Origin of the sequence: Vibrio aerogenes (assembly GCF_024346755.1) — a bacterium.
Taxonomy (GTDB): domain Bacteria; phylum Pseudomonadota; class Gammaproteobacteria; order Enterobacterales; family Vibrionaceae; genus Vibrio; species Vibrio aerogenes.
In genome coordinates, this window is sequence record NZ_AP024861.1 from 2,018,503 (window position 1) to 2,076,173 (window position 57,671).

At 44.6% G+C, this 57,671-nt stretch carries 49 protein-coding genes (1 of these 49 running past the window's edge); 14 read left to right on the forward strand and 35 right to left on the reverse strand.

Features of this window, described 5'->3' with window-relative positions:
• From OCV29_RS08950 to OCV29_RS08960, 3 genes are all read left to right on the forward strand, one after another.
• A protein-coding gene (locus tag OCV29_RS08950) for an Hsp70 family protein (protein WP_073604085.1) crosses the window boundary here: on the forward strand, positions 1-710 show its end. Its footprint begins 1,138 nt before the window's first position; only the last 710 of its 1,848 coding nucleotides appear in the window; the start codon falls outside the window, past its left edge; its stop codon occupies positions 708-710.
• Positions 711-712: 2 nt separating this feature from the next.
• On the forward strand, positions 713-3,511 hold the full coding sequence (locus OCV29_RS08955) for an Hsp70 family protein (protein WP_073604086.1): 2,799 nt from the start codon (positions 713-715) through the stop codon (positions 3,509-3,511).
• A 364-nt stretch (positions 3,512-3,875) separates the two neighbouring features.
• Entirely contained in the window at positions 3,876-5,201 is a 1,326-nt protein-coding gene (locus tag OCV29_RS08960; protein ID WP_261887308.1) for an IS4 family transposase, read from the forward strand.
• Positions 5,202-5,330: 129 nt separating this feature from the next.
• Here the strand turns inward: OCV29_RS08960 and OCV29_RS08965 are convergent, their stop codons facing one another.
• Positions 5,331-5,837: a GNAT family N-acetyltransferase gene (locus OCV29_RS08965; protein ID WP_073602999.1), complete on the reverse strand. Its 507-nt coding sequence runs from the start codon at positions 5,835-5,837 to the stop codon at positions 5,331-5,333.
• Positions 5,838-6,038: 201 nt separating this feature from the next.
• On the opposite strand from OCV29_RS08965, the gene OCV29_RS08970 reads away from it, so the two are divergent.
• The gene (locus OCV29_RS08970) at positions 6,039-7,229 is read left to right on the forward strand and encodes a carbohydrate-binding protein (protein ID WP_073603000.1); all 1,191 of its coding nucleotides are present in this window, start codon (positions 6,039-6,041) and stop codon (positions 7,227-7,229) included.
• 81 nt (positions 7,230-7,310) lie between these two features.
• Here OCV29_RS08970 and OCV29_RS08975 read toward each other — a convergent pair whose 3' ends face one another.
• The 4 genes from OCV29_RS08975 to queE all read right to left on the reverse strand — a co-directional run bounded on the left by OCV29_RS08975 (position 7,311) and on the right by queE (position 11,349).
• Positions 7,311-7,907 carry a hypothetical protein gene (locus OCV29_RS08975; RefSeq protein WP_073603001.1) on the reverse strand — a complete coding sequence of 199 codons (597 nt, stop codon included), beginning with the start codon at positions 7,905-7,907 and terminating at the stop codon, positions 7,311-7,313.
• A 216-nt stretch (positions 7,908-8,123) separates the two neighbouring features.
• Positions 8,124-9,674, reverse strand: coding sequence for a GGDEF domain-containing protein (locus OCV29_RS08980; RefSeq protein ID WP_073603002.1), 1,551 nt, complete (start codon positions 9,672-9,674; stop codon positions 8,124-8,126).
• Between the two features lie 279 nt (positions 9,675-9,953).
• Entirely contained in the window at positions 9,954-10,670 is a 717-nt protein-coding gene (queC, locus tag OCV29_RS08985; RefSeq protein ID WP_073603003.1) for a 7-cyano-7-deazaguanine synthase QueC, read from the reverse strand.
• 10 nt (positions 10,671-10,680) lie between these two features.
• On the reverse strand, positions 10,681-11,349 hold the full coding sequence (gene queE / locus OCV29_RS08990; RefSeq protein WP_073603099.1) for a 7-carboxy-7-deazaguanine synthase QueE: 669 nt from the start codon (positions 11,347-11,349) through the stop codon (positions 10,681-10,683).
• 244 nt (positions 11,350-11,593) lie between these two features.
• Between queE and OCV29_RS08995 the strand changes: the two genes are divergently transcribed.
• Positions 11,594-12,400: a Cof-type HAD-IIB family hydrolase gene (locus OCV29_RS08995; RefSeq protein WP_073603004.1), complete on the forward strand. Its 807-nt coding sequence runs from the start codon at positions 11,594-11,596 to the stop codon at positions 12,398-12,400.
• A gap of 196 nt (positions 12,401-12,596) precedes the next feature.
• On the opposite strand, the gene OCV29_RS09000 is transcribed toward OCV29_RS08995, so the two are convergent.
• The 8 genes from OCV29_RS09000 to OCV29_RS09035 form a co-directional block, all read right to left on the reverse strand.
• Positions 12,597-13,280 carry an expansin EXLX1 family cellulose-binding protein gene (locus tag OCV29_RS09000; protein ID WP_073603005.1) on the reverse strand — a complete coding sequence of 228 codons (684 nt, stop codon included), beginning with the start codon at positions 13,278-13,280 and terminating at the stop codon, positions 12,597-12,599.
• Between the two features lie 466 nt (positions 13,281-13,746).
• A complete protein-coding gene (locus OCV29_RS09005; RefSeq protein WP_073603006.1) occupies positions 13,747-14,223 on the reverse strand; it encodes a GNAT family N-acetyltransferase in 477 nt (158 codons plus the stop codon).
• 184 nt (positions 14,224-14,407) lie between these two features.
• A complete protein-coding gene (locus tag OCV29_RS09010; protein WP_073603100.1) occupies positions 14,408-14,995 on the reverse strand; it encodes an HD domain-containing protein in 588 nt (195 codons plus the stop codon).
• 471 nt (positions 14,996-15,466) lie between these two features.
• Positions 15,467-16,033 (reverse strand): ribosomal protein S5-alanine N-acetyltransferase, encoded by a 567-nt coding sequence (rimJ, locus tag OCV29_RS09015; RefSeq protein ID WP_073603007.1) that lies wholly within the window; start codon positions 16,031-16,033, stop codon positions 15,467-15,469.
• A gap of 15 nt (positions 16,034-16,048) precedes the next feature.
• Positions 16,049-17,596 carry a transcriptional regulator TyrR gene (tyrR, locus tag OCV29_RS09020; RefSeq protein ID WP_073603008.1) on the reverse strand — a complete coding sequence of 516 codons (1,548 nt, stop codon included), beginning with the start codon at positions 17,594-17,596 and terminating at the stop codon, positions 16,049-16,051.
• A 111-nt stretch (positions 17,597-17,707) separates the two neighbouring features.
• Positions 17,708-18,751 (reverse strand): YcjF family protein, encoded by a 1,044-nt coding sequence (locus OCV29_RS09025; protein ID WP_073603009.1) that lies wholly within the window; start codon positions 18,749-18,751, stop codon positions 17,708-17,710.
• Positions 18,748-20,142: a YcjX family GTP-binding protein gene (locus OCV29_RS09030; protein WP_073603010.1), complete on the reverse strand. Its 1,395-nt coding sequence runs from the start codon at positions 20,140-20,142 to the stop codon at positions 18,748-18,750. The genes OCV29_RS09025 and OCV29_RS09030 overlap by 4 nt, the downstream gene beginning before the upstream one ends.
• Positions 20,143-20,315: 173 nt before the next feature.
• Complete coding sequence (locus tag OCV29_RS09035; RefSeq protein ID WP_073603011.1) at positions 20,316-21,830, reverse strand: fumarate hydratase; 1,515 nt, start codon at positions 21,828-21,830, stop codon at positions 20,316-20,318.
• Between the two features lie 167 nt (positions 21,831-21,997).
• Between OCV29_RS09035 and pabB the strand changes: the two genes are divergently transcribed.
• The 3 genes from pabB (at position 21,998) to OCV29_RS09050 (ending at position 25,647) form a co-directional block, all read left to right on the forward strand.
• Entirely contained in the window at positions 21,998-23,371 is a 1,374-nt protein-coding gene (gene pabB, locus OCV29_RS09040) for an aminodeoxychorismate synthase component 1 (protein ID WP_073603101.1), read from the forward strand.
• On the forward strand, positions 23,368-24,090 hold the full coding sequence (locus OCV29_RS09045) for a CoA pyrophosphatase (RefSeq protein WP_245796787.1): 723 nt from the start codon (positions 23,368-23,370) through the stop codon (positions 24,088-24,090). The genes pabB and OCV29_RS09045 overlap by 4 nt, the downstream gene beginning before the upstream one ends.
• Positions 24,091-24,282: 192 nt before the next feature.
• Positions 24,283-25,647 (forward strand): L-serine ammonia-lyase, encoded by a 1,365-nt coding sequence (locus OCV29_RS09050; RefSeq protein ID WP_073603013.1) that lies wholly within the window; start codon positions 24,283-24,285, stop codon positions 25,645-25,647.
• A gap of 81 nt (positions 25,648-25,728) precedes the next feature.
• Here OCV29_RS09050 and queD read toward each other — a convergent pair whose 3' ends face one another.
• Complete coding sequence (queD, locus tag OCV29_RS09055; protein ID WP_073603014.1) at positions 25,729-26,091, reverse strand: 6-carboxytetrahydropterin synthase QueD; 363 nt, start codon at positions 26,089-26,091, stop codon at positions 25,729-25,731.
• Between the two features lie 407 nt (positions 26,092-26,498).
• On the opposite strand from queD, the gene asnS reads away from it, so the two are divergent.
• Both asnS and OCV29_RS09065 read left to right on the forward strand, forming a co-directional pair.
• Positions 26,499-27,899: an asparagine--tRNA ligase gene (gene asnS / locus OCV29_RS09060; protein WP_073603016.1), complete on the forward strand. Its 1,401-nt coding sequence runs from the start codon at positions 26,499-26,501 to the stop codon at positions 27,897-27,899.
• 309 nt (positions 27,900-28,208) lie between these two features.
• Positions 28,209-29,399, forward strand: a complete 1,191-nt coding sequence (locus OCV29_RS09065; RefSeq protein ID WP_073603017.1) for an amino acid aminotransferase — start codon at positions 28,209-28,211, stop codon at positions 29,397-29,399.
• A gap of 85 nt (positions 29,400-29,484) precedes the next feature.
• On the opposite strand, the gene uxuA is transcribed toward OCV29_RS09065, so the two are convergent.
• The 5 genes from uxuA to OCV29_RS09090 form a co-directional block, all read right to left on the reverse strand.
• Complete coding sequence (gene uxuA / locus OCV29_RS09070) at positions 29,485-30,543, reverse strand: mannonate dehydratase (protein ID WP_073603102.1); 1,059 nt, start codon at positions 30,541-30,543, stop codon at positions 29,485-29,487.
• Positions 30,544-30,650: 107 nt separating this feature from the next.
• The gene (locus tag OCV29_RS09075) at positions 30,651-31,622 is read right to left on the reverse strand and encodes a TRAP transporter substrate-binding protein (protein WP_073603018.1); all 972 of its coding nucleotides are present in this window, start codon (positions 31,620-31,622) and stop codon (positions 30,651-30,653) included.
• A 20-nt stretch (positions 31,623-31,642) separates the two neighbouring features.
• Positions 31,643-33,001 carry a TRAP transporter large permease gene (locus OCV29_RS09080; RefSeq protein ID WP_084193265.1) on the reverse strand — a complete coding sequence of 453 codons (1,359 nt, stop codon included), beginning with the start codon at positions 32,999-33,001 and terminating at the stop codon, positions 31,643-31,645.
• Positions 33,002-33,019: 18 nt separating this feature from the next.
• A complete protein-coding gene (locus tag OCV29_RS09085) occupies positions 33,020-33,532 on the reverse strand; it encodes a TRAP transporter small permease (RefSeq protein ID WP_084193266.1) in 513 nt (170 codons plus the stop codon).
• 765 nt (positions 33,533-34,297) lie between these two features.
• Positions 34,298-36,187 carry a methyl-accepting chemotaxis protein gene (locus OCV29_RS09090; RefSeq protein ID WP_073603021.1) on the reverse strand — a complete coding sequence of 630 codons (1,890 nt, stop codon included), beginning with the start codon at positions 36,185-36,187 and terminating at the stop codon, positions 34,298-34,300.
• A gap of 331 nt (positions 36,188-36,518) precedes the next feature.
• On the opposite strand from OCV29_RS09090, the gene OCV29_RS09095 reads away from it, so the two are divergent.
• Positions 36,519-37,757, forward strand: a complete 1,239-nt coding sequence (locus tag OCV29_RS09095) for a SufS family cysteine desulfurase (RefSeq protein ID WP_073603104.1) — start codon at positions 36,519-36,521, stop codon at positions 37,755-37,757.
• A 66-nt stretch (positions 37,758-37,823) separates the two neighbouring features.
• Here OCV29_RS09095 and OCV29_RS09100 read toward each other — a convergent pair whose 3' ends face one another.
• From OCV29_RS09100 to OCV29_RS09125, 6 genes are all read right to left on the reverse strand, one after another.
• Positions 37,824-38,549, reverse strand: coding sequence for a glycerophosphodiester phosphodiesterase family protein (locus OCV29_RS09100; RefSeq protein WP_073603022.1), 726 nt, complete (start codon positions 38,547-38,549; stop codon positions 37,824-37,826).
• A gap of 20 nt (positions 38,550-38,569) precedes the next feature.
• A complete protein-coding gene (locus OCV29_RS09105; protein WP_073603023.1) occupies positions 38,570-39,328 on the reverse strand; it encodes a DeoR/GlpR family DNA-binding transcription regulator in 759 nt (252 codons plus the stop codon).
• Between the two features lie 16 nt (positions 39,329-39,344).
• Positions 39,345-40,496: an ABC transporter ATP-binding protein gene (locus OCV29_RS09110; protein WP_073603105.1), complete on the reverse strand. Its 1,152-nt coding sequence runs from the start codon at positions 40,494-40,496 to the stop codon at positions 39,345-39,347.
• Between the two features lies 1 nt (position 40,497).
• Positions 40,498-41,340 (reverse strand): sn-glycerol-3-phosphate ABC transporter permease UgpE, encoded by an 843-nt coding sequence (gene ugpE, locus OCV29_RS09115; protein ID WP_073603024.1) that lies wholly within the window; start codon positions 41,338-41,340, stop codon positions 40,498-40,500.
• Positions 41,341-41,373: 33 nt separating this feature from the next.
• Positions 41,374-42,255: an ABC transporter permease subunit gene (locus OCV29_RS09120; RefSeq protein ID WP_073603106.1), complete on the reverse strand. Its 882-nt coding sequence runs from the start codon at positions 42,253-42,255 to the stop codon at positions 41,374-41,376.
• Positions 42,256-42,326: 71 nt separating this feature from the next.
• On the reverse strand, positions 42,327-43,622 hold the full coding sequence (locus tag OCV29_RS09125; RefSeq protein WP_073603025.1) for an extracellular solute-binding protein: 1,296 nt from the start codon (positions 43,620-43,622) through the stop codon (positions 42,327-42,329).
• Positions 43,623-43,890: 268 nt separating this feature from the next.
• On the opposite strand from OCV29_RS09125, the gene OCV29_RS09130 reads away from it, so the two are divergent.
• Positions 43,891-44,343: a NifB/NifX family molybdenum-iron cluster-binding protein gene (locus OCV29_RS09130; protein ID WP_073603026.1), complete on the forward strand. Its 453-nt coding sequence runs from the start codon at positions 43,891-43,893 to the stop codon at positions 44,341-44,343.
• A 34-nt stretch (positions 44,344-44,377) separates the two neighbouring features.
• Complete coding sequence (nqrM, locus tag OCV29_RS09135) at positions 44,378-44,590, forward strand: (Na+)-NQR maturation NqrM (RefSeq protein ID WP_073603027.1); 213 nt, start codon at positions 44,378-44,380, stop codon at positions 44,588-44,590.
• A 110-nt stretch (positions 44,591-44,700) separates the two neighbouring features.
• Here nqrM and OCV29_RS09140 read toward each other — a convergent pair whose 3' ends face one another.
• From OCV29_RS09140 to metE, 7 genes are all read right to left on the reverse strand, one after another.
• Positions 44,701-45,363: a 4'-phosphopantetheinyl transferase family protein gene (locus OCV29_RS09140; RefSeq protein ID WP_084193268.1), complete on the reverse strand. Its 663-nt coding sequence runs from the start codon at positions 45,361-45,363 to the stop codon at positions 44,701-44,703.
• A gap of 38 nt (positions 45,364-45,401) precedes the next feature.
• Positions 45,402-46,124, reverse strand: coding sequence for an ABC transporter ATP-binding protein (locus tag OCV29_RS09145; RefSeq protein WP_073603029.1), 723 nt, complete (start codon positions 46,122-46,124; stop codon positions 45,402-45,404).
• Positions 46,125-46,215: 91 nt separating this feature from the next.
• Positions 46,216-47,496 (reverse strand): ABC transporter permease, encoded by a 1,281-nt coding sequence (locus OCV29_RS09150; protein WP_073603030.1) that lies wholly within the window; start codon positions 47,494-47,496, stop codon positions 46,216-46,218.
• 2 nt (positions 47,497-47,498) lie between these two features.
• Positions 47,499-48,713, reverse strand: coding sequence for an ABC transporter permease (locus OCV29_RS09155; protein WP_073603031.1), 1,215 nt, complete (start codon positions 48,711-48,713; stop codon positions 47,499-47,501).
• Complete coding sequence (locus tag OCV29_RS09160; RefSeq protein WP_073603032.1) at positions 48,710-50,011, reverse strand: TolC family protein; 1,302 nt, start codon at positions 50,009-50,011, stop codon at positions 48,710-48,712. The genes OCV29_RS09155 and OCV29_RS09160 overlap by 4 nt, the downstream gene beginning before the upstream one ends.
• The gene (locus OCV29_RS09165) at positions 50,004-51,137 is read right to left on the reverse strand and encodes an efflux RND transporter periplasmic adaptor subunit (protein ID WP_073603033.1); all 1,134 of its coding nucleotides are present in this window, start codon (positions 51,135-51,137) and stop codon (positions 50,004-50,006) included. The genes OCV29_RS09160 and OCV29_RS09165 overlap by 8 nt, the downstream gene beginning before the upstream one ends.
• A gap of 216 nt (positions 51,138-51,353) precedes the next feature.
• Positions 51,354-53,639: a 5-methyltetrahydropteroyltriglutamate--homocysteine S-methyltransferase gene (metE, locus tag OCV29_RS09170; protein ID WP_073603034.1), complete on the reverse strand. Its 2,286-nt coding sequence runs from the start codon at positions 53,637-53,639 to the stop codon at positions 51,354-51,356.
• Between the two features lie 267 nt (positions 53,640-53,906).
• Between metE and metR the strand changes: the two genes are divergently transcribed.
• Positions 53,907-54,842 (forward strand): HTH-type transcriptional regulator MetR, encoded by a 936-nt coding sequence (gene metR, locus OCV29_RS09175; protein WP_073603035.1) that lies wholly within the window; start codon positions 53,907-53,909, stop codon positions 54,840-54,842.
• A 179-nt stretch (positions 54,843-55,021) separates the two neighbouring features.
• On the opposite strand, the gene OCV29_RS09180 is transcribed toward metR, so the two are convergent.
• From OCV29_RS09180 to OCV29_RS09190, 3 genes are all read right to left on the reverse strand, one after another.
• Entirely contained in the window at positions 55,022-55,747 is a 726-nt protein-coding gene (locus OCV29_RS09180) for an amino acid ABC transporter ATP-binding protein (protein WP_084193269.1), read from the reverse strand.
• 19 nt (positions 55,748-55,766) lie between these two features.
• Positions 55,767-56,714: an amino acid ABC transporter permease gene (locus OCV29_RS09185; protein ID WP_073603037.1), complete on the reverse strand. Its 948-nt coding sequence runs from the start codon at positions 56,712-56,714 to the stop codon at positions 55,767-55,769.
• 84 nt (positions 56,715-56,798) lie between these two features.
• The gene (locus OCV29_RS09190) at positions 56,799-57,608 is read right to left on the reverse strand and encodes a transporter substrate-binding domain-containing protein (protein ID WP_073603038.1); all 810 of its coding nucleotides are present in this window, start codon (positions 57,606-57,608) and stop codon (positions 56,799-56,801) included.
• Between the last annotated feature and the right edge of the window lie 63 nt (positions 57,609-57,671).

Genomic DNA, 57,671 nt, shown 5'->3' on the forward strand with positions numbered 1-57,671 from the left:
CTGAAACACCTGACCTTGGTCAGGCTATGCCATTTGGTGGTATCCCCGGCCTGTCCTCAGAATCCACACCGGCCTTTATTCAGCCAACAGCTATTTTGCTCAATGGTGGTGTGCTGAAATCAGATCTGCTGACCACCCGTCTGGTGGAAACGATTAATTGCTGGCTTTCTGACGCCGGTGCAGAACCCGTCAGAGAGTTGCGTGGTATTGATCTGGATCTGGCTGTGTCTCAGGGGGCGGCCTATTATGGTGTCGTTCGTCAGGGAACAGGTGTCCGTATCCGGGGTGGGCTCGCCAGCAGCTACTATGTCGGTATTGAAAGCGCGATGCCTGCGATTCCGGGAATGGCCCCACCTTTGGAAGCGATGTGTGTTGCGCCATTTGGTATGGAAGAAGGTGCCAGTGTGCATATGGACAACAAAGAATTTGGCCTGGTCATCGGGCAACCGGTCCACTTCCAGTTTTTTGGTTCCACGATTCGCAAAGATGATCAGGCAGGCTCACATCTCGACAGCTGGGCTGATGACGAGCTTCTGGAACTGCCGGAAATACAGGTCACTCTGGATGCAACCCAAAACCGGAAAAACGGAGAAATCGTGCCGGTAACGCTGGCATCGAAAGTCACCGAAATCGGGACACTCTGTCTGGAAGCCATTGCGACAGACAACGGGCAGAAATGGCATGTTGAATTTGATGTACGCGAAGGATAATCATGGCATCTCCCAAATATCTGGTCGGCATTGACCTTGGTACCACAAATACGGTTGTCGCATTTTGTGAATGTGGCAGTGATTTATCACAATGCCCCATTCAGCTTTTTTCAATCGATCAACTTGTCGGACCGGGAGAAGTTGCCAGACGTTCGACGCTGCCTTCTTTCCGGTACCACCCACCTGCCGGACAAACAGACAGCACAGACTTTACATTGCCCTGGGAATCACGGGCTGTTGAGGGTGATTCAGCCGGAATCGTCATCGGTGAATGGGCCAGAGAATTAGGTTCTCAGGTTGAAGGCCGGCAAATATCCAGTGCAAAAAGCTGGCTGTCTCATCCTTCTGTTGACCGGAATGAAGCGATTCTTCCCTGGGCAAGCGCAAAAGATACGTTAAAAGTCTCCCCGGTCACTGCCAGTGCCAGTTATCTGAATCATATTCGTCAGTGCTGGAATTATCATCATCCGGCGGATCGGCTGGAAGCTCAGGAAATTGTTATCACTGTTCCGGCATCTTTCGACGAAAGCGCCCGCAAGCTGACGCTGGAAGCCGCAAAACTCGCCGGACTTAATGATGTCAAACTGCTTGAAGAACCCCTGGCTGCCTGCTATGACTGGTATACCCGTCTTCAGGATAGCGTTGAAAGTCAACTGCGTGAAACGCCGGTGATACTGGTTTGTGATGTCGGCGGTGGTACAACCGATTTAAGTCTGATCACCGCAGATTTCAGTGATCAAGGGCTGAAACTGAACCGGGTTGGCGTTGGAGAACATTTGATGCTTGGCGGCGATAATATTGATTTATCTCTGGCGCATCTGGCTGAGCAGACATTTCAGCATCAGCAAAAACTCAATGCAGCCCGGCTGAATAAATTAATTCAGCAAACCCGAAACACAAAAGAGTCGTTACTGGCCTCAGATGCGCCTGATTCAGCCAAAATTACCTTATTGGGAAGTGGCTCCCGCCTGCTCGGCGGAGCCAAAAGCATCGAGCTGGCCAGAGAGCAGGTTCATCAAATTGCGTTAGATGGCTTTTTCCCGCAAACATCATTTGATGAGCGCCCTCAACAAAGACAGCGTGCAGTGGTTGAATTCGGTTTGCCTTATGCTTCAGATCCCGCTATCACGAGACATATTGCTGCTTTTCTGAACCAGCATACACAAATCACCTGTCAGGAAGACCAGTCTCTTGTACCTGTTGGATTATTGCTTAATGGTGGGGTTTTTAATAGTGACTTGATTCAGCAGCGGTTACTCAAAGTGCTTTCAGGCTGGAGTGGACAAGACGTTAAACTGATGGATAACCCGCATCCGGATCTGGCTGTTGCTCTGGGTGCTGTGGCTTATCTGAAAGCCTGCCGGGGCTCCCAGCTGAAAATTGGAGGTGGCGCTGCCCGCTCCTATTTTCTTCATCTCGAAAACAAGAACAAGCCCAATCAGGCGATTTGTTTGCTGGCCAAAGGCACCGATGAAAATCAGGAAATTCGTCTTTCCAGTCGTCGTTTTGCACTAACTCTGGGCGAGCCGGTTCGGTTTAGTTTGTTGACGACCCCTCATGATCGCCTGCGCGGGCATGAAATGATCCAAAATGGTATGCTAACCACAGTCGATCCGGACGATTTCTCCCCTTTACCGCCCTACATAGCTTCTCTTGATCGACGCAATGATCAGGAAAAACTGGCGGCGAATCAGAAAGCCCGGGTTGAAGTTTATCTTTCGTCCCAGCTCACACCTGTCGGAACATTAAAGATTGAGTGTGTCAAAACCGATGATGAGAAGCAACGCTGGCAACTTGAATTTGAAGTGCGTCATCAAAAAGTCACTGATGTCACAGAAAATCTTACATCGCCGCAAGCTGAAAAAGCCAAAGATCTGATCACCCGTTTATACAGTGGTAACAAAAATTCGGCTGATCAAAAGGAAATTCATTCATTAAACAAAACTCTGGAACGTTTACTGGGTAAGAAAGACACCTGGGATTCATCTGTCAGCCGGGATTTGTTTGATGCACTTGCTCAGGGACGAAAACGTCGGCGACGCTCTGAGCTCCATGAAAAAAACTGGTTCAGGCTGGCAGGATATACTTTAAGGCCCGGCTTTGGTGATCCGGTTGACAGCTGGAGAATTGAACAGATCTGGCCACTCTTTCAGCAGGGAATTCAGTTTAAAAATCATCAGGGATGGAGTGACTGGTGGATCTTCTGGCGCCGAATCAGTGGCGGCCTTGATCAAGAACAGCAAGAGTCCATTCTTGCAGAGATTGCAAAATACTTACACCCAGGTGCGGTCCATCACCTCAAACAAACAAAATCGTCTCAGGACAAAAGCTATGAGGCAATGGTTCGTCTGGCCGCTTCTCTGGAACATCTGGAAACGGAAGATAAAATTCTTCTGACCCGGTGGTTTCTGAAACGGGCAACCAGCCAGACACAATATTCACAAGCACATTGGTGGGCAGTCGGCCGCCTGACATCCAGAACGCTGATGTACGGCAGTCATCATAAAGTGATTCCGAGAGAGCAGGCTGAACAGTGGTTACCAGAGCTGTTAAATCAGGACTGGAAACAAGACACAATGGCTGGTTTTGCCGCTGTAATGATGTGCCGTAAAACCGGTGACAGAACACTGGATATTACCGGGTCTTTTCGTGATGATGTGATAAAAAAGCTTCAGCAAAGCAAAGCGCCGGAAAGCTGGCTGAACCTGGTTAGTGAAGTCAGCGTGCTTGATGAAAAGGACTCGAAACGCATTTTTGGGGATACATTACCCACAGGGTTACATTTGCTTCAGACCTCTTAAACACGAAAAACAAAAAGTGTCATTCATCATTGTGAATCGCTGTTGCTGAATATTCGCCTCTGTGGGTCTCAGGGATGATATCTCGATAAGCAGCCCTTCCGCATCCGGGAGGGCGCGGCAGAGCTTCAAGGATGGGGTCCTGTGTTTTATATCTGCCTGAGTGATACCATTCTAAGTCATTTTCTGATCTGGATATATCTGGTTCCGCAAACCGCTCAAGCCATCCCTTTTCGTTGATAAGAAAGGCGCTTTAACAAGGGCATCCATGCCCTAATGCCGATCACTTTAGACTTTAATCGTCGATCAGTTGAATGATCCTGACAGTATGTAAAAATCCGGTAGACACTGTTTACCGGATTCTTTTATGCACGTTTCTCAAGCGCTCGACATCATCAATCACTGGAAACCCAACCAAGTAGAAACTCTGGCTGACTTACTGCCAACAGAACTCATTGAAGAGGCTTACCAACTCACCGATACAGTTACCCTCAGAAAACGAAAACTCACTCTGGAGTCAATGGCATGGCTGCTCGTTGGGATGGCAATATATAATGATAAGTCGATGGCTGACATCGTCAATATGCTCGACATTGTTGATCGAACCGGTAAACCCTTTGTTGCCCCCAGTGCATTAACGAGGAGAAGAAAAGATCTTGGAGAATCTGCCGCCAAAGCTCTGTTTGAATGTACTCAAAAACACTGGACTGACTGCGCTAACTTTCCTGACTGGAATGGTCTGACCCTTTTAGGGGTGGACGGTGTAATATGGCGAACGGAGGATTCTGAAGAAAACGCTCAGGCTTTTGCCAAGCCGACTTACCGGGATGGACAGGAAATGCAATATCCTCAGGTTCGCATGGTCTGTCAGATGGAGCTCAGCAGTCATCTGATTACAGGGAGTGCCTTCGACTCTTATGCTGTCAATGAAATGAAGCTGGCTGAGCAGTTAATCGAAAGCACACCGGACAACAGCTTAACGCTCTTCGATAAAGGCTTTCACTCTCTTGGTCTGTTACATCAATGGAATGCCACAGGAACAAACAGGCACTGGCTTATCCCTTTAAAAAAAGGGCTTAAGTATCAAGTTGCTCAGTCTTTAGGCCGACACGATAAACTGGTTAAACTGAAAAGTAACCCAAAATCCCGTAAGCTCTGGCCTGAGCTTGCACATGAGGTCACCGTCCGTTTAATCACGAGAGTAAAAGACGGTAAGCAATATGATGTCTTAACCTCCATGACGGATCCAATGTTATACCCAAAATCAGATATTGTTGGTCTGTATGAATACCGATGGGAAATAGAGCTTGGCTACCGGGAGCAAAAGCAATATATGCTGGGTAACAGACTCACGCTTCGCAGTCGGCTGCCCGAACTGGTCAGGCAAGAACTATGGGGTGTTCTGCTGACTTACAATCTCGTGAGGTACCAAATGGTGCAAATGTGCATGAATCTGAAAGGAGACTACTTACCTTATCAGCTAAGCTTCAATGGTGCTTTAGCCCATATAATGCGCTTATTAGTTGGGCTCCCTTATTCATCTCCAGGCGCTATCCCGGGGCAGTTGAAAAACTTCTACTCAATATGTGAAAGCTTAATCCTGGAGCCCCGAAGACAGAGATCCTTCCCCAGAGTTGTTAAGCCCAAGCCATGTAAATATCCCAGAAAAAGCAGGGCCGCTCACGTTAAGTGAACGGCATTAGCATCCATGCCCTTGTATGTTTGCTCCACCAGACACATCCAGATGATCAGTTTATTCTCCAGATTGGTATGACCTGCAAGCGGAACATCGATGAGAACACACAACTTGAAAATGCAAGGTTCAGGCTGTTTGGGGAGCGACTTCAAACCGGATAAAATTCATCAGCAAATCCACATCAATATCCTCTTCTGACACATACTTTTGACCGACAATCTCTGAAACTGCTGACAACCAAAACTTGAATGCACCAGTATTTTCTTTCAACACTCTGATCTGCCATTTTCCCGGATATAAATGAAGTACTTGCTTTAAAGCTTCTTTTCCGATGCCTTGTTTTTTAAATTTTCGCAAAATGAAATATTGGTCGATATCATATACAGTTCTATCAACAGGGTATTTACGAATCAGAACAAATCCTGCCAATTCATTATCAGCCAGAATAAAATAAGGCACATGTTCTTCTGAACTCCAGTAAATATCGAGATTTGCGGGATTGTATGTATCGTAATGACCGTCTTTTGTCGGCCCCCATCCGGTAAATTCAGACATATCATAAATATAGTATGGAAATAAATTTTCTAAAGTCAAACGAGATTTTGACTGTATTTCAACCAAATTAACATTCATATCTTTACTTCATCAAAAACAGAAAATCACATAATACATCTAAATAAGAGTACGAAACCACAGATTATTATTGTTTTTATTTTCATAATTGAGATATATTTTCACAGAATTAAAATAATTCATTACCATGATTTGACTTTATCACAGGTAAATCAGGACAGAATTTTATCTGCCTTATAACAATTATATTGAGAATTAAATATGAAAAAATTAAATAAAACTTTGGTGTTAGTCGGCTGTGCCGCATTTTCGCAATCAGCATTGAGTGCCAACTGGCAATTGGTCTGGCATGATGAATTTACCAATAGCATCGGACCAGACTGGGTATTCGAAACTGGCAATGGTGCTTCAGGCTGGGGTAATAACGAGCTGGAATACTATCAGAGAGAGAATGCAACGGTAGAAAACGGTAATCTGGTTATTACTGCGAAGAAACAAAACTCACATGGATTTAAATACACTTCTGCCCGGATGAAAACCCAGGGACTTCAATCATTCAAATACGGAAAAATTGAAGCAAGAATAAAATTACCGAATGGTTCAGGATTATGGCCTGCATTCTGGATGCTGGGCCGGAATATAGATTCGGTGAGCTGGCCATATTGTGGTGAAATCGACATTATGGAGCACGTAAATAATGAGAGCCAGACGCACGGAACTATTCACTGGCAAGCGGATAAGTATGCCAATTATACCGGACATAGTTTTAACATTGATGTCACGCAATATCACACCTACACCGTAGAGTGGGATAAAGGTGAAATTCGCTGGTATGTAGATGGAACCATGTATCATGTTGCAAATATTCTGAATAATATTAACGGGACGGATGAATTCCATAAAGAATTTTTTATTTTATTTAATCTTGCTGTCGGCGGAAACTGGCCTGGATTTAATATTGATGACAGCAAAATGCCAGCCAAAATGTACGTCGACTATGTCCGTGTTTATCAGGATAAGAATAATACCAGTAGTTCTCATTCCGGCAACAATGGCGGTGGCAGTAGTTTTTCAAAAACAATTCAGGCTGAAAATTACAGCTCAATGAAAGGTGTTGGCACCCAGGATACCTCTGATACCGGTGGCGGTAAGAATGTCGGCTGGATTGATACCGGCGACTGGATGGCTTTCAATAACATCAAAATTCCTGCAACGGGTGACTATCTGGTTGAATACCGGGTTGCCAGTGCAGAAGGTGGAGCCAAACTGTCTCTGGATCACAGCTCAGGTGCAACCGTGCTGGGTTATCTGGACATAGGTTCAACCGGTGGATGGCAAAACTGGAAAACAATCTCACACCGCGTTCACATCAATGCTGGCACATATAACTTCGGCATTTATGCCCAAAAAGGTGGCTTTAATCTGAACTGGTGGAAAATTAAAAAGCTATAAACACATCATCAAATGTCATCAAATATAAAAAAACAGCCAGAAATTTTTCTGGCTGTTTTTTAAAGAGAACGGACTTCAGGTTCAGAAAAACATCGATACATAGAAATCAAAACCACTTCCATCCACTTTTTGTCCGGTGAGTTTTTCTTTGTACTCGATATCGGTATATTTGAGCCCAAACGCAGACATATCGCCCCATATCCCAATCGTTCTGAATTCATACTGCGCAGTAAAGCCTAATTCATCATCAAAATGATAGGTAGTATTACATACCTGATCGACCCGGCAACGCAAACGAACATTATGATGATATGCAAGACCGCCACCAATTCTGTGACGTGGATTTCCCAACATTAACGAAAGTTCAAAGGGAACGCGGGAAAAATTCACATCCCCCTCAATTTCTGCAAGAAAGTCATTTTTGTAAGTCACACTGCCTCTCAGAAACGAAAAATTATTCAGCGGAACATCAACACCACCCGTCACAAACAGACCAGAACCGGCACTGACATCTTCTGTCTCCCAGGTAGTGCCATTGTAGTATTCATGTTCAATCAGAATATCACCTCCCCCGCCAACACCAGCAGAAAAAAATGGCATCACCTGCTGCTTCATGGCATAAGAAGGTGATATGATGAACACACCTGCTATCACTATCATTTTCAAAATAAATTTCATTTTCATAACCCTGCTAACTCAAATACCACACACGATATATACTCATGTGGGATGTGACTCATTGTTTTTATTTAGAATATTGTTTATAAATTGCTAATATTCAGATTGATTATATCAAATTAAAAACAATGTACAATTATTAATCAGCAGTCTGTCGATAAGTTTGTGCGGTAAAGCACATCTTTTAAATTCAATGCCAGAGCGTGTTCTGTAAGGCTACATGACCCGGTTGCGTCCGGAAGATTTTCCCTGATATAAGGCCCGGTCAGCCCGGATAAGCAGCTCCTTTTGAGCGAGATGACCATCTGATGAAGCAACACCAACCGTGATTGTAATATTTATGTTGAAATCCTGATAAGAAATAACCATCGTTTCGACATAATGACGTAATTTTTCCCCAATCCTCAGCGCATCTTTATAATGGGTCGCCGGGAGAATCACACTAAACTCCTCTCCTCCGACACGGGCCAGTGTGTCCGTTTTTCTGAGATTCTGTTTCATCCCGGTGGCAACCTGTCTCAAAACCTGATCTCCGACATCATGACCATACTGGTCATTGATTTGTTTAAAATGGTCAAAATCGACAGCCAATATACTCACCGGTAACTGTTTGACTCCCCCGTCAAACGTTTCCTCAAGCATATTCATGAAATAGCGACGATTAAACAGTCCCGTCAGCGGATCGGTCGTCGACTCACGTTTGAGTTTAAATTCCAGTGATTTTTTATCTGAAATATCAATCAGCAAACCAGACCATACCTGCCTGAAATGATTCATGTTCACAGGGACAGAATGCCCGTATAACCAACGCACCTCTCCGTGATTTAAAACCCGGAACTCACACTTCCATTCTTTTTGACCTTTCTCAGCTTTAATGATGCTTCGGTAGAGCCTTTTTCGGTCGGCCGGATGCACAGCATTAAACAATTGTTTAATATCATTTTTGATTTCATCAGCAGTTTTACCAAATAAAGTCTGTACCTGAGGACTCATGTAAGAAAAACTGATTTGCCCGTCAGAGGTATGTTCATATTGATAAATCATGCCGGGCGCAACAGCGGTTAAAGAGACCAGTTGATTATATAACTTCATAATTTCGGAGATATCTATCAGGCAACCAACTAATCCCACCGGTTCCTGACTTTCCGGGTCAAACATCACTCTGGCCCTGTCAGCCAGCCAGATATAGTCTCCCTGAAAGTTACAAAACCGGTATTCAGTTCCATAAAAGTGATCGTCCCGGCATTCGCAACAAGCCTCGATGTGTGACAGATATTTGCTCTTATCTTCAGGATGAATTTGTTTCATCCACCAGTCGGCCTGGCCCTGTATGATTTCCGGTGAAAAACCAGTCAGGATTGCTACATTAGGTGAGATATTTTGTATCGTCGAAAGCTTTAAATCCAGATGATAGGTTGCAGAAGGACTCAGCGGTAAAACACTGTGGTATGTTTCTTTAGTTATCTGTCCGGAAACACCATGAAGAGTCAACAACATTTGCTCTGCCGGTACATCACCGGATACAGAACAGATGAAGACCAGAGAACCAGACCAGATTTGCTGGTCGATGACAGTCGATAGTTCCAGCTTGCCATAACGCTTTAACATCGTATAAAAATGATCACTCTGAAAAGTTGCTGAGTGATTTGCAGTCCGGAAATTAAGATGACAGATGCGGTCAGAATAATCCTGAATATCAGTATCTTTGTACAAAGCCAGTACCTGACCCTGCTCATTGAATATGAAATTCATGCGCTTCGCTGACATAAAGCCTCTTCATCTCTACAAAACAACTTCTTCCACCTGTCTATGGTAGTTCAAGCTCATCGCGATAGACCAGAAAATGAGAATGAATTCGTTGATTAATTTGATACTTATACAGAAAGTATGAAAATACCTGTATAAACAATAGCATCCGGATGCATGACACTCTGAAGCTCAAAATTATGCCCGTGAGATGATAGCACTGGAAACGATGTTATACCGGGTAAACTAAAAAACTCACGAAGGATACGTGAGTTTTTTGTCAGGTTTATCAGGGCGTGTTTATCTTTTATCGCCGTTCCTGCTGGAAGCTGTTCTTTGCTTATCTAAATAAGCTTTCATAATTGCCGGTTTATTCTCAATGTATGTATCCAGTCCTGCTTTTCTGAGCTTACATGACGGACATTCTCCACATCCGTCCCCGACAATACCGTTATAACAAGTCAGCGTATTATCTTTCACCAGAGATAAAGCGCCATAGTGATCAGCCATGGCCCATGTCTCTGCTTTATCCAGCCACATCAGTGGCGTAATCACCGTCAGATCCCGTTCCATCCCCTGAACCAATGCATGGTTCATCGCTTTCACAAAATCATTCCGGCAATCCGGATAGCCTGAAAAGTCAGTTTCGCAGACACCGGTAATGACGGCAGATGCACCAATCTGGTAGGCATAAATGCCCGCTAATGTCAGAAATAAAATATTACGGCCGGGAACAAATGAATTCGGTAAACCATTATCCTGCAACGCTGCTGAAACCGGGATATCCTCTCTGGTCAGAGAACTGATGGCCAGTTCATTCAATACCCCTGCATTAATTATTTTATGTGCGGCAACGTTTAGTTTTTTCCCTAATGCCTGGGCGACTTCGATTTCCTTGCGATGCCTTTGTCCATAATCAAATGTGATTGCGTGTACTTCATCATAATTTTGAAGTGCTTCAACAAGACATGTGGTTGAATCTTGTCCACCACTAAATACAACGACAGCTTTGGTCATGTCGATATCCTCATGCAATACTCAGATACTTATGTGTCTGAATCGATAAGCGCCAGTTTCGTTCTGTGCAGATCTGGATACATAATTCAGTTGCACGTTGCTTTTGACTGATCGGTTGCAGAGCAATGATTGTCTCTTTTGGTATCTGAGCCTGTTTTAATAGATTATCCAGTTGCTCAATATCTTTCTGAGTACCAACAGGATGTTTTATTTCATTCGCTCTCAGCAAAGCGCTGGTCAATACCGGTAACTTCCCCTTCATGCCAAGTTTAGGAGAAACCGTGACCCATGTGTTCTCTGATGTTTTTATTTCAGAAGTACCACTGGTCTCTATCTGGCACTGGCAACCAATCTGTTCAAATGCATAAGATAAAGCCGTCAGGTCATAGATACACGGTTCTCCACCCGTAATGACAATATGTTTTGCCGTATATCCCAGTTCATGATAACGCTTCAGGATTTCTTCAACAGTCATTTCACACCAGTGCGGACTGTCTTGAGTTTTGACGATAACATCCTGAAATTCCCGGCGGTCAGCTTCATCTACATCCCAGGTCTGCTTTGTATCACACCACGCACATCCTACAGGACACCCCTGCAGACGAATAAATACGGAAGGAACGCCGGTAAACAGACCTTCCCCCTGAATTGTCTGGAATATTTCATTAATTTTATACAAGCTGGTCACCCGATTGATACAGGAGAGAGAACACTGGTCGCAGACCATAATAGATGCGCCAGCTCAGGTCAAATGAAACCCGCTTTTTCATTTATCTGTCATGAAGCTCTGGCCCAATGGTACCAGAGTGTGTTTATGTTTATTAGGGTTACTTCAGGATCCATGATTGACATAGGTTGAGGTAGCTTAGGTATATATGTGATGATATTCTCAAAACAACCTAACAGAACATTGGTAACTTCTCATGTATAAACTCATAGGATTAGATCTGGACGGCACATTATTGAACAGCCGCAAGGAAATATCACCCGAAACAATCGCTGTATTGAATGAAGCAAAGTCCCGTGGGATTAAAATTGTACTGGCTTCAGGCAGACCGCCTGAAGGAATGTACCCTTATCTGAAACAGCTCGGGCTCTGTACTGAGAATGATTATGTTGTTTGCTATAACGGTTCGGTTGTCAAAAATGTTGCCAGCGGAAAGATCATCCATCAGCAGGTTGTCAGTGCATCGGACGTCAAACAAATCGCAACGCTGGCTGAAAAATTAAATGTCAACACTCACGCATTCAGCCAGACACTGGGACTCATTACCCCAAAAGCAACAACCTATACACAATTAGAGGCAACCATTAACGGTATTGATATTCACGAAACCGACTTTTCGCTACTGGAAGACGATCATCCGATGATCAAAGCAATGATGGTCGATGAGCCGGAAAACTTAGCCAAGGCAATCGCAGGTTTACCTGAAACGCTGTATCAACAGTTTACCATTGTACAAAGCGCACCACATTTTCTTGAATTCCTGAATCCACTCAGTAATAAAGGGCTGGGAATAGAAATGGTTGCCCGTCATTTCAACATACAACCGGCACAGATTATTTGCTTTGGTGATGCAGAAAATGATCACCACATGATTGAATTTGCCGGGATGGGCGTCGCTATGGGAAATGCCATGCCACAAACCAAGGCAATTGCGGATTATATTACCACAACGAATGATGATCATGGTGTTGCTAAAGGAATTGAAAAATTAGTGCTGAGTTAAATACCTGTTCCTAATTCTAATTGCAGGCCACTCAGGCAGATATTCAGGAACAGGTATTTAACAATAAATGACCTTAAATTACCTGAATATTCAGACTTGCCGAATAAATATTTCCGAATAACTAAATAAAGAGGTAAATATTACCTCTTTATTTATATTAAATCACCAAAATGATATCAGGTTATTTCTCTGTTAATTATTGCTCAGGAAATTGAGTGCCTGTGTCTATTTCAGTGGTTACCTTAAATGGAATATTACTTACCTCAACAACTTGTCCTAAAAAGTCTGTAATCCGGAAGTCATACGGTCCGACACCAAAGCCTCTTTCCGCAACAAAATAATTATATGGTTTCCTTGGTAAATTAATATATTGATTATCACCACTGCGACGATATTCAATTTTTCTGATCGGATACATATGATCACGAGCCTGAACAGCAGTCCACCACTGACTTGAACCTTCTTTGAAATATAACTTCATATTTCCGGCCTGATTGTTAGCGATATAGTGCCACTTCACAGGAATACGCCCTTCAGGAATACTATCAATTTTCGCAAATGCTTTTTGATCAAGGTCCAAATCACCTTTTTTACATTCAGGACATTGATCATCCACTCGAACAATCACAGAAGCACCAGTATTCAGGCTGGTCGCTTCAATCAAAGCCCCACAGGCAGCAGAGCCATCATAATCGACAGCATTCATCGCAACAGTCAGCAATGAGTCATCTTTCGGGAAGCTGCAATTCCCACCGCCACCATAACCATAAAAGGTCCCCTCACCGTAGTGTTCAGAATTATCAGCAAACGCAGTTTGACTCAGCAAAACTGCTGGAACTATAAATAAAGCCGGAATTAATTTTCTTGATTTAATTTTCATACAACTGACTCCTGTATAAATATAATATATTCATTGGAATAAACATGAAATTTAATTACAAATAATTAAGTAAATTTCATAAATGACTTATATCATATTTATTTCAATAACTAACACCCATAATTATAAGCATTTTTCTTTATAAAAAAATAACCCACAAATACTAGCTGTAATTAATTTCAGATTGAGAATTTTATGACTCACGATCAGAGCAATCATCAGTCAAAATCAATATATACAATTTCAATCTGAATAAAAAGAAAAATTACTGTTATATTTTTCATAATGAGATCAGAGGTTATTTATATTTATAAATTTTTATAGAAAAAACACAGAAAACTGACTTTAGATTTATAAAAAACTTATTATACCCAAGCTACCTGAAGATGCATGACTCAGTGTATCATCAACAGGTCCGGTTCCGGGAAAAGGAATGAAGGCATGTGCCCACCTTTCGAAGTCATTGCTATTTCACCGCTTTTCTCAGCCAATGAATGTGATGATCAAACCCAAGCTGTTGATACAGCTTTTGCGCAGCCTGATTAAACGCCCAGACTTCGACAAATATCTGTTCAATACCGTAATCTTCAAATTCACGCATCAAACGGTCTAACAGCTGTCGCCCGATACCTTGGGAGCGGAATTTTGGTGAAACAAATAGTTCGTCAATACTTCCCATCAGGACAGGTTTACTGACCATCGAGACTAATTCCGAAAAATGGCCGGTAATAAAGCCAACGACAACATCATCATGACTGGCAATAAAAACTAATGCCTCTGGTGAATTCAGATAATCATTAATCTGCTTTTCCTTCATAACCTCCCCGGCAGTTTTAAAGTGCTCCGGGCAGGCAACATGATGTTCATCATGAAGGTCATACATTAATTTTTCCAGATGAACAAGGTCTTCAGTGCAACCAAAGCGAATGAATGTCGTAGGCATGATGATTCAGTATGGTACAGAGGTAGGTGTATTGTATGTCAGACCAAAAAAAAATCTATCTCAGATAAGATAGATTCTGGTTTAAATCTCACTTTCTGTGACAACCCACAGAGAAAGTCACAAATAAACGGTACACCCCCGATATTCAGGGCGTGACCAAGGTGTGGCAAATCAATCTAAAAAGTTAAAGCTTGAGCCAGTTATTATTTGCTGCCTGATCAATAATTTCCAAAGCATAATCCCATAAACATGTTGAGCCCTGCTCTATTCTTTGATTCATCGATAATACCTGATGTTTATGAACACCATGCTCTTTCCAGCTTTGCCCTTCATTGCAATAATTCAGCATAACCGGAATTAAGCGATCCAACGCTTTTGCAAAGCGGGCTTCAGGTGTAGCAGCTTCTTCAAACTCTTTCCACAAGGCTAAATATTTCTGTCCCTGGTCATCAGGTAAGATGCCAAACAGACGTTCAGCCGCTTTTAATTCTGCTTCTTCCTGATTTCTGGCCGACTCGACGTCGTAAATGAATGTATCACCCGCATCAATCTCAACAATATCATGGAACAACAGCATTTGAACCACTTTACTGATATCAACAGGCTCGTTCGCATATTCTTCCAGTAAAATGGCCATAATGGCGACATGCCAGCTATGTTCAGCCGTATTTTCTAAACGCCCTTCAGCACTTTTTACCCTTGTCCGTCTTAATATACTTTTCAGCCGATCTAACTCAACCACCAGCTCAAGCTGCTTTTTCAGACGTTCAATCACCAATATTTCCCCCATCAGATGATTCAAATAAATAACAGAAATAAAATAAGCCGATACCGGATTGAATGAACTCTTTTGGGTCTTATCTTCACCCGGCAGTCCGGTAACTCCAGCTGTAAAATGACTACACCTGTAAAATACCCACCCGCGACAAAAAACCAAATCCGACAAATAACAACACTACCAATAAAAGAGGATACAGCACAATATACTCTGGTGAAAAAAACCGGCTCATATTGAAAGCATTTGTTTCTCCGGAACCGGATTTGCAGGCGACTACAGATTAGGCTGTGAAAGATAAACACGCACTAAATATCTGTTCCTAAATATGCGCCTCTTTTGGTCACGAGGCAGATATCGATAAGCAGACCTTCCGCGCCAGGGAAGGCGCGGCAGAGCCCCAAGGATGGGTTTATGCGTGTCTGTGTTCGATATCTGCCTGAGTGACCTACAATTAGGAACTGGTATTTAGCTACCCGCTTCCCAATCCTGATTGATTAATGATGTAATATGATGGTCCTGCCACTTGCCGTTGATTAACAAATAATCTTTCGCAGTGCCTTCATACTCAAAACCAACCCGCTTGAGTACCGCTTCACTACGATGGTTAAAAGGCATATAAGTTGCGCTGATACGATGGAGTTTTTGTACCTGAAACATATAGCGACAAGCCATCTTTAACGCTCTGGTCATCACCCCTTTCCCCTGCGCATCTTCCGCGAGAGAATAACCGACAAAGCAACCATACAAAGGAAAACGGGTCATTTGACTGAAAGAAATCGTACCCAGCATCTGATTTGAAGGCATATCCAGAATTAAAATATAGTAACCCAGACCTAATTGCCGCAGCTCTTCGAGCTTCATGAGTTTCTGTGTCCACCCTTTGTGTTCAAAAAAGCCGGGTTCCCGTTGTGGCTCCCACGGGCGGAGAAACTCCTTATTATGACAAAAATATTTTGTAATCATCCGGGCATCATCAACTCGGGCTGTCCGGATCACAATATCATCATCAACATCATAAATATGATTTTGCATGTCAGATTACTCACCTCAATTTTTACGAATTTGATAATCTCTCAGCTTGTTGGCTATTGAGGTATGAGAAACACTCAATCGTTTCGCCAGTTTTCTGCTGGACGGGAAGGACTGGAATAACTTTGCCAGCACTTTCGCTTCATAATCACTCATGATTTCATCAAGTGAACCTTCCAGATTGAGCTGACTCACGCCATCCGGAATTTTTTCAGCTTTTGGCAGATGAAAGTGCTCTATAGACAGGACACCATCCTGAATCTCCGTGAGTGCCCTGAGCACAACATTTTCCAGCTGGCGCATATTTCCCGGCCATGGGCAATGAGAAAGTTTGTCCACAATATCATCATCAAACTGAGGTTTTTTCATCCCCATCTGTCGGGCATGCTTGGTTGCAAACAATTCAAGCAGTGGTTGTATATCTGCAGGACGTTCTCTCAATGGCGGAATTCCAATGGTCAGCACATTGAGCCGGTAAAACAAATCTTCCCTGAACTGACCCGACTCAGCCAATCCAGCAAGGTTATGCCGGGTTGAGGCAATGATCCTGACATCAACATGTTGCTCATGTTCTTCCCCAACCCGTCTGAAAGTACCATCCTGAAGAAAGCGCAATAATTTAATCTGAAGATGAGGACTCATCTCCCCGATTTCATCCAGAAAAATAGTGCCGCCATCCGCCAGCTCAAAAATACCTTTATGTCCGGACTGATGATTGAATGTTCCCGGTGCATGCCCGAATAGCTCCGTCTCGGCGACATCATCCGGCATTGAGGCACAACTGAGAACGAGAAAAGGAAAAGCAGCTCGTTCAGAGCGATTATGACAAGCTCTGGCAAGCATTTCTTTCCCCGTTCCGGTTTCCCCCTCAATTAACAGGGGCTGCTCGAGCAGAGATAGCTTTTTAGCTTGATTAATCAGTTGCTTATGACGGTTTGAAACACCCACAAAGTGTTCAAAGCCTAAATCATGGCTGAGTGGTAACTGCAGAGGCATGCCCGACGAGGCATGATCTTTCACCCGCAGAATAATCATGGTACTTGCCAGTACAGATTCGCTGAGATCATTGCGGATATGAACCGGCATCATTTCAAAGATATAGTCGAGCCCGTTGAGTACAATCTCTTCACGATAACGGGCTTTGTTACCTTCAAGCCAGCGGGCAAAATTAAATGATGGTATTAATCCTGTTATCGGAAGACCGATAACATCCTGCTTTTGTTTACCAAATAAGGAGAGAGCCGCATAATTAGCCATATCAATCGTCCCTTTCATATCAATGGAAAGAACGGCATCAGGTAAATTATTCAGCAGTGAAATCAATTCTGTATTATGCCTTTCTATTGGCATGAACTGGACTTTACGAACATCTTTGACACCGGAGATCATCCGGATTTGAGCCATAAGCTCACTAAATGTTTCAAAATCAATATCCGGACAGTTCAGATAAATGATACCCGAAACATCGATTTCAATACCTCTTAAATCAATGTTTCTTGAGGCGAGAATATCCAGTAATTCCCGGGTTAAACCGAGTCTGTCTTCACAAAAAACTTCGAGACGCACAGATGTGAACCTAAAAAGTGTCAGGAAAAGTTGACAGTAGTTTCTATCAAGGCCACATCTCCGTCAAGAGAACTCTCAAGAAAACATCACTGTCCTTCCATAATGCTCAAATTACTCTGACGACTTTGTAATCAGACCTTTCACTCTTGACATAATGGCCTGACGAATCGCTGTTAATCTGACCTTTCTTTCAGGAACCCATGGCAAAGGGCGAAGCAGGGTCATTGCCTGCAAGCCAAGACGAGCCGTCAAAATACCAATACCCATTCCCTGCCCGGCACGTGCAGACAGCTTTGCAGCCACGCCCGCTGATAACAAATCCGTACTGACATCCAATACCATTTCACTGGCTCCGGCCGCAGCCATATTCACAAACATTGTTCTCATTAACCGTATGCGTGACCAGTAGCCAAGCTTCACACCATACAATTGAGAAAGCTGGTTCAGCATCGTGAGGTTTCGCCACGCAACCAGCAACATGTCAGCAATAGCCAGCGGACTGGCTGCGACAAGAACCGCAGATTCAGAAGCCGAACGTGATATCAGCCGGATCGCTTTTTCATCCACGGATTTAAGAATATACAAATCATATAAATCAAAGACTTCAATATCATTAAATGCATGATTCAGCTGACTGCGCCATTTCACCACATCCGGGTGATTTTCAGCTATCCCGGCGTTTTTGATCAACTGTTCACAAAACGGTTTTGCCTGCCCGACACTGTTTGCCTGAATCAATGCTTCAGCCTTAGTCTGATGGGAAAAGTGCTGCCGCAGACGACGTAATGTCCGCCACTCTGCAATTAATTTACCGGCCCCGGCCCCGGCAAGTACACCTAAAAAGCCATACCAGCCAATAGACAACCAGTCTCCGGCCTGATAAGCATCGATACCAGCATCAACCGCCTGCCATCCTGCTAAACCAACAAATGCAGTCAGTATTGAGGGGAGAAACCGCCGCTTTCTGGCTGACGGGCGGATTAAATGCTCAATACCCGGCTCAGCAGGATGTACTGCCTTCTCAGTATCCGGATGCGGTGCCGGAACAAATTTATCCGAAGGACTAAATTGCTGAGTGGCTGTCAACTCTTCAGAATCAGGTTCTGTCTGGTCAAGTGTCTGCCTGAATACATGTTTTGATTTATACTGACTCATCGCAACTTATCTCCAATTAAATATTCCAGCGCACTATCCATACGAAGATGTGGTAAAGGCGCTCCGGGCTTCGATGGCTGAGGTTTAAACGGAACAAAGTCAAACTGATGTGATTTCCAGTAATCTGCAGCAGGAAGTCTTGCCGGCACTTCTCCCGGATATAAAGTCACCAGCTCTCCATCCAGCGTATGGCCCTGAATGGCCGGGTGATGTTGTTCAGATTCATGAATATATCCGGCTTGTGTCGCCTGAATTGAAGCCAGGCTCATCCCACGCATCTCCACTTCTTCATACGCCACCTGTTGCCAGACCGGATAAATCATTTGATCAAGCAAATTCATCAGATTGTTATGCTGGTCAGGTGTTACATGATCAGCTTTGGTGGCACAAAATAAAACTTTATCGATTTTGGGTGAAAACAGGCGGGACAGAATACCATTTCTGCCGTAGCGGAAACTTTGCAGAATCTGAATTAGCGCCTGCTGCATATCAACAAATGAATCATATCCTCTGTTGAGCGGGGTCAGGCAATCTACCAGCACAACCTGTCTGTCAAATGTTGCAAAATAATCTTTATAAAAACGCTGAACCACTTTTGATTTATATTCTTCAAAACGAGTATGAAGTAATTCGAAGTTGGTTGGCACATGCCGGGAAGAGGATTTTTTATCTTTCTCAGCCACCGCTCCGGCAAAAGGAAAAAACTGTAATACCGGCGCACCGGCCAGTTCACCAGGTAACACAAACCGTCCTGGCTGCACCCAGTGCAATCCATGGTTCTTACAATCATGCAGATACTGTGTGTATGCAGACGACAGCGATGCCAGTAACTGCTCATCTGCTTCCTGATCCGGATCCAGAGATTGACAGGCTTGAAGCCATGATTTTCCTAAATCCGCTCTTTGACCTTTCATCAGGCTCATTTGTTGTTCAGACCATTGTCTGAAATCCATCTCCAGCAAAGGTAAATCCAGCAGCCACTCTCCCGGATAATCAATAATATCGAGGGATAAGGTTGCAGTTTTACCCAGCAATCGTTTACTGCGCTTCACTGGTTTATATTTAATAGCGAGCCGGGTTTCACTCACATCTTTGGTTGGCTCCGGCCATTGTGTTTGACTGGCATGAAGAAAAGACATCGCTCTGTCATAATCAAAACGGGAGACCATCATATTGTTCTGGGGAACACGTTTGGTCCCTATAACTCTCCGCTCCTGCGCAGCAACCAGAAATGGTAAATGATCATGAGTCGACAGATACTGAATCTGGTTCATCAGCGAAGTAATGAAAGCCGTTTTTCCTGCCCGCGATAATCCAGTTACCGCAATCTTGAGATTGCTGTCAAAACCACGATGAATCAGCTCTGATACTTCCTGTCTGAATAACTTCATTCACCATCCCCCTGAAACGTATTGAATTTTGCTCATTAACAGTTTTTCGTTGTATGTCAGACAATCAATAAACAACCATAATACCAATCTATACCCAGACCTCTCAAATATAAAAAAGCCCCCGACCTGAGTCAGAGGCTTCCGGCTAAATTGATCAGAAAAACAAGTGAATACTATTTCTCTGCTTCAGCAATTTTAACCCGCCATATATCAGGACCAATCTGATGAGCATTTGCACCACCAGAATCGACCGCAACGGTCACCGGCATGTCTTCGACTTCAAATTCATAAATCGCTTCCATCCCCAGTTCTTCGAAAGCAACAACTTTAGCTTTCTTAATGGCTTTGGCTACCAGATAAGCGGCACCACCGACAGCCATCAGGTAAACAGCCTTATGTTTTTTGATCGACGCAACAGTGTCAGCGCCCCGTTCAGCTTTACCAATCATGCCCATAATTCCGACTTCGTCGAGCATCATATCGGTAAACTTATCCATCCGGGTTGATGTCGTTGGTCCTGCCGGGCCGACAACCTCATCACGCACAGCATCCACAGGGCCAACGTAATAAATAAATTTATCTTTCAGATCAACACCGTCAGGCAGACCTTCGCCGCTTTCCAGCATCGACTGAATTCTTTTATGAGCCGCATCACGCCCGGTCAGAATTTTTCCGGACAGTAATAAGGTTTCACCGGTCTTCCAGCTTTGGACATCTTCTTTCGTCACGGTATCCAAATTGACCCGACGGGTATTCTCACCGGCTTCCCAGGCAATGTCTGGCCAGTCTTCAAGTTTAGGTGGTGTGAATTCAGCAGGCCCGGTTCCATCCAGAGTAAAATGGATATGACGGGTCGCTGCACAGTTCGGGATTAAACAAACAGGCTTCGATGCTGCGTGTGTCGGGGCCGACTTGATTTTCACATCCACGACCGTGGTCAAACCACCCAGTCCCTGAGCACCGATGCCCAGCTTATTCACCCGGTTAAAAATATCCAGCCGGAGCTCTTCTTCCGCATTTTGCGGACCACGATCAATCAACGCCTGAATGTCGATGTGTTCCATGAGTGATTCTTTCGCCAGTACTGCCGCCTTTTCGGCAGTTCCCCCGATACCGATACCTAACATACCAGGTGGACACCAGCCTGCGCCAAGCAATGGTATGGTCTTCTCGACCCATTCAGCAATATCATCAGATGGGTTGAGCATTGCCATCTTGGTTTTATTTTCTGAACCACCGCCTTTTGCAGCAATCTGAATTTCGACTTTATCTCCGGGAATCATATTGATGTGGACAACCGCTGGCGTATTATCTTTGGTATTCACCCGCTTGCCTGCCGGATCAACTAATACGGAAGCCCGTAAAGGATTGTCCGGATTGGTATAAGCACGGCGAACGCCTTCATCTATCATTTCCTGAACTGTTTGATCAGTCTCCCAGCGGACATCCATACCAATATTGACGAAACAGGTCACAATGCCTGTATCCTGACAAATCGGCCGGTGACCTTCCGCGGACATACGTGAGTTAATCAAAATCTGCGCCATTGCATCTTTGGCAGCCTGACTCTCCTCACGGTGGTATGCTTTTTCCAGAGCCTGAACAAAATCAAGGGGATGATAGTAAGAAATATACTGAAGCGCATCAGCAACACTGCTGATTAAATCTTCTTTGCGAATTAACGTCATTGCTTGCCTCATTTATGTTATGCTTCATGGGCTGTACCTCCCCCTTACTAACCTGTTGAAAACAGATTAAGAAATACAGCTGTCAGCTTAATAATCCTTTTATAATATACGCTTGCTTTAGTGAACACGCTACGCAGTGATTGAACTTTTTGTCACAAATTGAAGAAATGAATTACACACATAATAAAGAAATTGAATACAGGTCAAGCCATTACTCACGGGACCTTGCTTCAAAGTATTTCTCCCGGATTGAAAACCTTCCGTGGTCTATGCTTTTAAAGTCTTCATCTGATACTCACGATGACAGCCGGTTTGACATTCTGGTTGCCAATCCGGTAGCCACGCTGGTCACCCGGGATCAAGCCACCACGATCTGTGAGAATGGCAACTGTTATCAATCCGGTCAGGATCCCTTCTCGCTGCTCAACGAAATAAAGCTGAAATTCGCCCCTGATATGCCTTCAGAATTGCCTCACCTGCCCTTCAACGGCGGGGCTTTAGGTTATTTTTCGTATGATTTGGGGCGCAGAACAGAAAAACTTCCGGAATTGGCAGCACATGATATTCCCTTGCCGGAGATGGCGGTCGGCATTTATCTTTGGGCATTCATCGTGGATCATAAGAAACAGCAGGCTTGGTGGGTCGGTCAAAACACACAGGCAGCGGAAGCATGGATTCAGGCACAAAAGCCGGTATCTGCCATACCTTTCCATCTGAAATCAGACTGGCAATCAAATATGACTCAAACATCATATCGTAAGAAATTTGAGGCGATTCAGGATTACCTGCTGGCAGGTGATTGCTATCAGATCAATCTCACCCAACGTTTTCAGGCTGATTATCAGGGGAGTGAGTGGCAGGCATTTGCTCAGCTGGACCGGGAAAATGAAGCGCCTTTTTCTGCTTTCCTCAGGATTGAAGATGGCGCTATTTTGAGTTTATCACCAGAACGCTTTCTGCAATTACGCGGTCAGCAGATAGAAACAAAACCAATTAAAGGTACGATTCCACGTGCTGCAGAGCGCCCGGCAGACCTTGTTCAGGCAAACACACTCCGCCAGTCAGAAAAAGATCAGGCCGAGAATCTGATGATTGTTGATCTGCTGCGCAATGATATCGGACGTGTCGCCGCACCAGGATCCGTTTCAGTCCCCAAACTATTTGATATCGAAAGCTTTCCTTACGTCCATCATTTGGTCAGTACAATTCATGCTAAACTAGATCAAAGTTACACCGCATCTGATCTGCTACGTGCTTGTTTTCCCGGTGGTTCTATCACCGGAGCACCAAAGATCAGAGCCATGGAAATTATCGAAGAGCTGGAGCCCCACCGCAGAAGTACCTATTGTGGCAGTATTGGTTATATCAGCCGCGACGGACAAATGGATACAAATATTGCTATCCGGACTTTAATTGCAACCGGGCATCAGCTGTATGTCTGGGCTGGCGGCGGAATTGTCGCAGATAGCCAGTGGGATAATGAATATCAGGAAACGCTCGATAAACTCAGCCGGATTTTACCCGTGCTCAGGAAACAGTGAAGAGAATCAAAGACTGTATGAACCTCGACCGTACACGCATTTTGCAATATTTTCAGCTGCATCGTCCGAATCAACGCGTTGATCACGAAAAATCTCCTTTTCATTTTCAGGATTTCCGTAAAGCAGCTGTTTTAGTCGGATTTGTTGAACGCCAGTCAGGTCTTCAGGTGATTTTCACCCGCCGACCGATGCATTTGAAGCATCATCCGGGACAAATTTGTTTTCCCGGCGGAAAATATGAGTCTCAGGATCGCTCTCTTTATCAAACGGCTATCCGGGAAGCCAGAGAAGAAGTCGGTATTCAGCAGCATCATATCGAAGTCATCGGACATTTACCTGAACTGCGTACGGTCAGCCGTTTTGCTGTTACACCGGTCATCGCCTTCATTTCGCCACGTTATACGCCGGTCCGCCAACAAGAAGAAGTTGAAGAAGTATTCGAAATTCCGGCAAGTTACGTACTGAATCCCCGCCATCTGCATTGTTCAGATTTTATTTTCGCAGAGAAGCACCACCGGGTCGTCGCTTTAAATTACCGGCAGTATTTTATCTGGGGAGCGACGGCTAAAATGATTGAACAGCTTCAACAGCATCTGTTACCGGAACATCACCAGCATACCACTCCATCTCACAAAAGCCCTTATCAATTACAGGTTGATAAAATCACCAATAAGCACTTTAATCAAAGTATGAATTCCCCCATGATTCCGGGAAAATAGTCCAATTTTTTCATCTGGTTACAAATAGTCGTTGTTGCAGTGCCTGTCTCTTGCAGTAATTGTATATACAAGCATTGAATTTACGGGCAGACTCGTGTAGTCTCCCACGCTATTTTATATAACCCGTCTCAAAGGTTTGTAACCAAGTTGTTACTTGGTTGAAAGGGTTACTTGGTTGAAAGGTGTACAGGCATGATCAGCGTTTTTGATATTTTTAAGATAGGCATCGGTCCTTCCAGCTCGCATACGATGGGGCCCATGAAGGCTAGTCATCTGTTTATTGAAACTCTGCACCAAAAGTCGCTTTTAAAGCAAGTGACTCAAATTACGGTTGATGTGTATGGGTCGCTGTCTTTGACAGGTAAAGGACATCAGACCGACGTAGCAATTATTCTGGGCTTAAGTGGCTATACACCTGAAAATGTTGATATTGATCAGATCCCTGACATTATCAGGGAAGCAGAGCAGAATGAATTCCTGCAAATATCAACGCATCAGAATCATCGTATTACGTTTCCCCGTGATTCAGGTATGACCTTTCATACTTCCTACTTACCTGCGCATGAAAATGCCATGACGATTCATGCATGGCATGGAAAAGAAGAGCTACTCTCGGAAACCTACTATTCAGTTGGTGGTGGTTTTGTTGTCGATGAGAAACATCTGGGACAACCCACAGAATCTGCACACAATGTACCGTTTCCCTATACCAGCGCTTCGGAATTGGTGGATTTTTGCCGGGATGCCGGTTTATCGATAAGCACACTGGTGATGGAAAATGAGTCAGCCTGCCGTCCCCGTCAGGAAGTGACTGATTATCTGCTGAAGATTTGGCAGACGATGAAGGACTGCATGGAGCGCGGGATGAAAACGGAAGGTATTCTCCCCGGCCCACTCAGAGTACCGCGTCGTTCTGCAGCATTGCATCAACAGCTCCTGACTTCAGAAAAACACTCGAATGATCCAATGGCTGTGATTGACTGGGTCAACATGTATGCTTTTGCCATTAATGAGGAAAATGCGGCTGGCGGAAGAGTCGTCACAGCACCAACCAATGGTGCATGTGGGCTGATTCCGGCTGTATTTGCCTACTACAATAAATTTATTCAGCCCGTGACAGAACAGGATTGCATTCGCTACCTGTCAACATGCTGTGCCATTGGCGGACTTTATAAAAGGAATGCATCGATTTCAGGTGCAGAAGTCGGATGTCAGGGAGAAATTGGTGTTGCCTGCTCTATGGCTGCTGCCGGCCTTGCAGAGCTCTTCGGAGCCAGTCCGGAACAAGTCTGTATGGCGGCAGAAATAGCGATGGAACATAATCTGGGATTAACTTGCGATCCAGTCGCCGGACAAGTTCAGGTGCCATGTATCGAACGAAACGGGATAGCCGCGGTTAAAGCTATCAATGCGACCCGGATGGCATTGCGCCGGGCATCAGAGCCAAGAGTTTCGCTGGATAAAGTCATAGAAACGATGCTGGAAACAGGAAAAGATATGAATGCAAAATATCGTGAAACATCTCAGGGAGGACTGGCAGTCAAAGTCATCTGTTAGTTAACCTAGCTAATCTATCTAACCGGGCACCAGCGTGAAACCCGAAACGGCTTTCACGCTTTATCTCCTGAGTCACTTCTTTTATTCTGCTTCACCCTGATAAATACATCCTGCTGTACAGGTTTCTTTGATTTCCACCTGACTCAGAAGTGGTAATGATGGCTTCAGCTTTTGCCATATCCAGCGGGCAATGACTTCACTGGTTGGATTCTCCAAACCTTCAATTTCATTCAGATAGTGGTGATCAAGCTGTTCATAAACCGGTTTAAAAGCTTGTTTAATTTCAGAGAAATCAATCACCCATCCCGCTTGTGGGTCCACATCACCTTCCACATAAATTCTGACGAGAAAAGAGTGTCCATGGAGCCGACCACATTTATGTCCGTCAGGGACATGGGGTAACCGGTGAGCCGCTTCAAATGTAAACTCTTTGTACAAAATCATTTTTTTAAACCTATATCAACAGCAATTTCTAAACAGAGGCAGCATTGTACGCGAAATTACGCAATTGTCATTGTCTGCGTCTACGAATTAATGATGAACCGGTCGATTCCTCCGCATAATTAAGAACCAGTGGTATGATACCCGGATTTACAACGCCACTTTCCTGCGATCATGCGCCCGGTATACACAAACTTCATGGTCATAAACACAGGTGTAATATCAATAAATTGAACAAAAATATTAAAATTATTCAATGAGAGCAGAGAAAAGGTTGAAGCCAAAGATTTCAACGGTAAACTGTCCCAATACACAAATTGTATATGGTAAACCCGTTCGCTGAACTATCCGGAGCATCCGGTCTGATAGCCTGCGGATAATTAATATTATTAATGGAGAATAATTCAAACATGACTTACGCGCCTGTTGTTGACGTTTTACGCGGTAAGCTTGCTGTTGACAGTGAAGTCACTGTCCGCGGCTGGATCCGCTCACGTCGTGATTCCAAAGCCGGAATCTCGTTCCTTGCCATCTATGACGGCTCTTGTTTCGACCCGATTCAGGCCGTGGTCCCGAATAATCTGAATAATTACAATGACGATGTACTGAAACTGACGACAGGTTGTTCTGTTGAAGTAACAGGGAAAATTGTTGAATCTCCGGCCAAAGGGCAAGACTTCGAACTGTCAGCAACTGAAATTAATGTGCTGGGCTGGGTTGAAGATGCAGAGACTTACCCTATGGCAAAAACGCGGCATTCTATTGAATACCTGCGTGAAGTGGCCCATTTACGTCCCCGGACAAATGTTATCGGTGCTGTTGCCCGTGTAAGAAACTGCCTTTCTCAAGCTATTCATCGTTTTTACCATGAACGTGGATATATTTGGATGTCTGCTCCACTAATCACAGCATCTGACTGTGAAGGTGCGGGTGAAATGTTCCGGGTTTCCACCTTAGATCTTGCCAATTTACCGCGAACTGATAGTGGTGATATCGACTTTAATGAAGATTTCTTTGGTAAAGAGACATTTTTAACAGTATCAGGCCAGTTAAATGCTGAAGCGTATGCCTGTGCTATGACAAAAGTTTACACTTTTGGCCCAACATTCCGGGCTGAAAACTCAAATACCAGCCGCCATTTAGCTGAATTCTGGATGGTTGAACCGGAAGTCGCGTTTGCTGACCTTGATGATGTCGCTTTTCTTGCGGAAGACATGCTGAAGTATGTCTTTAAAGCTGTTTTAGAAGAAAGACGTGACGATTTGGAGTTTTTTGCACAACGTATCAACAAAGAAGCAATCTCCCGTCTTGAAAAATTCGTTGAATCTGATTTTGCTCAGGTCGACTATACAGATGCAATTCAGATTCTGCTTGATTCCGGACGTGAGTTTGAATTCCCGGTCGAATGGGGAATTGATATGTCTTCTGAACATGAGCGTTATCTGGCAGAAGAACACTTTAATGCGCCGGTTGTTGTGAAAAACTATCCGAAAGATATTAAAGCATTCTACATGCGCATGAATGATGATGGCAAAACAGTTGCCGCCATGGATGTTCTTGCCCCCGGTATTGGTGAGATCATTGGTGGTTCGCAGCGTGAGGAGCGTCTGGATATTCTTGATCAGCGTATGGTTGAAATGGGAATCGACCCGGAACATATGAACTGGTACCGGGATTTACGCCGCTACGGCACCGTCCCTCACTCAGGTTTCGGACTCGGTTTTGAGCGCTTAGTCTCTTATGTCACAGGTATGGCCAACATCAGAGATGTGATTCCATTCCCCCGTGCGCCCCGTTCAGCAAATTTCTGAACATTGTCAACAAATAACTCGACAAGACCGCCTGAATACAGGCGGTCTTTTTTATATTCTCCGCCTCATTATCTCATCTGACCACTATTTAAATCATTTTCTCTTTTATGATGAAATACAGGAAAGATTCTTTAAAGAATTGTGCTGAAAATCGCTCTTTTGTCAGAGATATAAGTAAAACAATAAAAAATTTATATTTTTCTAAAAATCACGGTTGTATCAGCATGGTCATAGATGTATAAATAAAATCTGAAACAGCGTGGGCCTTCATAAGCCCTTTTCAGATAAAAATAGACATGGATGAGAGTTATGTTCGAAAAAGTTGCTGCAGCCCCGGCAGACCCCATTTTAGGCCTGACGGAAGAATTTAAAAAAGATTCCCGTAAAGAAAAGATCAATCTTGGTGTTGGCATTTATAAAGATGAAAATGGTTCAACCCCTGTTCTTAAGACGGTCAAAAAAGCTGAAGCAAAACTCCTTGAAACCGAAAGCACAAAATCCTATCTGACGATTGATGGCACAGCAGAATATGCGCTTGCTGTTCAGCAATTATTGTTCGGTGCGGACTCTGAGATTATTTCAACACAAAGAGCAAAAACAGCTCAGGCTCCCGGCGGTACCGGCGCACTTCGTCTTGCTGGTGAATTTATTAAACGCCACCTCGGAAATGTCAAAATATGGATTAGTAACCCAACCTGGGCGAACCACCAAAGCGTATTTAAAGCAGCTGGCCTCGAGATAGCTCAGTACGCCTATTACAATGCAGAATCTAAAGAGAAAGATTTTGCTGCAATGATCGCTGATCTTGAAAATGCGACACCAGGAGATATCGTTCTTCTGCATGGCTGTTGCCACAATCCAACCGGTATCGATCCAACGACTGAAGAGTGGGAAACTCTGGCAAAAATGGTCGCTGAAAAGCAACTGTTACCATTGTTTGATTTCGCTTATCAGGGTTTTGCTAAAGGTGTTGAAGAAGATGCAGAAGGTTTACGTATTTTCTCCCGTTATAACCGTGAACTGCTGATTGCCAGCTCATTTTCTAAAAACTTTGGCTTGTACAGTGAACGGGTTGGTGCGTTTACCTTAGTTGCTGAATCAGAAGAGATTGCTGTTCAAGCATTTTCGCAGGTGAAAGCGATTATCCGCTCAGTCTATTCAAACCCGCCTGCGCACGGCTCTGCTGTGGTGACAACCATTTTGAATTCACCCGAACTCTATCAGGAGTGGCTCAATGAGGTTGCTGAAATGCGGGACCGAATTCAGGAAATGAGAACCCTCTTCGTCGACACGCTCAAAGAATACGGCGTTCAGCAGGATTTCAGTTTCATTTCACGCCAAAATGGTATGTTCTCTTTCTCTGGTTTAAATAAAGACCAGGTTGAGCAGTTAAAAACTGATTTTGGTATTTATATTGTCGGCTCCGGACGAATCAGCGTTGCTGGCATGACAAAAGCAAATATGCAACCATTGTGTAAGGCGATTGCTGCGGTTCTTTAAGCTTATCTCCCGGATTTTGGTACAAAAAAGCCGTGCTCTGGTATGATATCTGGCACGGCTTTTTATATTTCATTCAGCAAAAAACTTAACGACTTAAACTATCCCATACCCCCCAGATATACATAATGCCGAGAGCCCGGTCATATAAACCATAACCAGGTCTTGCCCACGCTTCTTCACCCCAGATATGACGACCGTGATCCGGGCGAACATACCCCGAATAATCATGCTGGTGAAGCGTTTCAATGACTTTGACTGTATCAACAGAACCATCACATGCCCGGTGAGATGTCTCAATAAAATCACCATTCTCATATCGTTTTACGTTTCTGATATGAATAAAGTGAATTCTGGAACAATATGTATGAATAATATCCGGAATATCATTTGCTGAAGAGCCCAGCGAACCGGTACACAAACTTAACCCATTGTATGGGCTGTCAACTAAATTGAGAAAACGCCCAATGTTCTCTTTATTAATGATGATGCGGGGTAAACCAAAAATAGGAAAAGCCGGATCATCAGGATGGATACCCATTTTGATGTCACACGCTTCGCAAACCGGGATAATTTGCTCAAGAAAATACTTCAGGTTTTGCCAAAGATCTTCTGCGGTAAAGCCTTCATATTGCTTAAACGTTTCTTTCAGCTTCGCTAAACGCTCAGGCTCCCAACCGGGCATGGTCACGTCAACATCTTTCGAAATTTTATCAATCAACGTGATTGGATCGATGTTTTCTATCTGACTTTTTTCAAAAAAGAGAGCGTTAGAACCATCTTCTGTTTGCTTATATAATTCAGTCCGGGTCCAGTCAAACACCGGCATAAAATTATAGCAAACAACTTTGACGCCAGCTTTTGCCAGCCGCCTGAGTGTTTCTTTATAATTTTCGATATACTTATCGCGGGTTGGCAGCCCTAACTTAATATCTTCATGGACATTCACACTTTCGACGACATCAATGTGAAAACCTGCTTTCTCAATCAGCGCTTTTTCCCGATTGATTCTGGACTGTTCCCAGACCTCTCCGGCCGGCATATCGTGGAGTGACCACACGATACCCTCAACTCCCGGTATTTGCCGGATATGCTGAAGCGAGATCTGATCATTCCCTTCACCATACCATCTGAATGTCATCTTCATATGCGGACCTCCGATATGACTTTTAATCATCAAGCCATCTGAATGACTGAAATTTTACCAATAAAAAAAGCGTTCAGAGAACTCTGAACGCTTTAAAGAGTAAAAAATTATTTACCCTGAATTTGATCCAACATACCCACCAGTTCAGGATTTTCTTTTCTGAACTTATCATAAACTGGTTTAACTGCATCCTGGAATTTGCTGATATCACTATCAACAAATTTCACGTTATATTTCTTCAGTTCCTTGACTGATTTCTCAACATAATTGCTCCAGTTTGTATCCTGAACCTTGACAGTTTCAGCAGCGACTTCACGGATAATTTTACGCTGTTCATCAGTCAGTGAATCCCAGGTACTGGTGGAAACAACAAGTACATCAGGCACCATGGTATGTTTGTCATATGAATACACTTTCTTCACTTCATAGTGACGCGAAGAATAGTAAGACGGAATATTATTCTCTGCACCATCCACAACACCCTGTTGCAATGCAGAATATAATTCGCCGTATGGTAATGGCACAGGCGTTCCGCCCAGTGCTTTAATCGTATCAATCGATAAAGCAGAGTTTTGAACCCGGATTTTCATACCTTTCAGGTCTGAAGGGGTCTTAATTGGCTTATCAGTATAAAAACTACGTGCACCAGCATCCAGGAATGCCAGACCAATAAAGCCGGAGTCACGGGACGAAGCAAGAATTTTCTTACCAATTGGTCCCAGAAGTACTTCATCATACTGAGCACGATCTTTGTATAAATATGGTAGTGACAGCAATTTATAATCTGGTGCAAAAGCTGTCAGAGGCGCAGCACTGACTTTCGTAAATGCAATCGTACCATTCTGGACCATTTGTAATAAATTAGTCTCATTACCTAACGTACCATTTGGATAAACTTTAACGCGAATACCCGCACGCTTTTTAACTTGTTTCGCAAACCAATCCAGAGAGCTGTGTACCGGGTGCTCGGTTGGTAGCGCATGAGCCAGTTTCAGAGTCGCTGCCTGCGCAACATTTCCAGAAAGAAGGGCCGCAGTAGCAATAGAACATGCAAAAAATACTTGATTAAGTTTTATCATCGTAGGGGTCCTGCTATTAGTTAATATTTATATCCGGCTAGTCCAGGTAGCCATAAAGATAGTGAAGGAAACAGTGTGACTAAAGCCAGCGTCGCTATCATGATCAAAAACAGAGGTAATAATTTTGGAACAACCTGCCCCAGTTTCATCTCTGACACACTACAGCCAACAAATAGTGCTGTTCCAACCGGCGGTGTACATATACCGATACAGAGGTTAAAGACTAAAATAATACCAAAGTGCACCGGATCAATTCCTAATTGCATCGCAATCGGTAAAAAGATCGGCGTAAATATGAGAACTGCCGGCGTCATATCCATAAAGGTGCCAATCACCAGCAGAATCACATTCATCAACAGAATCACAACAATAGGATTTGTTGAAGTTTCCATCACAAAATCTGCAATAAATGTCGGAATATCAGCGTTTGCCATAGACCATGACATTGCAGAAGATGTTGCAACCATCAGTAAAACAATTGAAGTTGTGACCACACTTTCAATCAGAAGTGGCATCATGTCATCAAGTTTTAATTCACGGTAAGCAATACCCAGAATCAAAGCGTAAACAACGGCGATTGCTGAGGCTTCTGTCGCAGTAAAAATACCTGCGAGAATACCGCCCATGATGATGACAACCAGCCCCAGACTTGGCAGTGCGTCCCAGATAACTTTACTGGTTTTTTCCTGAAAAACAATTTTTTCTCTGGGGATATTGTAACGTTTGCCAAGCAACATGATACCGATCATGATGCCTAATCCCATCATGATCCCCGGAATATATCCTGCAATAAACAGATATTGCACAGAAGTACTACTGACCAAAGCAAACAAGATCAAAATATTTGAAGGCGGTATCAGCAAACCTGAAGGACAAGATGCCACATTGACTGCTGTGGAAAAATCCATCGGGTAATTGTGCTTCTTCTGTAATGGCTTCATGATTCCGCCGACAGCAGCAGCAGATGCAACAGCTGAGCCGGATAAAGAACCAAATAACATATTTGCAATCACGTTAACGTGTGACAAAGAGCCTGGTAAACGTCCGCCAAACAGCATTGCAAAGTTAATCAGCCTCGCCGCCAGACCACCCCGGTTCATTAGGTTCCCCGCTACAATAAAAAACGGGAGAGCCAGCAGACCAAAGTTATCTAAACCATTTGCAAGCTTTTGTGAAACTAATATCGTTGTTTTATCGATTGGAAAGTCGATAAACACAGTAAACATTGCCGCAATACCGATTGAAAATGCAATAGGTACACCAACAAGTAATAAAATACCCAGAACACCAAATAAGACGACAACCGGGAAGAAATCATAAAAAACATCAGGCGCATTTGCTAAAAAATCCTGACTAAATAATAAATCAATAAGCGTCATTAGATACTTCCTCTCTCGTTACTGGGATTTGCGCTTGATTAAACAGCCTATCGCCTGAATGATGTCGACAAGACCGAAATAGCAGATAATAACCCCCGAAACAGGGACAACCAGATAGACATACCCGATGAGCAAATGGTGTCCACCAATGACAATTCCCGGAGAAATCTGTCCGTGATGCAACGTATTTGTTACCAGGTAGTAGCCGCCATAAATTAAAGCAATACTGGAAAAAGCAAAAATGATCAGATTGATAAAAATTTGTTGGACTAATTTGCCCCGCTCTCCCATTCTTGCTGCAAGCAGCTCTAAGGATAAATGACGCTTAACAGAAAACGTGTATGCTCCACCGAGAATACCAATCCACATTAATAAATAACGAGATAGCTCATCTGTAAAGTTCGAAGGATCTCTAATCACAAACCGGGTGAAGACCTGCCACACCACTGCAGCGATCATTATTACCATAAAAAAGGTTAATAAATAACGCAGTACTTTGTGAATATAATCATTAAACATTTTAATTATCATATGGTTAATTTTCTCCGGGGATATAAGTTACAACAGCACACAAAAATTCCTTTTTATTTCATTCACAACAATAAATTATTATCCGGCAATTATGAACCCATGCTCACAATCTTTATTCACCAGACACTCCGGGCATTCCGGATTCATTACACGCCTCATTCAGCTCAGGATGTCTGTGTTGATATAAAGATACATTTGGTATGACATTAAAAATAGTTTTGAGATCAAAAAATCGGTTCTATCTTTGAAATGATGTTTCAAAATATGACATATTTAACATTATATGAAAAAAAAATTGCCTTTATTGTCGATTTATCTCGCATAAAACAACAAAATTGGAATAACAGGATAAACGCAATAAGTCACATAAAGACTTAAATTGGTATAACAGAAATAAAATTTGGCACAATAAAACAATACACATATAGAATGAATGGATAATTCTGAATCCAGAATCAGATAAAGAATTGATCAAACAGGAGTTTACATTTCTATATTGAAAAATTGGCTCATGATTCAAGTTCACCTCACGCAGGATTGAATCAGATAACGTACTTTATTACGCCTGAATCATCTCATAAGAGTATAAAAATTGTTCAATTCAGAAATTTTGCGATAATCTGCTTTTTGAGCATCTGTCAAAAGCATTCATCAGATAAAGATTAGTAATACAAAAGAAAAGACATGTGAACCATGTCTGGAGGAATGAGTCGTTTGCAAAAAAGTCCGGCATGTTCATCACGCCGGACTGAAGAACGACACGTATTATATCTTAAAGCGGCTGAGTTCTCTTTCCAGCCCCTGAACCAGTTTATGTAATTCCTGACTCTGTTCTGCTGCACCCAGTGCATCATTGGCCAGTTGATCACTGACCTCCCTGACAGATTCAGTATTATGATTGATATCTGCGGTCACCAGTGACTGTTCCTCGGCTGCAGAGGCGATTTGGGTCGCCATGTCACTGATGACTGAAACCGACTCACTGATAGCATTCAGGCTTTCACCGGTCACATTGAACTCTTCAACGCTGGTTTCAACCAGATTATGGCTTTCTGTCATCACATTCACAGCGTTTGAGGTGACTTTCTGCAAACCTTCAATCTTCGACTGAATTTCTTCAGTTGAGGCATGCGTTCTCTGTGAAAGCACCCTGACTTCATCGGCCACCACAGCAAACCCTCTTCCCTGCTCACCGGCCCTTGCGGCTTCAATTGCAGCATTCAAAGCCAGTAAATTCGTTTGCTCTGCAATATCTGTAATCGTAGACAGAATTGTCGATATTTCATTGGTATGCACTTTAAGATCAGCAATGATGGTTGTCGCACGGGTTAACTCCTCAGCCAGCTGATTGATCGAATGCATGCTTTTCTGCATTTGCTCATATCCCTGAGAACCAAGCTCAACCGAATGATTCGCATTTTTCGCTGTATTTTCTGCGTTACCCGCAATTTCAGCCGTGGCAGAAGCCATCTCCGTCACCGCAGTCGCAACCATGGTGATTTCATCCTGCTGGGTTTTCAGTTTTGAACTCTGCTGCGACGCGGCGGAAGCTGCAAAGTCAGCTTTTTGTCCCAGTGAAACAGACACATCATTCACTTTCTGCATCATTGTATGAATGCGATCCACAAACTTATTAAACTGATATGCCAGCTGCCCGACCTCATCCTGACCACTGACAACAAGTCTGCGGGTCAAATCACCTTCTCCTTCAGCGATGTCGGATAATGCCTGAGTCACATTATTTAAGCCTGTCAATTGTTTTGAAATGGTCCATACACTGAGCAAAGCAAGTACAATTAAAATACCGGCTGTAATGATCAGCTGGTTGACCAGCATATTATTGACCGGTGCTTCCAGTACTTCTTTGTCCATAGTCAGCACAAGCAGCCAGTCGGTATGCGGAATTTTTTCCGCGACGACCACTTTTTTCCGGCCATCAATATCAACCACCAAAGATGTATCGTCATCTGCAACCTGAATTAAGTTTTGACCACTCAGCTCAGGGACGATTTCACTGATATTTTTCAGGATATTATCTTTATCCGGATGGGCAATAATCGTACCTTTCTGATTCACTAAAGAGGCATATCCTTCTCCGGCAACAGGAATCGAAAGAATCGTTTTTGTCAGATAATCGAGCGCCAGGTTTGAACCCACAACACCAATCAGGCGGCCATTCTGACGCACCGGATCAGCCAGCGTCACCACCAGCGTTTTCATGGTCACGCTGACATATGGCGCGGTGGTCACGGCACTATTTTCTGATTTAGCGAGCTTGTACCATCCCCGGACTCTTGGATCATAGCCTGGCTTATTCAGCGAAGGATCCTGACGGAACATTTCTCCTTTCTCATTTCCGTAATAACTTAAGCCAAAACCCCCTGATTTTAACGTCTGCCGCAGATGAGGGACGACATCCAGCTCCGTATTATTCTCAATTTCATCTTTCAGGCCTTCAAGAGCCAGTTGTTTGTCATGGAACCAGTCACCAATCCCCCTGGCATTCGCCTGCAAAGTATGCTGACTGTCATTTTGAATCTGTATCACTGTTTCTGTTTTAAAAGACTGATAGCCCTCGGTCACCAGAGTCACTGCAGTTAAAGCAATTGCAACGATAACAGAAAGAACCATTTTCTGCTTCAGACTTAATTGCATAAGAAGCTCTCCTTCACATCAAGTATTCATCGGATAGTGCACCGTCTTTGCATCCACCGGACTGTTTAACCCATTTATTCAGTATAGTAAGTTCTATTTTGTAACGTGTCTGTGAACCAGACATGTCAGCCTGATTTCCTTCTCTTCAGGTAAAGCATCCTTATTGACGAAATAAATAATTAATAATTTAACGGCTTAAAGCAGATAATATTGACTTTTAATTTATTTTTGTGAAACAGAATGTGAAAAGAGCAGAACAGAAAACATTTAAAAAAAATGACAGAGCGATTATCCTTGCCGCCGGGATGAATCTAAATTGGGAGAACACCTGATGACTACGGCTCATCAGTTACCATTATCCAGTCCATGGCGTCAGGATTTTCCGGTACTGAATACGCAAGTTCATGATAAACCGCTCGTCTACCTGGACACCGCAGCAACCGCTCAGACCCCAGACCCGGTGATCCGGAGAATGGAACATTTTTACCGGCATGAGTATTCAAATGTTCACCGGGGAAATCATCAGCTGAGCATGACAGCAACGGAAAACATGGAACAGGTTCGCCATCAGGTTGCCGGCTTTATCAATGCCCCCGATGCACGGAGTATTGTTTTTACCAAAGGAACCACGGAAGCAATCAACCTGGTGGCCCAGACATTCGTCAGAAGTCAGCTTCAACCCGGTGATGAAATTATCGTCACAGAGATGGATCACCATGCCAATCTCGTTCCGTGGCAAATGGCAGCACAGGCATTGCAGCTGAAAATCAAAGTCTGGCCGGTTACTCCATCCGGTGAGCTGGAAACTTCAGACCTGAAGAAGCTGATCACAGATAAAACCAGATTTCTGGCTGTTACCCATGTCTCAAATGTGCTGGGGACAATCAACCCGGTCCATGAATATATTCAGGTGGCCAGACAACACCAGATGGCGGTATTGGTGGATGGTGCACAAGCAGTGTTACATCAAAAAGTCGATGTTCAGGCACTTGATTGTGATTTTTATGTGTTCTCTGCACATAAGTTATACGGGCCAACCGGGACCGGCGTGCTCTTTGTGAAACCTCACCGGTATTCGCAGATGCCCCCATGGGAAGGCGGTGGTGCCATGATCGATAAAGTCGTTTTACCGCTCGGTACCACATTTAACAAGCCACCATTATGCTTTGAAGCAGGAACACCAAATATTGCCGGAATTCTTGGTATGGGTGCAGCGATCAGTTATCTGATGGAAACCGGAATCGATGCGATTTGCCGCCATGAAAACAATATTCTGAATTATTGTCTGGCGCAGCTTCAGTCTGTCGATGATGTTGTCATCTACGGCAATCCTAAATCACGGACAGGCTGTCTTGCATTCAATTTATCCTCCCATCATGCTTATGATGTCGGCACGTTTTTCGACCACTACGGTATCGCGATACGCACCGGCCACCATTGTGCGATGCCTCTCATTGAACGACTCGGACAAAACTCGGTTTGCCGTGCTTCGTTTGGTATGTATACCAACAAGCAGGATATCGACCGTTTCATCTCTGCGCTTCATCAAATCAAAGCATTACTCGATTAAATACTTTGATTTCTTTCCGGATAATCCATCCATATTTGCGGATTATCCGGGAAGCGTTGTTAACCACTATATCTGTGTGCGCTCAATAAACCGCTCCGGATAATCCGTAAAGATGCCATCCACCTGCGTCGTCAGAGAAAATTGCTCTGGTTTGTTAACGGTGTAAACCCACACCTGAAGACCGGCCTGATGAAGTTGCTGTAATATCGCCGCATCAAGAGCCCGGTAATTGATATTACAGGCAACCGCACCAATGTCTTGCATCAGTTGCTTATCACCCTCTGTTAATTTTTCAGTCAGCACAGCCAAAGGATAAACCCGAGAGGTTTGATGACATATTTTCAGGATTTCATGATTAAAACTTGAGAGTATCACCCGGTGTGGGTCAATCTTTGCGAGACTGAGCTCCTGATACAGTGCCCTGACGACCTTCGCCTTATCATGCATGTCATCAACTTTGATTTCGATATTGATAGCAACCGGATAGTCATGCAGCAAGACAAACAACTCACCCAGTGTCAGAAGCTGCTCGCCTGCAAACTCAGGCCCAAACCAGGCACCAAAATCCAGTTGTTTCAACGTCTGTAATGAATGCGCATCCACCCGGCCCTGTCCGTCAGAGCATCTGCCCAGCTCATGATCATGACATACGACCAGAATATCATCGGCTGTCGGCTGTACATCCAGCTCGATCCATGTCAGTCCGGCTTTAGCCGCTGCTAAAAAGCTGGCACGGGTATTTTCAGGATATGTTCCGGCCACCCCGCGGTGACCCACAATAATCGGTTTCATTCTCTGGGTTCCATCTCATCTCAGGAGATAATGTAATTCACCTGATGTTTAAAGCAAAGATCTGCAATATCCGCATGATGCTGGTCGGAATAAAATCGTTCAACCGCATCCAGTTTTCCACTCACAACAGGTGCATAGCGTTGATATTTAGACTGATCAGCAATCAGCCAGCAAGTTTGGCTCTGTGCCGTCATCGCCTGAGTTAAATCTGCTTCTTCCGGTGTAAAATCGAGTAACTCCCCTTTCTGGCTGAGTCCTCCGACGCCAAAAACAGCGATCTTAATATTAAACTGGCGATAAAAGCGTGTCACCGATTCACCCACAGTATCTTCGTCAGAAGAACGGACAGCCCCGCCCGCCAGATAGACATTAATCTGCGGGTTCCGGCTCATAATCAGTGATGCATGGATATTATTAGTCACTACGGTTAATCCGGGATGGTCTAACAATGCATGAGCCACCTGCTTTGGCGTCGTACCAATTCCAAGAAAAATACTGATTCCCTGAGGTAAGTCTTCCACAATCCGCTGGGCAATTTTTTGCTTTGCCGTCAGATGAATGACTTCCCGGTTGGAAAAGGACAAATTATCATTATCGCTCGGAAAACTAATGCCGCCATGCACCCGCCTGACCAGTCCTTTATCACTCAGTTCATTCATATCTTTGCGGATTGTCTGGACTGAAACATCGAATTTTTCAGACAGCAGAGAGCTGGATAAAACGCCCGGTGTTTGAGCCAGATAACGTAATATTTCTTTTTGTCGTGCCGTTAACCTCATCCCGATATTGTTTCCTTCACGCAATTTTTTGTGTTTGTGATTGTTGTGAGCGAATTCTTTGCCCTTGTTGATCAAAGAAATAAACCTGGGCAAATGGCACAGAAAATATCGCTTTTGCTTCCGGGGTAAACTCACCATCCTGTATCACAACCACCACAGGTGTGCCATTAAAGTGACAGTGTAATAGTTTTTGTGCACCCAAAGGCTCAACGACTTCGATATCAACGGATATATGCAAACACCCCGGCTGCTCTCCCGGTAACAAATGCTCAGGACGAATACCCACGGTAAAACCAGTTTCATCAGGTAAAGCGTCGCTTGTCATATCAACCGTCACCCCATGGATCATCAACTGACCATTTTTAATCTGTCCCGGCAAAAAGTTCATCGCCGGACTGCCGATGAATCCTGCAACAAACTGAGTCTGTGGATCATGATACAAACTCATGGGTGTTCCCACCTGCTCGATTTGCCCCTGATTCAGAACAACAATCCTGTCAGCCAGCGTCATCGCTTCGACCTGATCATGCGTAACGTAAATACTGGTGACGCCCAGCTGACGTTGGAGTTTTTTGATTTCCAGGCGCATATGTGTTCTGAGTGCTGCATCAAGATTCGAAAGTGGCTCATCAAACAAAAACAACTCAGGTTCACGAACAATTGCCCGTCCCATTGCGACACGCTGACGCTGCCCACCGGATAATTTGGCCGGTTTTCGATCGAGATATTCTTCAAGTCGTAATATTTGCGCGACATCCTGAATTTTCTTCGCAATCACATCTTTCGCAACTCCCCGGTTTTTCAAACCATAGGCAAGGTTCTGATACACCGTCATATGCGGATATAACGCATAATTCTGGAAAACCATTGCGATATTTCGTGCCGCCGGATTCAGGGTATCAATTCTGCGCCCGGCCAGTTCAATCTCACCGGAAGTGATTGATTCAAGCCCCGCCACCGAACGCAGAATGGAAGATTTTCCACACCCCGACGGACCAACCAGAACAATAAATTCACCATCCTGAATATCTAATGAAATATTCCTCACCGCCTGATGGCCATTATCATAAGTTTTAACCAACTGTTTCAGGGCCAGCTTCACCGGACGCCTGTTTTCTGGTGAAGCAGTGTCCGGGGAATATGCCTGAGCCGGATTCTCATATGTCATTTTACTTTTCACTTTCTACTAATCCTTTGACAAACCAACGCTGGAATATAAGAACCACCAGCACCGGTGGTAACATCGCAAAAATAACCATGGCAAAGGCATAGTCATAACGTGGCGTGGAGCTTTCATAAATATTATTGATGATGCCTTTAATTCCCATCACAATCGTGTTGTAACTTTCATCCGTCGTCATCATGATTGGCCACAAATACTGATTCCATCCCACGACAAACATGATGATGAAAATGGCAGCCATCATGGTTTTGGACAACGGCAACAAAATATCGAACAAAAATTTCACCGGTCCGGCATTATCCAGCTGAGCGGCTTCCAGTAATTCTTCCGGGATCGTTTTAAAAAACTGACGGAAAAAGAATGTTGCGGTCGCAGAAGCAATCAGCGGAACAATCAGGCCGGTATAGGTATTAATCAGACCGAGACTGGCAACCACTTCATATGAAGGGATAATTCTCACTTCCAGCGGCAACAACAGCGTCACAAAAATCAGCCAGAACCACGCACTGGCATAAGGCAGCCGAAAGTAGACCAGCGCATAAGCAGCCATCATCGAAATAATAATTTTGCCAACAGAAAACCCCAGCCCCATGATCATCGAGTTGATAATCATTGACCGTGCGGTAACGTCTCCGGTAAATCCAAGGCTTTTTCCCCAGGCTTCCTGATAGACATGAGAGAAGTTGTGACCCGGTAACCACTGCAAACCTTCAATCATCAGTGTATTTGGTTCATGCGTTGAGCTGGCAAAAATCAACCATAACGGCATGAGCAGTAATATCGCGCCAATAATCAGAATCACATGATCAAAGAGCTGATTCTTTTTCATCCTGTTTGTCTCCCTGACGACTTCGAAATGAACTTAGTAATGAACCCGTTTTTCTACGAATTTGAACTGAAAATAAGTCAACCCGAGCACCAGCAGTAGCAGAACCACGGATTGGGCAGAACTGCCACCTAAATCTGCACCGATAAAACCGTCGCGGTAAACTTTATATACAAGGGATGTGGTATGACTGCCCGGTCCGCCTTCAGTCAGCGTATCGATGATGCCGAATGTGTCAAAAAATGCGTACGTCAGGTTAATGACGACTAAAAAAAAGGTTGTCGGTGCCAGTAGCGGGAAAACCATCGTCCAGAAACGTTTCACCCCACTTTCACAGTCAAGAATTGCTGCTTCTTTGACAGAAGACGGAATCGACTGAAGCCCGGCCAGAAAATAGACAAAGTTAATCGAAACCTGTTTCCAGACAGACACCATGACCAGCGCACAAATTGCGTCAAATGAATCCGTCGCCAGATCGAACTCCCAGCCGATGTCATTAAAAAAGTTTGACAGCGTACCGATGTGCGGGCTGAAAAGAAATCCGCCAATTAAACCAGCGACAGCCGGTGCAATGGCATAAACCCATGTCAGTGTAATCCGGTAAGTACTCTGTCCGTGCAGCACATTATTGGCCTTCACAGCCAACAGCAATGCAATGGCGAGAGAGAGAAAAGCAACAACAAACGAATACAGAAGCGTAAAACCAAATGAAGCCAGATACTCACCCGATTCAAACAGCATAGTGTAGTTTTCAAACCAGACAAATGTTGAAGAGGTTCCCCACGGGTCTTCCAGCATAAAAGACATCATCAAAGCCTTTGCTGCCGGATAGACGAAAAATACAGCGATAATTAATATTTGCGGTGTCAGCAGAATATAAGGAAATATTCCGTGACTGAATTGTTGACGTTTAGCCACTTGATTTACCTTTGAAATGGTCCCCTGAATGACACAGTGAAAATTCACTCAGGGGACAGAAACAGCATGGATTATTTTTTCATTGTCCGGGCAAAACGTTTCAGCAACGTTTTACTTTCTGTTTCAACAGTATCAAGTGCATGGTCTACCGATTCCTGACCAGCGAAGATCTTATCGAATTCACGGTTTTCAATTTCACGAATCTGCGGATAAAAACCAACGCGATAACCTTTGTTCCACTCACCAGCAGCAAGACTCAGCTGCTTCACACCGACTTCTGCTGCAGGGAATTTCTGATAATAGCCAGACTGTTTGGTCAGTTCATACGCGGCATTGGTGACCGGTACATAACCCGTGGTTTTATGCCAGTACATCTGTACTTCAGGTTTGGTCAGATAAGCAAAGAATGCCGCAACACCCTTGTCTTCTTTTCCGGGGTGACCATTCAGGGCAAACAGTGCGGCACCGCCAATAAAGGTATGAACCGGATTTTTCGTCAGTTTCTCCCAGTAAGGCAGATAGGCAGTTCCCAAATCAAATTTCACCCGGTTCATCAAACCACCAAATGAACCTGAAGAACCCATCCACATGGCGACTTCTGCCCGTTCAAAAGGTCTCTGGTTCGCATCCCAGTCGCTACCGAAATATTTGTAATAACCCTTATCTGACCATTCTTTTAGCTTTTTAAAATGCATTTTCATATCAGCAGAATTAAAGGTCAGCCTGGTCGGTGTTCCGGCGTAACCATTTTCCTGATCCGAGAATGGTAAATCATGGCGGGACTTAAAGTTTTCAAACATAATCCACGGCGTATGAGACTGTGAAAACGCTGTATATCCTTTTGCTTTCAGCTTCTTCGCGACGTTTTCCATCTCTTCGTAGGTCTTGGGCGGTTGTACGCCGGCTTGACTCAAAATATTTTTGTTGTAGTAAAGTACCGGCGTAGAACTGTTAAAAGGCATTCCAATCATCTTGCCATGGTCATCGGCATAGAAATAACGAACCCCTTCAATATAATCTGAGCTTTTAAACGGGTATCCGGATTGCACCATGATATCCTGAACCGGTTTAACGACTCCGGGCGCACTCATAATGGTGGCGGTTCCGGCATCAAAAACCTGCAGAATATTCGGTGATTTGTGCGCACGATAAGCAGCAATCCCGGCTGTCAGTGTTTCTGTATACGTTCCTTTATAGACAGGCACTAACTTATAATCATCCTGAGACTGGTTAAAATCCTTCGCAATCTTATTAACCGTCTCACCGAGCTGACCACCCATTGCATGCCACCATGTGATTTCGGTTTTGGCAAATGCATTCGCTGATAAGCCGGCCGTCAATAATCCTGCTAACCATATTTTATTCATTGCTAATTCCCTTCCTGAGGTTTCGTACGAGTGTGAATAAATTTCGCTTGCAACAAATACTCGTCATTTTTTGTTTCGATTGTGTTTCAACGCCATTTCATAGGTGTGAACAATTTATTGCAACTTTACTTCTCCACCTCAGCGCCGGATGAATACAGCTTCACCGGATTTGAGTCATACAAGCGGAAATACGCAGGAAACTTGCTTTCTGCACAAACAATAATTAGCATATGCTAAAAATGAAATCAGAAATTATTAAGGACGCTTTATGATCTACGCTCTCCCTTCCCGCAATGGTGAACCACATAATCACTTTTCCAAAGCAGAACAACTGATGATCGTTAATGAAGAAACCCGGCACATCACAGTCGCAGATATTCCTGAGACTCAGTCTCACTGCGGCAGAAAAAAAGCATTCATGGCTATTTTTGACCAGTATCAGGTCGAAGCTGTGGTTGTCCGTCAGATTGGTGAATCAATGCTGAAACATCTGTTTGATCACCAGCTCAGGGTTTTTGCCTGCCCGCGTGGAAAAGCGGCAGATGCGCTAAACTTATCAGAACTGGAGGAAGTAACCGGGTTGGGTTATGCCAAGGCTTCACCCAATAAAGACAAAAAAAACAAATCCTGTTGTCACCATAAGCATCAGGGCAGTAGCAGATTATCACCACCAGCATCCGGTGAGATTAATCTGTCCGGTACACATTTTAAACGTGTGTAACACAAATACACCGGAAAGACAGAGGAGTATCACGATGATTTATCTGATCACTTTCGGCATTTTTTTAATCCTGATTTTGTTCATGACTATTGGTGTCATCGCCAAGCGGAAACCAATTCAGGGGAGTTGCGGCGGGCTGGCTAATGTCGGTGCAGAAAAAGTCTGTAACTGTGAAACCACCTGTGATGAGCACCAAAAACAGCTCTATCAGATTCAGGAGCCTGAAACAAAACAGGATAATCACTAGAGCGGGTTTAAGGGAATTGCGTTTTCAGATAACTATATGTTTTCAAATAACTATATGTTTTCAAATAACTATATGTTTTCAAATAATCATGTTTTCAAATAATCATGTTTTCAAAAAACCACAAAGGTTTGTACACTTTGGTCTGATAACTCATACAGAACCCGGAATGACATGCCTGCCGGTAACGCCGGGCTGATATCCTCTTGCAGTGTGAAAACAATGCACTGAGAATCAGCACCTGTGACTGCCGCACAATTAAAATCAAGAATTTTTCTGACCCGGGGAAAAATAGCTTTATATATGGATTCTTTCGCTGAAAACACCAGAGTTGCATACGCGGCAAAAGATGGGAAATACCGGCTGTAATCCATTTCCTGCGGCAGCAAAATTTGTTTGCGCAGGTTCGCAGCCGTGTCTTCCTTCATCACCTGTTCAATATCAATGCCCACACCCTTCACGTCCGGCATGGTCTCAGATTTAATCACAACCGCAGCTGCTCTGTCATTTGAATGGGTAATCGCACCGACAATCCCTTCGGGCCAAAGCGGTTCCCGGAAATCACCAATACCAATGTCCGCAATAGTGCTGACCCCTGCCGCTTCAAGTGCCTGACGGGCACAAAGCCGGCCGGTAAGAAATTCACACTGGCGTTTCAGTACAGCCCGGTGAAGTGATGACGGTAATATCACTCCCTGCTGCTTAAGCCAGGACAACCATTGATCGGTGTGCGTCAGTGGCATGGTCGATAAATAACAATAGTCAGGTAAAATCATTCCGTTTCGCTATCAGTTTTGTTCAGGTTTGGTTTTGTTCAGGATAAGTTTTGTTCCGGACAATAATCTGAAACTATACACCCATCTTTAATCGTCACAATACGTTTTGTTCTCTCAGCCAGTGCATTATCGTGTGTCACCAGAATTAATGTTCTGCCTTCCCGGTAAAGCTCATTGAACAGACCTTCAATTTCAGCACCTGACTTTGAATCCAGTGCACCTGTGGGTTCATCTGCCAGCAGGATTTGCGGGTCATTCACCAGAGCCCGGGCAATCGCCACACGCTGCTTTTGTCCGCCGGATAACTGATTCGGCTTATGATGCATACGGTCACCCAATCCAACCCGTTCCAGTAAAGTGGCTGCCCGCGCCTTGCGCTCTTTACTTTTCACGCCGCCATAGACCAGTGGCAAAGCGACATTATCCAGTGCAGTCACATACTCAAGTAAATTGAAACTCTGAAAGACAAACCCAATCCGCTGATTGCGGATTTTTGCCAGTTCCCTGCCAGACAAACAGGCAACATCCTGCTCATCGAGCCAGTAATCTCCGGAAGTCGGTTTATCCAGACATCCCAGAACATTCATCAATGTTGATTTACCGGAGCCTGAAGGCCCGAGAATCGACAAAAACTCACCACGCTGAATGGTCAGATCAACACCATCAAGCGCTTTTACGACTGTCTGGCCGCCTTCGTAATGCTTACATATCTGTTGCAACCGGACCAGATTAACGCCTGTGCTCTGTTTCTCACTATTCATTTTTTCACTACTGTTTTATTGACTACTGTTTTATTGACTACTGTTTTATTAACGACGGTTTTATTGATCAGGCATTCCCTACAGATGGTGTTTATTCACTTTGTAATGCCTGAAGCGGCGTAATTTGTGCTGCTTTATTTGCGGGTAACCAGGCCGCGGCAATCCCGATTAGTGCCAGTGTCGATATGACAATGGTAATAATCATCCAGGATAATTGTGGTACGGGCTGCCCCAATTCTTCGTACACGACGTTTCCGCTCAGAGGCAGCATCTGAATCAATGAAACCACAGCATAGGTCATCACTAAACCGGACAATCCACCCAGCGCCATGGTTAACAGTGACTGAACCAGATAATGCAGCCGGATCGACCCTGGCGTAGCACCAACCGCCATTCTGACACCAATATCACGGGTGGAGCGCCGGACGGTCGCATACATCACATTGGCGATCCCAACGCCGGCAACCATCAGGGTGATCAGGCCGATAATTCCCAGAAAACTTTGTAAACCAATCAAAAAGCGCTGCATACTTTTTTGTTCAAGAAATATATCCTGGGCCTGAACCACTTCCTGATCCTTCAGGCTCGCACCATGATGGCGAATCAACAGCTGTTTCAGCATGCCTGCCAGTGCCGCCCGGTCAGCCCCCACCTTTGGTAATACGTTAATGGCCGTGACTGATTGATTCCGGTGAAAACTTTGCCATGTAGCAAACGGCACAAAGCTGGCGTAATTAATCGACCGGCCGCCTTCAATGCGTCCGCCATTCTTTTTTAAAACGCCGATCACGGTAAACTCTTTATCACCTACTTTGACTTTTCTGCCAACCGGATTCTTCTGCAGGTCAACGGTATCAAAAATACCGGATTGTTCCTCATTAAATAAATCGGTTGCAGCGTTATATCCCAGCACAATGACTTTGCGCATTTCAAGGGCATCCATCGGGTTAAACCAGCGTCCCCCCGGCAGAACCTGAAGATGATTCATATGCTGATAACCGGCAGAAACCGCGGTGGGCTGACGCCATGCGTACTTATCCTGATAGTGCAACTCTTCCTGCCATGAAGCACTGGGCAAAGCCTGAGCCACGGTAGGTAATGTCTGCAAAATTTCTGCATCTTCTGCTTTGAGTGTCAGTGCTTTTCCCTGATAGAAAGTCCCGTTATCAATACTGGCGATCCCGCCTGTTACATGTATCAGGCTGCCATTGCCATTTTGTACAACACGAATAATACCTGCACGTAACCCTTCACCGACGGCCAGCATGCCGGCAATACATAAAGTCGCCCAGGCAACGGCGAATATCGTCAATACCAGGCGGAGTTTCTCTGCCGCCATCTCCTGAAAAATTTGTCTGATTGGAAGCAGCATGATTACCCCCTCGCACTCAGCGCCAGAACGGGCGTCAGATCAGATGCCCGCCGGGCCGGAAAATACGACGCAAGAAATGCCAGAAAACCTGTCACGATCAGCGTGATAATAACCGCGCCGGGTGTAATCACCGGCACCCCCAGCCAGTCCGGCAGGGGCATACGTTCAAGAACAGCGACAATACCTGCAGCCACTGCAAATCCGATCAAACTGCCAATAGCAATCAGAATCATCCCTTCGGTCACAAACTGGCTCAAAATAGAACGTCGCGTCGCTCCGATCGCCATCCTGACACCAATTTCACGGGTTCGCTCAGTGACCGATAAAAACATAATATTCGCCACACCCAACGCACCAACAGCCATCGTCATTATCCCGCTGGCGCCAAGAAACGCCTGAATGCCGCGGAAAATAGCAGTAATCATTTTGGCTCCGTCGCTGAAGTCAGGAATCCACATGGCGTCGTGATCAGTTGGGTCGAAATGCATTTGTCCGGCGTAAAAACGCAAAATATTGTTCCGCAAAACCGGGCCGGTGATCCCCTTTTCAGGCTGAAGAAATAACATGGTTGGCAGTAAATCCCAGAGGTCTTTAAATGTTGAAACCGGAATCATCACGCTTCTGCGATCACCAAAATTGAACCCTTGATCGCTCCCTTTTAATAAACCAATAACCCGGAAAGGAATCCCGTTAATCTTAATCGTATCATTCAGGGATATTTTGCCCATCGCTGCGATACGATCCCCCACAACGACCACACGGCTGTGATGTTCGATATCCAGCGGCGATATCGGGCGGGAATTTTCCTGCAGACTCAGCGTCGCTAACTGAAGATAGTTTGTCCCGACACCGCTCACCTCAGAAGTCAGAAAATGTCCCTTGTTATCGGTCACCCGGGCTTCCCGTTGTTTATAGCGCACAGAATAGCTCTGAATAAATCCGGCCTGCTCAATTCGCTGCATGACAGATTCGGTCATTTTCAGTTCACGGCGGGCCGGTAAACCTTGCCAGGGTTTGCCGGTTTGTGTGGGAACGACAATCTGAGTCTGATTCATCATGAAGCGGAACGAGTCTATCTGATGTCGGTAAAAGCCCTCACCCAGCGCAATTAATACCACAACAGAAATCACTCCCCACGCAATGGCGATGATTGCCAGCGAACTTTTCATCCTGTAGGCATACAGGGTTTGCAGCGTCTGTTGCAAAATTGCCATCATGAGTTAAATGCCTTTGATATCGCCGCAATTGACTGATCATCGAGGAGTCCGGCGGTTAACAGCAATCCTGCCTGCTGGCGCCAATACTGGTACAGATTGCTTTTCAGATCATTTCTGGCGGTAAATAACGCATTATGCGCTTCAATCACATCAGAGGCCTCAGACAGGCCGGCATTAAAGAGTGTTTCTTTACTCTGCAAAACACGGGTCTGATGTGCAACAAGTTCTCTGGTTATCGCCACCTGCTCCTGATTTAACGCCAGCTGAGCAAACTGTCGCCGGATATCTTTTGTGAGATTAATTTCGACCTGACGCACCGCCTCTCTTGCCCGGAGAATTTTCAACCCGGCCTGTTCCACCTTCGCCCGGGTTGCCCCGTTTAAATCCAGTGGCAGTGATAAAGAAATGCCGGCATTCATCTCACCATGCGGGAGATTATCGTTATCCTGATAGCTGACGTGACCTTCAAGCGACGGATAATAGCCATTTTTTGCCTGAGTTTTTTCAAGCTGCTGTAAACGGAGCTGCTGACTGGCGACCAACAGTGCCGGACTGTGATTTTTCGCCAGTTTCAGCCATTGTGCTTCGGTATTGACCGGCAACAACGGCGGGTTGACAAGCTGTGTATCGACTTCATCAACCGGCTCTGTTTTCTGTTGTTCCGGGAACGACTCAGCCGGAGATGCACTGATCAGTGAGGAAAAAGCCGCCTGCTTCTCTGCCAGTAAAATCTTTGCCTGAAGAATAGCAGACTTCTCATTCAGCTGATTTGCCAACATTTCTTCAACGTCAATTGATTTCACTTTACCGGCTTTATAACGTTGCCGGGTAATTTTCAGCAGTTTATTACCTTCCGCCAGCTTTTGCTGAGCAAGATGTAAATCCCCCTGAGCACTGGCTAAATCAAGGTAAGCGGTGATCAGTTTATCTGCCAAATCATTGCGAACCTGATTTTGCTCCAGTTGGGCTTTTACGACATCTGCTTTTGCCTGATCCAGAGCAGTCCATGAGCGACTATCCCAGATTGATTGTTTTAGTGTGACATGATAGCCATGACTGTTGCCTTCTCTTTCCTGCCAGTCAATGGAAGAGCCTGCACTCAATGAAGGCAGCAACGCACCACGGTTTATCTTTTTGCCGGATTCACTGATCCGAACATCCAGTTTTGCCTGATTCAGTTCAGGCGCATATTTCTGAGCAGCCTGCCATGCTTCATCCAGTGACATCGCATGCGTCATGCAGGGAACAAGCGTCATCATCAGCGGCAAAGAATGACGCAGGAACCGGGCATTAGTCATCGGAATCTCCTAACATGCTGTTATCAACCACCGTTTGTCCGTCATCAATCCCCTGAAGGACTTCAACATGAATACCATCAGAAAGGCCCAACTGAACTTTTTGCTCGTGATAACCCTGCTCTGAATCATCCGGCAACAACACATTCGGAGTTTCATCTTCAAATTTCAGCACTCTTTCCGGCAGACTCACGACGTCTTTTACCTGCTTGAGAATAATCCGTGCGGTCGCAGAGAACCCGGAACGCAGATTCATCCCTTCAGGAATGACCAGATGACTGATTTCAACACCAAATCCATTGTCAAAACTGTTACCGGAGATGCCATCAGACCCATTCAGAGTTTCAGACTGAATCGCAACTTTATCCAAAATACCTTTCACTTCCATGTCAGGGTATGGTGCAACCGTCATCGTGGCATTCATACCCTGCCTGAGCAATGCCGCATCATGTTCACTGACACTGCCTTTGAAAATGACATTACTCATATCAGCCAGCGACATCATTTCTGTGGCTGACTGGCTGGATTCCGTGGAAATAATCGGTTCCCCGACTTCGACTTTGATATTCAGAACCGTGCCGTCAATCGGTGCATAAATTGTCGATGTCAAACGGGCACTGCCCACAGAAGCTTCACCACTCTGAATCAGTTCAAGATTATGTCTTTTCTGCGCCACTTCAGCTTTTCTTGCCTTCAGGTTGGCTTTAGCGCGCACATAATCATCGTAGTTATCAGGGATAATATTCTGGTCAACCAGACTTTGCAGATTCGCCAGGCTTTGCCGGGCTGATTCCATGGAAGCTTCACTCTGCATCAGTTCTGTCGTGGCATCAGTTAATGCCTGAGGGGTTGGATTGGGACGCACTTTAATTAACGGCTGCCCCTGTTTGACTTTTTCTCCTTCTTTTACATAAATTTTCCCGACAATACCGTTAATCTGAGATTTAATCGCAACAGAATGCGCAGGCACCATTTTTCCGACAGCTATCGCCTGTTTATTAATCGTTCGCTTCTCAGCATGAACTGTTTCGAAAAGAGGGTGAGGAGAATGATCATTTGAGTAAAAATAAACACCGCTGGCAATAATCACGGCAGCGGCGGTTGCAGATATCAACCAGCGTTTGGTCATAAAATGAATCCGTATCTTCAAAAATAGTGATTATCTAGTCGCAATTTAGGACTGATGTCTATTAATAAAGTTCAATTCAAAAAAATTTAATGATAATAATCAATAAAAAGCCCCTTCTCAGGGGCACCAACGACGTTGTATGTTTGTACCATCAGGTATATTCCGATGATCAGTTTATTTTCCGGATTGGAATTCATCATTCACCTTCGGATGTAATCACCCAGCCAGCTCCTGACGCAACGTTTTCGCTGCAGAAACCATATTTTTCAGTGAGGCTTCTGTTTCTGCCCATTCGCGGGTTTTCAGGCCACAATCCGGATTCACCCAGAGGCGCTCAGCAGGAATGGCTTCAGCAGCTTTTTTCAGTAAATCAACTATCCATGCTTCTGTCGGAATATTGGGCGAGTGAATGTCATACACCCCCGGACCAATTTCATTCGGATAATTGAATTTTTCAAATGCATCGAGCAGTGCCATATTTGAGCGGGATGTTTCAATCGTGATGACATCAGCGTCAAGTGCTGCAACAGACTCAATAATTTCATTAAATTCGCTGTAACACATGTGAGTATGAATCTGAGTTTCAGGTTTTGCTCCGGATGCTGAAATTCTGAATGCCTGCACCGCCCAGTCCAGGTAAGCCTGATGATCCCGTTTTTTCAGCGGCAAACCTTCACGAATAGCAGGCTCATCAATCTGAATAATATTGATCCCCGCTTCCTGCAAATCATCCACTTCATCCCGCAGTGCCAGAGCCAGTTGCTGTGCAATTTCTTTGCGGGAAATATCTTCCCTCGGGAAAGTCCAGCATAAAATGGTGACCGGGCCGGTCAGCATGCCTTTCATCTGTTTAGATGTCAGTGACTGAGCATACTGAGACCATGAAACTGTGATCGGCTTGTCACGTTCAATATCGGTGACCACAATCGCTGGTTTGACACACCGGGACCCGTAGCTTTGTACCCAGCCAAATTGAGTGGTCTGGAAACCAGTCAGATGCCCGGCAAAATATTCCACCATATCATTTCGTTCTGCTTCACCGTGAACCAGTACATCCAGTCCTAAAGCTTCCTGTCGTTCAACGGCATCACGAATATGTGCTTTCAGACTCTCTTCATATTCGGATTCAGTAATTTTTCCCTGCTTAAACGCACTGCGCTGCTGCCGGATATCATTCGTTTGCGGGAAAGAGCCAATGGTTGTGGTGGGCAGAAATGGCAGCCCTAATGCCGATTTTTGTGCTTTTGCCCGCGCTTCATACGGGAGTGTCCGCGTTGCAAGCGCATCTGTGATTGTTTTCAGACGTGCCTGTACCTGTGGTTTATGGACCTGTTGAGACGCCTTACGGGCTTCAATCGGCTGGCTGTACTGATGACAAAATTCAATAGCCTCTGGATTGCCATTAAGTGCAGCGCCTAACAACCCGGTTTCTTTCACCTTCTGCCTTGCAAAGGCAAACCATGATTTCACATCCGCATTCATCTGAGTTTCCGGTGCCAAATCAACCGGGCTGTGTAGCAGAGAGCATGAGCTGGCAACCCACAGGCGGTCACCCAGCTGCTCATGAACCGGCTCAAGCTGTTTCAGCAGTGCAGCCAGATCCGCCCGCCAGACATTTCTTCCGTTGATAACACCAAGCGATAAAACCCAGTCAGCCGGCAGTTTAGCCAAGACCGGTGAAAGCTGATCCGCGGCAGACACCACATCAATATGTAAGCCATTGACAGGTAATGCCACAATGTCATCAATCACGCCGGAAATACCGTCAAAATAGGTTGTCAGTAATAGTTTGACATCCCCGGCCAGCATCTCATAGGCCAGCTTAAATGACCCCAGCCAGTCGGCATCAAGCTCCAGCGCCAGGATTGGCTCATCAATCTGAAGCCACGTCACTCCCTGCTGGCTGAGTTGAGCCAGAATTTTCTGATAAGCACGAATAAGACGTGGCAGCAGTGTCAGGCGGTCAAAACCGTCATCCACAGATTTCCCCAGATAAAGGTAACTTAAAGGACCAAGAAGCACAGGCTTAACCGAGTGTCCCCGCTGCTGCGCTTCTCCGATTTCATCGAATAATTGTTGCCATGTCACATCAAACGTATCATCAGCGCTGAATTCAGGCACGATATAATGATAATTGGTGTTGAACCATTTAGTCATATCTGATGCAGCGACACCATGACAATCACAAGTGTGTTGTGATTGTCCCCGTGCAACCTGAAATAAAGTGTCCAGTGTCGGTGACCCCTGCCGGTGCCGGGCCGGAATATGACCCAGCAGCAGCGAGGTGGTCAGCACATGATCGTACCAGGCGAAATCACCGGCAGTGACATAGCTTAAATGATTGTCCGCCTGCAGCTCCCAATTTTCATGGCGAATGGCTGCGCCTGTTTCTTCCAGTTGAGATTGAGTGACCTCGCCACGCCAGTACTTTTCCAGTGCAAATTTTAATTCTCTTTTTTCACCAATCCGCGGGAAGCCCAGAATATGTGTTGTGACAGCCATGTTGTTATCCTTCTGATTATTGAACAATACGATGTGTTTATCAAAGCAGGTAAACTGCATTAAAGATGTCTGGATGGCTAAAATATCTTGCGAAATGTGTTTATAAACAACCTACAATTATTCAACAAAGCTATGAAAATTATTCATGTTCATAACATTCAGAACAAAATTTTTGCTACAAACGGACGTCTGGATGTTTACATGTACATCATTTCACAGTAACTTAGAAAAAAATTCATGATAATTTGCATGGACTGAGGAAATTTCATGATTGAAATAAAGCATTTACGGACATTAGTTTCTTTGCGGGACACAGGCTCTCTCACAGCAACAGCAACAGCCTTACACCTGACACAGTCAGCACTTTCACACCAGATCAAAGATCTGGAATCGCGGATTGGCGGGCAGCTTTTTCTCAGAAAAACACGTCCGGTCAGATTCACACCTGAAGGAGAAATACTCCTGAGGCTGGCCGATGAGATTCTGCCGAAAGTGACACGGGCAGAGCATGAAGTTGCCGGGCTGAAAGAAGATATCAACGGGCGTCTGCATATGGCCATTGAGTGCCATTCCTGCTTTCAGTGGCTGATGCCCGCTATCCGTGAGTACCAGGTGGCATGGCCTCAGGTCGAACTGGACTTTTCTTCAGGCTTTGGCTTTGATCCCCTGCCGGCATTGCTTGCCGGTGAGCTTGATTTAGTCATTACTTCAGATATATTGCCCCGTTCTGAAGTTCACTATGAACCCTTGTTTGATTTTGAAATGCGTCTGGTGACAGCCATCAATCATCCGCTGGCCGGACGCACTCATATTGAGCCTGCGGATCTGGCTGATCAAACCATGTTGACTTATCCGGTGCAAAAACAGCGGCTGGATGTTTATAAGCACTTTCTTCAGCCTGATCATGTTGAGCCGGTCAGATGGAAACAGGCCGATAATACATTGATGCTGGTGCAAATGGTGTCAGCGGGTCTTGGCGTCGCAGCGTTACCAAACTGGGCGATTAGTGAGTTTTCAAGGCAGAAACTCATTACCAGCCTGCCGCTTGGCGATAAAGGGCTGTGGCGCAGGCTTTTTGCTGCGATCCGCAACAGTGAAAAAGAAAAGCGATATATCCAGTCATTTTTTTCAGTCGCCCGTCAGCAATGTAAAGCCCATCTGGATGGCGTCAAAATCGCCTCTTTGGGCAACCGCGATGGATAGACTGATCAGCATGACCAAACTGTATTTGGTATCACGTTCAAACATAAAAAAACCGACCAGAGATATCTGATCGGTTTTCCTTCATTTTCAAATTTTCAGGCTCTGTATCTATTTTAAAGATTGCACGTATTGAAGACTGAATTTATCTGAGAACTCTATATATCATAGAACTTTATTTATCAGAGAACTTTGGCTAAAAATTGTTGCAAACGTGGATGTTCAGGGCTGTCAAAAACTGCAGCGGGTGAATCATCCACTAACAAGGCGCCATCTTCCATAAATAAAACCCGATCAGCCACTTCTTTGGCAAAGCCCATTTCATGGGTCACAATGATCATCGTCATCCCTTCTGCCGCCAGGCCTTTAATGACATCCAGTACTTCGCCAACCATTTCCGGATCAAGTGCGGAGGTTGGTTCATCAAACAGCATCAAATCAGGCTGCATCGCCAGTGCCCGTGCAATCGCGACCCGCTGCTGTTGCCCGCCCGACAGATGGGAAGGGTAATTATTCATCCGGTCAGACAAACCGACACGGTCAATTAATTCCTTCGCCATGGCCTCGACTTCTTTCGCCGGACGCTTAGACACTTTCAATGGTGCCAGCATGACGTTTTGCAAAGCCGTTTTATGTGGAAATAAATTAAAACTCTGAAAAACCATGCCGACATTCTGACGCAGCTGATTGATATCAGTCGACTGATCATACATATCAATGCCATCAACAATAATCTGCCCTTCGCTAATCACTTCCAGCTGATTCAACGTGCGCAAAAATGTCGACTTTCCTGAACCGGAAGGACCGATAATAGCGACCACTTCTCCCCGTTTCACAGTGGCACTGACCGCTTTTAAAGCATGACAACCATTCGGGTAAAATTTCTCAATCCCCGTGGCCACCACCATGTTTTCACCTGTATATTCTCTAGTCACTGGCAGATAACCTCTTTTCTAATACCTGAATGGCCCACGACAATGTGCCGGTTACTAACAAATAAAGTGCAGCAACCGTAAACCAAACTTCAAATGGTGCAAAACTACCTGCCACAACTTCCCGGCCCGCCTTGGTTAAATCAGTAATTGAAATAACAGAAACCAGTGAAGAATCTTTGATCAGGTTAATAAATTGCCCGGCTAACGGCGGTAATGTTTTCTTCAGTGCCTGAGGAAGAATCACGTAGCTCATCGCCTGCGGATAAGTCATCCCAAGTGATCGTGCTGCCTCCATCTGCCCGGTTGCGACAGACTGAATCCCGGCCCGGATAATTTCAGCAACGTAAGCACCGGTAAAGATAGACAGTGCAACAACGCCGGCAGTAAACCGGTCAAGGTCTAACACCGTGCCAATAAAGAAATAAACAATGAAAATCTGAACCAACAGCGGTGTCCCGCGAATCAGTTCAACGTAGGTAAGCGACAGATCTCTGGCCACCTGATTCTTTGCCACCCGCATCAACCCGAAGACCAGACCTAAAATCACGGCAAAAAACAGCGAGATAAAAGAAATTTTAATGGTCATCCATAAACCAAGGGCAATCGGGCCAAATTTCCAGTCATGAAGCTGGGCTATCGTATCTCCCTCAAACACCAGATCACCGTCTCCGACGATCAGTTGGTCATATTTCCTGACAACCTGATCTGTGTCCCCATTATCGAATTCGATGGTAATCTGCCCCCCATCAGTCAATGTGGCAACACCATCGCCATGCGCACGGATATCCTGCATTTCAGTGTTAACAACATAAGGCCACAAACGTTCCCAGTGCCAGTTATAATTAATATTTTTGCCAGACAGATAAACCGACCCGACCAGCATCACCATGATAACTGCATAGATGAAGTGCCCTATCCAGCGACTGGTTTTTGATTGCATTTTAATCTTTCTCTTTTTGTATGATTTGTCTGAGCAAGTATGAACAATACCTGCTCAGAATACCTGTTCACGATGATCTGGTTGTTACTGAACTTTTTTCAGCCACTTATCAGATTTAAACCATTTATCGTAAATTCGCTGATAGGTGCCGTCCCCTTTGACCTGACGAAGGTAGTTATTCAGGACATTGAGGAAGTTCGGATCATCCTGACGAATCGCCCACCCAAGCGGTTCATAGGTGAATGGCTCATCAAGATGCACCACCTGCTGCTGATGCTGAGAGGAGTAAATTGCATTATATGGAAGGTCATAGACAAACGCGTCTGCTTTGCCGTTAGAAACCTGTAAAACCGCATCGACTTCGGTTTCAAACAAATCCAACTTTGCCTTCGGGATATAGCGTTTCGCTGCCTGAGCGCCCGTTGTACCAAGCTTACTGGTAATTGTATATTTAGGATTATTCAGATCTTTGTAGCTTTTAATCTTTCCGGCAAGTTTAGGTGAAACAAGCACAGACTGACCAATAACAATGTAAGGGTCAGCAAAGTTAACTTTCAGGTTGCGTTGTGCCGTCACCGTCATACCCGAAATAATAATGTCACACTTATTCGTCTGGAGCGCCGGGATAATGCCATCCCATGCAGTATTGACCGGAACAAACTTCACGCCCAAAGACTTCGCCATATGCTTCGCCATATCCAGGTCGAAACCGATGAAGCGGCCATCTTTCGTTTTCATCTCAAAAGGCATATAACCTGCTTCAAAACAGGCTTTCAGTTCACCTTTACTGACGATTTGTTCCAGAGCAGACTCAGCGGCAACAGCCTGATAACCTGACAGCGCGGTATATGAAATCAAAGCACCAGTCAGTAGTGATTTTACGTGTTTATTCATACTATCTACTATCCCTTATTCTTTGTATGTTTTCCGTAACTTCAGATATTACGAAATGCGATG

Bases quoted from the DNA above. Each gene is read 5' to 3' on its own strand.
- OCV29_RS08980 (WP_073603002.1), bottom strand. From the start codon at position 9,674: ATGTCAGCGAAGCGCATGAATTTCATATTCAATGAGCAGGGTCAGGTA.
- OCV29_RS09000 (WP_073603005.1), bottom strand. From the start codon at position 13,280: ATGAAAATTAAATCAAGAAAATTAATTCCGGCTTTATTTATAGTTCCA.
- OCV29_RS08960 (WP_261887308.1), top strand. From the start codon at position 3,876: ATGCACGTTTCTCAAGCGCTCGACATCATCAATCACTGGAAACCCAAC.
- uxuA (WP_073603102.1), bottom strand. From the start codon at position 30,543: ATGAAGATGACATTCAGATGGTATGGTGAAGGGAATGATCAGATCTCG.
- OCV29_RS09155 (WP_073603031.1), bottom strand. From the start codon at position 48,713: ATGATGGCAATTTTGCAACAGACGCTGCAAACCCTGTATGCCTACAGG.
- OCV29_RS08995 (WP_073603004.1), top strand. From the start codon at position 11,594: ATGTATAAACTCATAGGATTAGATCTGGACGGCACATTATTGAACAGC.
- OCV29_RS09065 (WP_073603017.1), top strand. From the start codon at position 28,209: ATGTTCGAAAAAGTTGCTGCAGCCCCGGCAGACCCCATTTTAGGCCTG.
- OCV29_RS09090 (WP_073603021.1), bottom strand. From the start codon at position 36,187: ATGCAATTAAGTCTGAAGCAGAAAATGGTTCTTTCTGTTATCGTTGCA.
- OCV29_RS09160 (WP_073603032.1), bottom strand. From the start codon at position 50,011: ATGACTAATGCCCGGTTCCTGCGTCATTCTTTGCCGCTGATGATGACG.
- metE (WP_073603034.1), bottom strand. From the start codon at position 53,639: ATGGCTGTCACAACACATATTCTGGGCTTCCCGCGGATTGGTGAAAAA.
- OCV29_RS09005 (WP_073603006.1), bottom strand. From the start codon at position 14,223: ATGCCTACGACATTCATTCGCTTTGGTTGCACTGAAGACCTTGTTCAT.
- OCV29_RS08955 (WP_073604086.1), top strand. From the start codon at position 713: ATGGCATCTCCCAAATATCTGGTCGGCATTGACCTTGGTACCACAAAT.
- OCV29_RS08965 (WP_073602999.1), bottom strand. From the start codon at position 5,837: ATGAATGTTAATTTGGTTGAAATACAGTCAAAATCTCGTTTGACTTTA.
- OCV29_RS09185 (WP_073603037.1), bottom strand. From the start codon at position 56,714: ATGCAATCAAAAACCAGTCGCTGGATAGGGCACTTCATCTATGCAGTT.
- OCV29_RS09190 (WP_073603038.1), bottom strand. From the start codon at position 57,608: ATGAATAAACACGTAAAATCACTACTGACTGGTGCTTTGATTTCATAT.
- OCV29_RS09145 (WP_073603029.1), bottom strand. From the start codon at position 46,124: ATGAATAGTGAGAAACAGAGCACAGGCGTTAATCTGGTCCGGTTGCAA.
- pabB (WP_073603101.1), top strand. From the start codon at position 21,998: ATGAATTACACACATAATAAAGAAATTGAATACAGGTCAAGCCATTAC.
- OCV29_RS08970 (WP_073603000.1), top strand. From the start codon at position 6,039: ATGAAAAAATTAAATAAAACTTTGGTGTTAGTCGGCTGTGCCGCATTT.
- OCV29_RS09035 (WP_073603011.1), bottom strand. From the start codon at position 21,830: ATGACGTTAATTCGCAAAGAAGATTTAATCAGCAGTGTTGCTGATGCG.
- OCV29_RS09100 (WP_073603022.1), bottom strand. From the start codon at position 38,549: ATGAAACCGATTATTGTGGGTCACCGCGGGGTGGCCGGAACATATCCT.
- queC (WP_073603003.1), bottom strand. From the start codon at position 10,670: ATGACCAAAGCTGTCGTTGTATTTAGTGGTGGACAAGATTCAACCACA.
- OCV29_RS09105 (WP_073603023.1), bottom strand. From the start codon at position 39,328: ATGAGGTTAACGGCACGACAAAAAGAAATATTACGTTATCTGGCTCAA.
- OCV29_RS09075 (WP_073603018.1), bottom strand. From the start codon at position 31,622: ATGATAAAACTTAATCAAGTATTTTTTGCATGTTCTATTGCTACTGCG.
- OCV29_RS09050 (WP_073603013.1), top strand. From the start codon at position 24,283: ATGATCAGCGTTTTTGATATTTTTAAGATAGGCATCGGTCCTTCCAGC.
- OCV29_RS09110 (WP_073603105.1), bottom strand. From the start codon at position 40,496: ATGACATATGAGAATCCGGCTCAGGCATATTCCCCGGACACTGCTTCA.
- nqrM (WP_073603027.1), top strand. From the start codon at position 44,378: ATGATTTATCTGATCACTTTCGGCATTTTTTTAATCCTGATTTTGTTC.
- asnS (WP_073603016.1), top strand. From the start codon at position 26,499: ATGACTTACGCGCCTGTTGTTGACGTTTTACGCGGTAAGCTTGCTGTT.
- OCV29_RS09080 (WP_084193265.1), bottom strand. From the start codon at position 33,001: ATGACGCTTATTGATTTATTATTTAGTCAGGATTTTTTAGCAAATGCG.
- OCV29_RS09180 (WP_084193269.1), bottom strand. From the start codon at position 55,747: ATGGTGGTGGCCACGGGGATTGAGAAATTTTACCCGAATGGTTGTCAT.
- OCV29_RS08975 (WP_073603001.1), bottom strand. From the start codon at position 7,907: ATGAAATTTATTTTGAAAATGATAGTGATAGCAGGTGTGTTCATCATA.
- OCV29_RS09095 (WP_073603104.1), top strand. From the start codon at position 36,519: ATGACTACGGCTCATCAGTTACCATTATCCAGTCCATGGCGTCAGGAT.
- rimJ (WP_073603007.1), bottom strand. From the start codon at position 16,033: ATGCAAAATCATATTTATGATGTTGATGATGATATTGTGATCCGGACA.
- OCV29_RS09165 (WP_073603033.1), bottom strand. From the start codon at position 51,137: ATGACCAAACGCTGGTTGATATCTGCAACCGCCGCTGCCGTGATTATT.
- metR (WP_073603035.1), top strand. From the start codon at position 53,907: ATGATTGAAATAAAGCATTTACGGACATTAGTTTCTTTGCGGGACACA.
- OCV29_RS09030 (WP_073603010.1), bottom strand. From the start codon at position 20,142: ATGAAGTTATTCAGACAGGAAGTATCAGAGCTGATTCATCGTGGTTTT.
- OCV29_RS09085 (WP_084193266.1), bottom strand. From the start codon at position 33,532: ATGATAATTAAAATGTTTAATGATTATATTCACAAAGTACTGCGTTAT.
- ugpE (WP_073603024.1), bottom strand. From the start codon at position 41,340: ATGAAAAAGAATCAGCTCTTTGATCATGTGATTCTGATTATTGGCGCG.
- queD (WP_073603014.1), bottom strand. From the start codon at position 26,091: ATGATTTTGTACAAAGAGTTTACATTTGAAGCGGCTCACCGGTTACCC.
- OCV29_RS09130 (WP_073603026.1), top strand. From the start codon at position 43,891: ATGATCTACGCTCTCCCTTCCCGCAATGGTGAACCACATAATCACTTT.
- OCV29_RS09025 (WP_073603009.1), bottom strand. From the start codon at position 18,751: ATGAGTCAGTATAAATCAAAACATGTATTCAGGCAGACACTTGACCAG.
- OCV29_RS09140 (WP_084193268.1), bottom strand. From the start codon at position 45,363: ATGATTTTACCTGACTATTGTTATTTATCGACCATGCCACTGACGCAC.
- OCV29_RS09150 (WP_073603030.1), bottom strand. From the start codon at position 47,496: ATGCTGCTTCCAATCAGACAAATTTTTCAGGAGATGGCGGCAGAGAAA.
- OCV29_RS09125 (WP_073603025.1), bottom strand. From the start codon at position 43,622: ATGAATAAAATATGGTTAGCAGGATTATTGACGGCCGGCTTATCAGCG.